Origin of the sequence: Halanaerobium saccharolyticum (genome assembly GCF_004362045.1) — a bacterium.
Classification (GTDB): Bacteria; Bacillota; Halanaerobiia; order Halanaerobiales; family Halanaerobiaceae; genus Halanaerobium; species Halanaerobium saccharolyticum_C.
On sequence record NZ_SNWX01000008.1, the window covers coordinates 57,672 to 106,922 of the forward strand.

General features: G+C 33.3%; 42 protein-coding genes (1 of these 42 cut by a window edge). 35 read left to right on the plus strand and 7 right to left on the minus strand.

Translation table 11 applies throughout. The features are described 5' to 3' along the window. Positions 1-591: the 3' portion of an aspartate/glutamate racemase family protein gene (locus DFR79_RS06935; protein ID WP_133514774.1), read on the plus strand. It extends 108 nt beyond the left edge of the window; only the last 591 of its 699 coding nucleotides appear in the window; the start codon falls outside the window, past its left edge; its stop codon occupies positions 589-591. 65 nt (positions 592-656) lie between these two features. Then, positions 657-1,214 carry an HD domain-containing protein gene (locus DFR79_RS06940; RefSeq protein WP_133514775.1) on the plus strand — a complete coding sequence of 186 codons (558 nt, stop codon included), beginning with the start codon at positions 657-659 and terminating at the stop codon, positions 1,212-1,214. 86 nt (positions 1,215-1,300) lie between these two features. On the opposite strand, the gene DFR79_RS06945 is transcribed toward DFR79_RS06940, so the two are convergent. Together DFR79_RS06945 and DFR79_RS06950 are read right to left on the minus strand one after the other, a co-directional pair. Then, on the minus strand, positions 1,301-1,498 hold the full coding sequence (locus DFR79_RS06945) for a hypothetical protein (protein WP_133514776.1): 198 nt from the start codon (positions 1,496-1,498) through the stop codon (positions 1,301-1,303). Positions 1,499-1,542: 44 nt separating this feature from the next. Next, the gene (locus DFR79_RS06950) at positions 1,543-1,887 is read right to left on the minus strand and encodes a hypothetical protein (protein ID WP_133514777.1); all 345 of its coding nucleotides are present in this window, start codon (positions 1,885-1,887) and stop codon (positions 1,543-1,545) included. A gap of 256 nt (positions 1,888-2,143) precedes the next feature. Here DFR79_RS06950 and DFR79_RS06955 point away from each other — a divergent pair, with 256 nt between their 5' ends. The 12 genes from DFR79_RS06955 to DFR79_RS07010 all read left to right on the plus strand — a co-directional run bounded on the left by DFR79_RS06955 (position 2,144) and on the right by DFR79_RS07010 (position 16,011). After that, complete coding sequence (locus DFR79_RS06955; protein WP_133514778.1) at positions 2,144-2,812, plus strand: DUF975 family protein; 669 nt, start codon at positions 2,144-2,146, stop codon at positions 2,810-2,812. Between the two features lie 59 nt (positions 2,813-2,871). Beyond that, entirely contained in the window at positions 2,872-3,507 is a 636-nt protein-coding gene (locus DFR79_RS06960; RefSeq protein WP_133514779.1) for a GTP pyrophosphokinase, read from the plus strand. 29 nt (positions 3,508-3,536) lie between these two features. After that, positions 3,537-4,424, plus strand: coding sequence for a pirin family protein (locus DFR79_RS06965; protein WP_133514780.1), 888 nt, complete (start codon positions 3,537-3,539; stop codon positions 4,422-4,424). 15 nt (positions 4,425-4,439) lie between these two features. After that, positions 4,440-5,264, plus strand: coding sequence for an oxidoreductase (locus tag DFR79_RS06970; protein ID WP_133514781.1), 825 nt, complete (start codon positions 4,440-4,442; stop codon positions 5,262-5,264). A 60-nt stretch (positions 5,265-5,324) separates the two neighbouring features. Then, entirely contained in the window at positions 5,325-6,494 is a 1,170-nt protein-coding gene (locus DFR79_RS06975) for a TraB/GumN family protein (RefSeq protein WP_133514817.1), read from the plus strand. A 300-nt stretch (positions 6,495-6,794) separates the two neighbouring features. Continuing rightward, on the plus strand, positions 6,795-8,078 hold the full coding sequence (locus DFR79_RS06980; RefSeq protein ID WP_133514782.1) for a homoserine dehydrogenase: 1,284 nt from the start codon (positions 6,795-6,797) through the stop codon (positions 8,076-8,078). An 89-nt stretch (positions 8,079-8,167) separates the two neighbouring features. Continuing rightward, positions 8,168-9,523 (plus strand): citrate/2-methylcitrate synthase, encoded by a 1,356-nt coding sequence (locus DFR79_RS06985; RefSeq protein ID WP_133514783.1) that lies wholly within the window; start codon positions 8,168-8,170, stop codon positions 9,521-9,523. Positions 9,524-9,648: 125 nt separating this feature from the next. Further along, positions 9,649-10,995 carry an aminopeptidase C gene (locus DFR79_RS06990; RefSeq protein WP_133514784.1) on the plus strand — a complete coding sequence of 449 codons (1,347 nt, stop codon included), beginning with the start codon at positions 9,649-9,651 and terminating at the stop codon, positions 10,993-10,995. 141 nt (positions 10,996-11,136) lie between these two features. Beyond that, positions 11,137-12,378, plus strand: coding sequence for a MerR family transcriptional regulator (locus DFR79_RS06995; protein ID WP_133514785.1), 1,242 nt, complete (start codon positions 11,137-11,139; stop codon positions 12,376-12,378). A gap of 126 nt (positions 12,379-12,504) precedes the next feature. After that, complete coding sequence (locus DFR79_RS07000) at positions 12,505-13,821, plus strand: MFS transporter (RefSeq protein ID WP_133514786.1); 1,317 nt, start codon at positions 12,505-12,507, stop codon at positions 13,819-13,821. A 158-nt stretch (positions 13,822-13,979) separates the two neighbouring features. Beyond that, complete coding sequence (locus DFR79_RS07005; RefSeq protein ID WP_133514787.1) at positions 13,980-15,383, plus strand: MATE family efflux transporter; 1,404 nt, start codon at positions 13,980-13,982, stop codon at positions 15,381-15,383. 25 nt (positions 15,384-15,408) lie between these two features. Beyond that, on the plus strand, positions 15,409-16,011 hold the full coding sequence (locus DFR79_RS07010; protein WP_166637997.1) for a TetR/AcrR family transcriptional regulator: 603 nt from the start codon (positions 15,409-15,411) through the stop codon (positions 16,009-16,011). Positions 16,012-16,187: 176 nt separating this feature from the next. On the opposite strand, the gene rpoD is transcribed toward DFR79_RS07010, so the two are convergent. Further along, the gene (rpoD, locus tag DFR79_RS07015; protein WP_133514789.1) at positions 16,188-17,117 is read right to left on the minus strand and encodes an RNA polymerase sigma factor RpoD; all 930 of its coding nucleotides are present in this window, start codon (positions 17,115-17,117) and stop codon (positions 16,188-16,190) included. A gap of 83 nt (positions 17,118-17,200) precedes the next feature. Continuing rightward, positions 17,201-18,475, minus strand: coding sequence for a YihY/virulence factor BrkB family protein (locus tag DFR79_RS07020; RefSeq protein ID WP_133514790.1), 1,275 nt, complete (start codon positions 18,473-18,475; stop codon positions 17,201-17,203). A 169-nt stretch (positions 18,476-18,644) separates the two neighbouring features. Here DFR79_RS07020 and DFR79_RS07025 point away from each other — a divergent pair, with 169 nt between their 5' ends. From DFR79_RS07025 to DFR79_RS07050, 6 genes are all read left to right on the plus strand, one after another. Continuing rightward, positions 18,645-19,127 (plus strand): hypothetical protein, encoded by a 483-nt coding sequence (locus DFR79_RS07025; protein ID WP_133514791.1) that lies wholly within the window; start codon positions 18,645-18,647, stop codon positions 19,125-19,127. Positions 19,128-19,347: 220 nt separating this feature from the next. Continuing rightward, entirely contained in the window at positions 19,348-22,779 is a 3,432-nt protein-coding gene (locus tag DFR79_RS07030) for a pyruvate carboxylase (protein ID WP_133514792.1), read from the plus strand. 194 nt (positions 22,780-22,973) lie between these two features. Further along, entirely contained in the window at positions 22,974-23,324 is a 351-nt protein-coding gene (locus DFR79_RS07035) for a DUF4870 domain-containing protein (protein ID WP_133514793.1), read from the plus strand. Between the two features lie 45 nt (positions 23,325-23,369). Further along, positions 23,370-23,837: a hypothetical protein gene (locus tag DFR79_RS07040; RefSeq protein WP_133514794.1), complete on the plus strand. Its 468-nt coding sequence runs from the start codon at positions 23,370-23,372 to the stop codon at positions 23,835-23,837. 14 nt (positions 23,838-23,851) lie between these two features. After that, positions 23,852-25,168, plus strand: coding sequence for a metallophosphoesterase family protein (locus tag DFR79_RS07045; RefSeq protein WP_133514795.1), 1,317 nt, complete (start codon positions 23,852-23,854; stop codon positions 25,166-25,168). Continuing rightward, entirely contained in the window at positions 25,169-27,793 is a 2,625-nt protein-coding gene (locus DFR79_RS07050) for an AAA family ATPase (RefSeq protein WP_133514796.1), read from the plus strand. It abuts the gene before it with no gap. Positions 27,794-27,855: 62 nt separating this feature from the next. Here DFR79_RS07050 and DFR79_RS07055 read toward each other — a convergent pair whose 3' ends face one another. Continuing rightward, on the minus strand, positions 27,856-29,121 hold the full coding sequence (locus DFR79_RS07055; RefSeq protein WP_133514797.1) for a DUF2225 domain-containing protein: 1,266 nt from the start codon (positions 29,119-29,121) through the stop codon (positions 27,856-27,858). A 212-nt stretch (positions 29,122-29,333) separates the two neighbouring features. On the opposite strand from DFR79_RS07055, the gene DFR79_RS16095 reads away from it, so the two are divergent. From DFR79_RS16095 to DFR79_RS07075, 6 genes are all read left to right on the plus strand, one after another. Continuing rightward, positions 29,334-29,477, plus strand: coding sequence for a hypothetical protein (locus tag DFR79_RS16095; protein WP_166637998.1), 144 nt, complete (start codon positions 29,334-29,336; stop codon positions 29,475-29,477). Positions 29,478-29,506: 29 nt separating this feature from the next. Beyond that, a complete protein-coding gene (gene mgtE, locus DFR79_RS07060; protein WP_133514798.1) occupies positions 29,507-30,853 on the plus strand; it encodes a magnesium transporter in 1,347 nt (448 codons plus the stop codon). A 158-nt stretch (positions 30,854-31,011) separates the two neighbouring features. After that, the gene (locus DFR79_RS07065; protein WP_133514799.1) at positions 31,012-32,163 is read left to right on the plus strand and encodes a ribose-phosphate pyrophosphokinase; all 1,152 of its coding nucleotides are present in this window, start codon (positions 31,012-31,014) and stop codon (positions 32,161-32,163) included. Positions 32,164-32,246: 83 nt separating this feature from the next. Next, entirely contained in the window at positions 32,247-32,714 is a 468-nt protein-coding gene (locus tag DFR79_RS16325) for an ADP-ribosylglycohydrolase family protein (protein ID WP_243727732.1), read from the plus strand. A 34-nt stretch (positions 32,715-32,748) separates the two neighbouring features. After that, positions 32,749-33,090: an ADP-ribosylglycohydrolase family protein gene (locus DFR79_RS16330; RefSeq protein ID WP_243727733.1), complete on the plus strand. Its 342-nt coding sequence runs from the start codon at positions 32,749-32,751 to the stop codon at positions 33,088-33,090. A gap of 78 nt (positions 33,091-33,168) precedes the next feature. Next, the gene (locus DFR79_RS07075) at positions 33,169-35,169 is read left to right on the plus strand and encodes a diguanylate cyclase domain-containing protein (RefSeq protein WP_133514800.1); all 2,001 of its coding nucleotides are present in this window, start codon (positions 33,169-33,171) and stop codon (positions 35,167-35,169) included. 1 nt (position 35,170) lies between these two features. Here the strand turns inward: DFR79_RS07075 and DFR79_RS07080 are convergent, their stop codons facing one another. Together DFR79_RS07080 and DFR79_RS07085 are read right to left on the minus strand one after the other, a co-directional pair. Continuing rightward, positions 35,171-35,596, minus strand: coding sequence for a hypothetical protein (locus DFR79_RS07080; RefSeq protein WP_133514801.1), 426 nt, complete (start codon positions 35,594-35,596; stop codon positions 35,171-35,173). 52 nt (positions 35,597-35,648) lie between these two features. Next, positions 35,649-36,554, minus strand: coding sequence for an ArsR/SmtB family transcription factor (locus DFR79_RS07085; protein ID WP_133514802.1), 906 nt, complete (start codon positions 36,552-36,554; stop codon positions 35,649-35,651). Between the two features lie 501 nt (positions 36,555-37,055). Between DFR79_RS07085 and DFR79_RS07090 the strand changes: the two genes are divergently transcribed. The 9 genes from DFR79_RS07090 (at position 37,056) to DFR79_RS07130 (ending at position 49,095) form a co-directional block, all read left to right on the plus strand. Further along, on the plus strand, positions 37,056-39,068 hold the full coding sequence (locus DFR79_RS07090) for an ABC transporter substrate-binding protein (protein WP_133514803.1): 2,013 nt from the start codon (positions 37,056-37,058) through the stop codon (positions 39,066-39,068). 142 nt (positions 39,069-39,210) lie between these two features. Continuing rightward, positions 39,211-40,194 (plus strand): ABC transporter permease, encoded by a 984-nt coding sequence (locus DFR79_RS07095; protein ID WP_133514804.1) that lies wholly within the window; start codon positions 39,211-39,213, stop codon positions 40,192-40,194. Positions 40,195-40,268: 74 nt separating this feature from the next. Beyond that, a complete protein-coding gene (locus DFR79_RS07100) occupies positions 40,269-41,351 on the plus strand; it encodes an ABC transporter permease subunit (RefSeq protein WP_133514818.1) in 1,083 nt (360 codons plus the stop codon). Positions 41,352-41,391: 40 nt separating this feature from the next. Further along, the gene (locus DFR79_RS07105; RefSeq protein WP_133514805.1) at positions 41,392-42,408 is read left to right on the plus strand and encodes an ABC transporter ATP-binding protein; all 1,017 of its coding nucleotides are present in this window, start codon (positions 41,392-41,394) and stop codon (positions 42,406-42,408) included. After that, a complete protein-coding gene (locus DFR79_RS07110) occupies positions 42,398-43,438 on the plus strand; it encodes an ABC transporter ATP-binding protein (protein WP_133514806.1) in 1,041 nt (346 codons plus the stop codon). The genes DFR79_RS07105 and DFR79_RS07110 overlap by 11 nt, the downstream gene beginning before the upstream one ends. 25 nt (positions 43,439-43,463) lie before the next feature. After that, complete coding sequence (locus DFR79_RS07115) at positions 43,464-44,972, plus strand: alpha-N-arabinofuranosidase (RefSeq protein WP_133514807.1); 1,509 nt, start codon at positions 43,464-43,466, stop codon at positions 44,970-44,972. Positions 44,973-45,068: 96 nt separating this feature from the next. Continuing rightward, complete coding sequence (locus DFR79_RS07120; protein WP_166637999.1) at positions 45,069-46,403, plus strand: family 43 glycosylhydrolase; 1,335 nt, start codon at positions 45,069-45,071, stop codon at positions 46,401-46,403. 16 nt (positions 46,404-46,419) lie between these two features. Beyond that, entirely contained in the window at positions 46,420-47,904 is a 1,485-nt protein-coding gene (locus DFR79_RS07125; RefSeq protein ID WP_133514809.1) for an alpha-N-arabinofuranosidase, read from the plus strand. Positions 47,905-47,922: 18 nt separating this feature from the next. Further along, positions 47,923-49,095, plus strand: coding sequence for a glycoside hydrolase family 43 protein (locus DFR79_RS07130; RefSeq protein WP_133514810.1), 1,173 nt, complete (start codon positions 47,923-47,925; stop codon positions 49,093-49,095). The last annotated feature ends 156 nt before the right edge of the window (positions 49,096-49,251 follow it).

A 49,251-nucleotide genomic window follows, 5' to 3' on the forward strand; every position in this document is an offset into this window, starting at 1 on the left:
GAGATAATTATGTATTCGGTTGATTTTGCAGAAATAGAAAAACACCAGTCTGCAGGTGAATGGGGTAAACTAAGTGAAAAAATGATTTCAATTGCGCAAAAATTAGAAGCTGCTGGAGCAGAGATGATTTTAATTGGCGCCAATACTATGCATCAAATGGCACCTAGAGTACAGGCAGATATTACTATCCCCCTGCTGCATATTGCAGATGCAGCTGCAGAAAAAATCGAGGCTGAAGCTTATAAGAAAGTTGGACTGCTGGGGACTAAATATACTATGGAAGGCGATTTTTATAAAAATAGAATTGAAGAAAAGTATGATCTAGAGGTCATAATTCCTGAGTCAGAAGCCAGAGATTATATTCACCAGGTTATTTACCAGGAACTTATTTCTGGAATATTAAAAGATGAGTCAAGAGAGCAGTTTAAAAAAATAATTGAATCTTTAAAAGAAAAAGGGGCAGAGGGAATTATTTTAGGTTGTACTGAAATTCCGTTATTAATTAAAGATCAAGACAGCAGTCTTCCACTTTTCAATACAACTGAATTACATGCAAAAAAAGCAGTTCAATTTGCTTTAAAGGAATTTTAATCTAAATAGGGTTAAATTATTTTAGAATAATGAAATGATAAATTTTTAATTAAGAGGTGAGATTAATGTTTGCTAATAAATTAGTAGCAAGAGCAATGGAATATGCCGCTAAAGCCCATCGCGGTGGCTATCGAAAAGGGGGAGATGTTCCCTATATTGTACACCCTTTTGAGGTGGCAATGATTTTAAAGGAAAATGCTTTTGAAGATAAAATTATAGCTGCTGGACTGCTTCATGACCTCTTAGAAGATACAGAAGTAACGAGATCTGCTTTGAAAGAAGAATTTAATCAGGAAATTCTTGAGCTTGTTATATCAGCTTCTGAGAAATTACCGGGTAGAGAAGAAAGAAGCTGGGACTTAAGAAAAAAACAGACAATTAATTATCTTCAAAAAGAGGCAGCTTTTATTAATAAGGCTATTTGCTGTGCTGATAAACTCAGCAATGCCCGCAGTATTTTAAGAGATTTGGGAAAGGAATCAGCAGGTTTCTGGCAGAGATTTAGTGCTCCCAAAAAGAAACAGCAGTGGTACTATGAGTCTCTGGTCGTAAGCTTAAAAGAACTGGAAGGTTTAAAAATGTATGGTGAATTTAAAGAAGTAGTTGCTGAAATATTTAAGTAAATTTTAAAAAAACATGAAAAACCCGCTTATTTCCTCAACTTTTAGAAATAAATTGAAGAGCAATAGCGGGTTTTGTTTTTAAATTATTACAGATAGAGAATATAAACCAATAATCCATGAGTGGACGCCAGAATAACTGTTATATAAGCAAATATTTTATGAAGTTTCAAATTTAGTCTGGGATTTAAATTAAAAACCTTTCTAAAAAATCTAATCCCCAGTAAAAAGGTTATTAACAGTGAAGTCAGGGCACTAATGCCCAGTGGTATTATCCATTGGCTCATTTTGACCTCCTCCAGTAAAGTTAGAACTATATTTATTGTATAATTTATTCAACAGTTATTTCCTTTTCTCTGCTGCCAAATTTACTGCATTCAGCAGTTAAAGTAATAGTATCTCCTGATTTAGCTCCCGGAATCATATAATGTAAATATTGAACATCCTGATCTGTCTGGGTAATAAAGCTGTGTTCAATATTTTGATCATCATTTAAACGGACTGTAACATTGTTTACATAATGATCACTTATATTGTTAGAATTATGAGTGATAGTGACTTCCAGCATGTTATTTTCAGTGTTGAAAGACATTTCTACTTCTCCGGGTGGATGTGCAGAAATACTAAGAGTTAAACTAAGAATCAGAACAACAGCTAATAGCAAAACTTTTTTCATAATTATAACCCCTTTCTAATTTAAATATTGGCTGTAATAATATAATTAAACATAAAAACTATAATTCCTGCTTATATAAAATTATTATAAGTTGAATTTTACCTATTTTGTTTAAAGCTTAAATTTTTAATTGACTGCCTAAATTCTATTTTATAAAAAGGATTTTTAGTCTAAATACTGAACTATAATTAAAGTACTAGTTTAGAAATGTATTTCCAAAAGAGGTATAATAATGCTAAAGGAAGGTGAAATGTAAGTGTGGAATAGAAGTGAACTCAAAGAAAAGGCAAAGGGGAAATTAAAAGGTTTTTACTGGCAGGCATTTTTAGTTAGTTTTATCCTTGTTATAACAGGTGGCAGCCACAATAAACTTGATTGGGGTGGATCTGGTAGTACTACTTCTGGAACTTCGGGAGCAGGAGAATTTGCATTAGAGGTCGCTCTAATTGCTGTTCTGGGAGTATTAATTTTATTTGCTTTACGTATTTTTTTAGGATATGTTCTGGAAGTAGGAGGTAGAAAATATTTTATTGAATTAAGCAGGGGGAGTTCTGAGATTTCATATCTGCTAAAATATTTTGATAAAAAATATTATAAAAATATTATTATTGCCCTCTTGATCAGGGGAATCTATATTTTCTTATGGACTCTACTTTTAATTATTCCCGGGATAATTAAAATGTATCAATATCGCTTTGTCCCTTATATTATAGCTGAAAATCCGGAGATAGATCATAACGAAGCTTTAAGTCTCAGTCGAGAAATAACTGACGGAGAAAAAATGGATATTTTTATACTTGATCTTTCTTTTTTAGGCTGGTTTTTCTTAGGGGCCCTTTTTTTCGGAATAGGAATCTTATTTGTACAGCCCTATTATGATGCTGTTAATGCAGAACTTTATCAAAAGTTAAAAGTGAGAGTCTAAAAGTTTCATTATCAATTGACAGGATTGTTTTATACTGCAGTTAATTGGGGGAAATTATTATGGCCAATAGAAAAAAAGTGAATCAGGCAGTTAAACAGTTTCAAAAACAGAGACACAATTATGTAAATCTGAGGGCAGAAGTTGAAGTAATTTTAAGAGAAGCCTTAAATGAAAATGATATTGTTTTTCACAGTATAGAAAGTAGAGTAAAGTCTGTTGAAAGTTTTAGGGAAAAAGCAGAGCGAGATAAATATAGTGATCCAATAAATGAAATTACTGATTTAACAGGAATTAGAATAATTACTCTTTTTGAGAAGGAAATCCATCAAATCAGTGATATTATCAAAGAATTATTTGAAATTGATTATGCCCGCAGTGAAGATAAATCTGATCTGCTTGATGCAGATAAAATGGGTTATAAATCTATTCATTATATTGCAGAACTCAGCCGGGATAAAATTACTACAACTGAACTTGAAAGTTTTGCAGGACTTAAATTTGAAATTCAAATTAGGAGTATACTTCAACATGCCTGGGCAGAAATTGAGCATGATCGCAATTATAAATTCAAAGGAGAACTGCCCAAACATCTACAGCGTCGTTTTTATGCTCTGGCTGGTATGCTGGAAATTGCTGACCGGGAATTTAATATTCTTTCGGAAGAAGTAGAAAAGTTTCGTCAGGGTGAAGAATAATATAATTTTAGTTTACAGGAGGTTTTTAAATGTATAGAAAAGTTAAGAAATATTTTGAAGGTAGAGAAACTCAGGATGGTGCTGGTGTGAAATTAAGACGATGTTTTGGTTATCATCAGATACCTGATTTTGATCCTTTTTTGATGATGGATTTTTTTGATTCTACAAATCCTGAGGATTACAGAAAGGGTTTTCCCTGGCATCCACATCGCGGTATTGAAACTGTTACCTATTTAATAAAAGGAGAAATTAATCATTGTGATAGTATAGGAAATCAGGGTGTAATTAAAGATGGGCAGTGTCAGTGGATGACTGCTGGATCTGGTATACTGCATCAAGAATTACCGCAGCCTTCTCCAGAGATGCTGGGAGTACAGGTCTGGTTAAACCTTGCAGCAGATAATAAAATGACCGAACCTCAATATGGAGATATTACAGCAGATATGATTCCGGTTTATGAAGATCAGGATAAAAAAGTACATATTATTGCTGGAGAGTTTGCTGGCTTAAGTGGTGAGATTCAGAGAACTGATACTAAACCAACTTTTTTTGATGTTGAGTTAAATTCTGAATCTGAATTTATTTTTGAACTACCTGCAGAATTTAATGCTTATGCATTTTTAATTCGTGGTCAGGCAAACTTTGATCCAGAAAATGAGGAATTTAAGAACTATCCTCAGGGAGTACTGTATAAAAAAGGTAAAAAAATTAGAGTTAATACAGATAAAAACTCGGCTCGTTTTCTTTTTCTAGCCGGCAAAAAGATAGAAGAACCAGTAGCCTGGGGTGGACCAATTGTTATGAATACTAAAGAAGAACTGGAAGCTGCATCCCGGGAACTTGATAATGGAACTTTTATCAAAAACAAAAAAGAAAAGAACATTGATCAAGTAAATGAATTCTATCAAGAAGATTAAGTTAGGAGGCTAATTGTGAATGGAAAAGTTGTTTTAATAACAGGTGCTTCCAGTGGTATTGGCCGTTCAACAGCAGAAAAATTTTTAAATAAGGGATATATAGTTTATGGAGCTGCGCGAACTGAAAAAAAACTTAAATATTTGAGTGAGTATCCCGATGGACACTATCAAATTATGGATATTACTGAAGCAGAGATGAGAAAAAAATGTGTGCAGAAAATTTTAGATATAGAAGGAAAAATTGATATTTTAATTAACAATGCTGGCTATGGTGCCTATGGAGCGATAGAAGAAGTAGCACTGGAAGAAGCAAAAAGACAGTTTGAAGTAAACCTGTTTGGATTATCTGAATTGACTAAGTTAGTAATCCCGGGAATGCGAGAAAATCAGACAGGAAAAATTATCAACATATCCTCAATTGCTGGGAAAATATGGACTCCACTTGGCGGCTGGTATCATGCCAGCAAATTTGCTCTGGAAGGTTTAAGTGATTGCCTTAGAAATGAATTAAGAGAATTTGGAATTGATGTTATTTTAATTGAGCCGGGAGCAATTGAGACTAACTGGGCCGAAACAGCCGGAGAAAATCTACTTAAAACTTCGGGAGAAGGTATTTATCAAAAACAGGCTCAGCGGAAGGCCTCAAAATATAAAAATATGTATGGAGAAGGTGGACTGGCTGCTCAACCAGAGGTTGTTGCTTCGGCAATTATCAGGGCAGCAGAAAGCTCTAATCCTAAAGCAAGATATGCAGTACCAGCCCATGCAAAATTAATCTTATTTTTCCGCTGGCTGCTGCCGGACAGGATTTACGATTTTTTTACCAATAAATTTTTTTGATAAATCATTCATAAGTGATATAATAAATAAATGAGAGAATATATAGAAGGAGCTGTTTTTATGGGTGAAGACAATATTCAGAGACTTGAATACGAAGGTAAAGAGATAATTTTAATTCCAACTGCACATATTTCCAAAAAAAGTGCAGAACAGGTTAAAGAGGTTATTGAAAACGAAGAACCTGATAGTGTTTGTGTTGAGCTGGATGAACAGAGATTCAGTTCTATAAATGACGAAGATAGATGGAGTGAAATGGACATTTTCCAGGTGATAAAAGAAAAGAAATCCTTATTATTACTGGTTAATTTAATCATCAGTTCTTTTCAGAGTCGGATGGCCGAAAAATTGGGGATCAGTGCCGGTCAGGAAATGCGGCAGGGGATTGAGTCTGCCAAAGAAGTAGAGGCTGAACTGGTACTTGCTGATAGAAATATTCAGATTACTTTTAAGAGAGTCTGGAGAGGTCTTGGACTCTGGGAGAAGCTTAAATTGATTTTCCAGATTATTTCTATGCTATTTGTTGATGAAGAGATAACTGAAGAAGAGATGGACGAACTGAAAAATGGTGATGCCCTAAATATGATGCTGGAGCAGATGGGTAAATCTTTTCCAGGGATTAAAAAGTATTTACTTGATGAGAGGGATCAATATTTAGCAAATAAGATTAAAAATGCTCCGGGTGATAAAATTGTGGCAGTTTTAGGAGCAGCCCATGTACCCGGTGTAAAAAAAGAAATTTATAAAGAACAGGATCTAAGTAAAATCACTGTCCTGCCTCCTAAAGCCAAATGGGGTAAGATTTTTTCCTGGGGAATTCCGGCAGTTATTTTAGTAATTATTATTGTCAGCTTTATTAATAATATAAGTGCAGGAATTGAAGTTACCAAAGCCTGGATTATCTGGAATGGTTCCTTATCAGCTTTAGGGGTGCTTTTAGGTAGGGGACATATTTTAACTATTTTAACTGCATTTATTGTGGCTCCTATAAGTTCTTTAAATCCTGCTCTGGCGGCAGGGTGGTTTGCCGGACTTGCAGAAGCTTATCTTAAAAAACCAAAGGTTAAGGATTTTCAGAAACTTTCGGAAGGAATTAGTATTAAAGAAATTTATACTAATAAAGTTACTCATATTCTTTTAATTGTGATCTTAGCTAATCTGGGCAGTGTTATTGGTACTGCAGTTGGTGGAGCCAGTGTAATTAGAACATTTCTCAAATTTTTTAGTTTTTAATTCTAATTGAAATTATCAAATATTTATTCTGAAGACTCTTCTCTATTATGAGAAGAGTTTTTTAGAATTGATATTAAAAATTCAACTTTTATATAGTTGATTTAAGGAATTAAAATAGTTTGATTACCTGGTTGACTTCTTTGAATTCTAAATCTGCTGTTATAATCTAATTTTAAGGCTGTGGTATAATTTCGTCAATAAATTTTCTCAAAAAGTCGACAAGTTAATTACTCCTTGATATAATGTTTAATAAAAGAGAAGATAGAAGCAAGCAATATAAGACTACAGGAGGTTATAATTTTGCTTAAAATAGGAATTTTAGGACTTGGTACAGTTGGTAGTGGAGTAGTAAAGATTTTGGAGAAGAATGCTGAGAATATAAAGAATAAAGTTGGGACTGAAGTTCAAATAGAAAAGGTTCTTGTTAATAATCTTGAAAAAGAACGGGATATTGAAATTACTAGAAATTTATTAACAGATAATGTTGAAGATATCATAAATAATCCGGAAATTGACATTGTGGTCGAACTAATTGGGGGAGAACAGCCTGCCTATGATTACATAATTCAGGCTATTGAAAATGGTAAAAGCATTGTTACTGCTAATAAGCTGGTAATTGCCAAATATGGAAAGAGAATTTTTAAAAAAGCAGATGAAAATGATGTTCAAGTCTGTTATGAGGGAAGTGTAGCCGGTGGTCTGCCGATTATTCGTCCTCTGCAGAACTCTCTGGCAGCAAATAGAATTGAAAAAATATATGGTATTTTAAATGGGACTACCAATTACATCTTGACAGATATGAGTAAGGAAAAAAAGGATTTTGCTGAATCATTAAAAAATGCTCAGGAACTTGGATTTGCTGAAGCTGATCCCAGTTCAGACATTGATGGTCATGATGCTGCTTATAAGATTACTATTTTATCTTCACTGGCATTTGAACGTTTTGTCGATGTTAAAGAAGTTCATGTAGAAGGGATTAGGGATGTTGATATTGCTGATATAGAACTGGCTCAGGAGATGGGTTATGTTATTAAGCTGCTGGCAATTGCCAAAAATGCCCCGGAAGGATTAGATGTCAGAGTTCATCCGGCTTTTGTGCCTGAGGATCATCCTCTGGCCATGATTAATGGCACCTATAACTGTGTGTATCTGCATGGTGATGCAGTGGGACAGGTAATGTCTACAGCCCGTGGTGCCGGACAGATGCCTACTGGTAGTGCTGTAACAGCAGATATTATTCAGGTCGCCAAAGATATTAACCATAATCAGCGGGAAGTTCAGCGAATGGACTCCTTTTTGGAAAGTAATGTTGTGAAAATTGATGAAATAGAAAATAGCTTTTATCTACGTTTTGAAGTCAAAGATGAACCAGGCGTGATGGCTCATATTGCTAAAATATTTGGTGATAATAATGTCAGTCTTGCTTCAGTACTGCAGAAGCAGAAGGATAATCCGGTGGTACCACTGGTATTTATTACTCATTCAGTTAAGGAAAAAGATTTAAATAAATCCTTAGCTCAGATTAAAATGCTTGATGATGTGATAGAGGTTAAAAGTGTGATCCGGGTAGAAAATAATATTTAATTTAAAATAGAAAAATCCCGTTTGCAAAAGCGGGTCTTATTTTTTTAATATCAATTAATTTTAGGAGCAGAGAATTGAGGAGTGAGAATGTGGAAACTAAAGATTGGTTAATTAGAGATTTAAAGGAGAACTGGCTGGAAAATAGAGCCGAAAAGGTTAAAAGAGTCAATAAGATTGATAAAGAATATTATCGACAGTATGATATCAAGCAGGGTTTGAGGAATTCGGATGGGACTGGAGTAGTTGTTGGTTTTACTAAAATTGGTTCAGTGCACGGTTATACTTACTGTGATGGTGTTAAAACTTCAATTGAAGGCAAGTTATTTTATAGAGATATAGAAATTGAGGAGCTGGTAAAAAACACCGGTGAATTTGGTTTCGAGAGCATTGTCTACCTTTTATTATTCGGGGAAATGCCAGGTGAAGAGGAATTGGAAAAATTTAATACTATTTTGGATGGCTTTAGAAAATTACCGCCTCATTTTACTGAAAATACAATTTTGAAAAGTCCCAGTCGGGATGTAATGAATAAACTGCAGCGGGCAATACTGGTTCTTTATTCTTATGATGAAAAGCCTGATTGTCTGGAAATTGATCGGATTTTAATCCAGAGTTTAAAATTAATAGCCAGATTTCCAACTATTATTTCTTATGGATTTCAGGCTAAAGCTCATTATTTTGATGATAAAAGTTTATACCTGCATAATCCAACAGATGGTCTGGGAACTGCTGCTAATATATTACATATGATCAGGCCAAATAATGATTACACTAAGTTAGAAAAAGATACTCTTGATCTATTATTGATCTTACATGCAGAACACGGTGGAGGTAATAATTCAGCCTTTACAACTCATGTTGTTTCTTCCAGTGGAACTGATACTTATTCTGCTGTAGGAGCAGCTGTAGGAAGTCTTAAAGGTCCCAAACATGGAGGGGCTAATTTAAGGGTAAAAGCAATGGTTGAGAATATTAGGGAAAACCTTAATGATTATTCTGATCGGTCTAAACTTAAACAGTATTTAGAAAAGATTTTAAAGGGAGAAGTTTTTGACCAGCAGGGTTTAATCTATGGTATGGGACATGCAGTTTATACCAAAAGTGATCCCAGAGCCGTAATTTTAAAGAAAAAATCGAAAGAACTGGCAGCGGCCAAAGGAAAATTGGAAGAATTTGAACTATATGATAATATTGAAAAATTGACAAAGGAAATATTTAAAGAGCAGCGAGGAGATGACTGCGAGATTTGTGCTAATGTAGATCTTTATTCTGGCTTTGTTTATCAGCTATTAAACATTCCAGAGGAATTATTTACACCTTTATTTGCCACTGCCAGAGTTGCCAGCTGGTGTGCACACCGTATTGAGCAGCTGGTCAGTGATCATAAAATTATTCGTCCTGCCTATAAGTCACTTAAAAATGAGGAAAAATGTACAATTAGATAGTTAAAAAATATTATTAGTTTTAATATTAAAGGCCATAGGAGTTTTAGCCTGTGGTCTTTAGTAATCCATTATTTTCTAAGATTAATGACAAATGAAATTGAAAGTTCCAATGGGAGGAATTAAAAATGAATAGAAATAGTATTGATCAAAATAATCTCAAGTCTTTTTCGAATTATTTTAAAAAGAGAGAAAACAGTAAAATTATAGCTAATGCAGTAATCAAAAATGGAATTAATGATACTGCTTTAAACAATGAATCTGTTAAAAAAATGCACTATAATTTTTCTGAAGAGATTGATGTAGGTAAAGTCACCAATCAGAAAAAAAGTGGCCGCTGTTGGATGTTTGCAGCTTTAAATAATATTCGCTACAGCATCTCTAAAGACTTAAACATTAAAGATCATGATTTTGAGTTATCTCAGTCTTATACAATGTTCTGGGACAAACTGGAGAAGGCTAATTACTTTTTAGAAAATATTATCTCAACAGTTGAGTTAGAAATTGACAGCCGCAGAGTAATGTGGCTTTTAAATGAGCCTACAAATGACGGTGGTCAGTGGGATATGTTTACCGCCTTAATAGAAAAATATGGTATTGTACCTAAATATGTAATGCCCGAAACATATCACAGCAGTAATTCCCGTTACCTGAATAAAATCTTGAGTTTAAAATTAAGAGATTTAGCTAAAACTCTGCGGGAAGATTTTAAATTAGGCGCAGATAAGGAAAGTTTAAGGGAAGAAAAAGAAACAATGCTGGCAGAAATATATTCTATACTGGCTTACTTTTTAGGAGAGCCACCACAGGAATTTGATTTTGAGTATAAAGATAAAGATGGGGAATTTTTCCGAGACAGTGGCTTGACTCCTAAAGAATTCTACAATAAGTATTCTAAGGTTAAGATGACTGATTATGTGAGTATTATTAACGCTCCGACTAATGATAAACCATTTGATCAAACTTATACAGTTGAATTTTTAGGTAATGTTAAAGAAGGCCAGCAGATTCACTATTTAAATCTGCCGGTTGATAAATTGATTGATTACAGTACTGCCCAGATAAAAGATGGTGAACCTGTCTGGTTTGGCTGTGATGTTGGTCAGTGGTCTGATAGAGATTTAGGAATTATGGATACAGAGCTATTCAATTATGAGGAAGTTTTAGATACCAAATTCACTTTAGACAAAGGACTGCGCCTGCAGTATGGGGAAAGTATTTTAACCCACGCAATGGCTTTTACCGGTGTAAACCTTAAAGATGCAGAACCTCTCAGCTGGAAGGTACAAAATAGCTGGGGTGAAAAAGTTGGTGAAGATGGGTTTTTCATTATGAGTAATGACTGGTTTAAAGAGTTCAATTATGAAGTAGTTATTAATAAGAAATATCTAAGTCAAAGTGACCTTGAATCATATCAAAAAGAACCAGTTGTCTTAAAACCATGGGATCCAATGGGTTCTCTGGCTGCAAAATAAATGTTTCATATCATTTATAATAATTTAAGCTGCTGTGTTTATTACAGCAGCTTAATTACTTTATTATCTAAATTGCTTTAGGTTTCAATTTGGAATATTTTAATATAGCCAATATTATTTTATTAAAAGGGATGATTTTAAATGAAAATCAAAGGATTTTCAAATAAATTTAATTTAAGCTATGATACTATTCGTTATTATATGAAATTAAATCTGATTAATCCCCAGAAAGTTGGCGGGCATTATGAATTTGATCAGGAAGATCAAAACGATATGGAGGAGATTCTAAAATTAAAGGAGATGGAATTTTCCTTAGAGGAGATTAAAGAAATTTTAAGTTTTAAAAGAATTGGCAGGTTGAGCAATTATCAGAAAAATAGCTATTATCAAAATCTCTACCAGGAAAAACTCAAAAAAATAGAAAAGAGAATCATGGAATTAAAAAGGGCAAAAAAAGCTTTAAATATTCATCTTAAAAGGCTGAAAGAAGAAAATAATGAAAAGCAGAATGATCTCAGTTTAAATTTAAATCTGCTCGATCTTTTTGCCTGTCCAGCCTGCGGCTCTAATTTGTCATTATCAGCAGAAAAAATTGAAAATAATAGAATTCACCTGGGCAGCCTTAACTGCAGCTGTGGCGAAAAGATTTTAATAAAAGAAGGTGTCCTATATACAAAAGAGGTTTATGAGCAGCAAAATCAGGAAGAAGTATTTGAAACAGATCCGATTTTTCATGTGACAGATTATATTCAGCAGACTGATTCTGAATTTATGGATCAATCATATCAGAGCCTGGAATGGTTAAAAAATAGAATTAACTTTGCTGATTTAAAAAACAAAGTAATTTTAGAACCTGGTTCAGGTTATGGACTTTTATTAAGAAATATCTATGATCAGCTGCCTTCAGATACTACCTATATCTGTGTTGAGCATAGTTCTGAACTGAATAGATATCTTAAATCATTATTAGAACTATCACCGGCTGGACCTGAAGTTATTTTCTTAACAGCAGAATTACCAAATTTACCACTAAAAGAAAATAACATTGACTATTTAATCGATTTTTCCGGAATTTCTAATTTTTCTTTTCATAATCAGGGGTTTTTGCCGGATTTACTTTCCAAATATTTAAAAGATCATTTTATGATGACAGCTATTTTTATAATTTATCATAAGTTTGGAGAAAAAAATATAGTTGACAGAGAATATAGAGATTACTTTATGTATTCTAATATTAGACTTAAATTAAAAGAAATGGGTTTAGAGTTTTTAGATGAATATAAATCTGAAATAAAAAAAATTGATACATCAATGGGTAAATACGAAGAATTTGCTCAAATTGGAGATCAAATATATTCCTATCAGGTGCAGGCTAAGAAATAGAAACTAAAAAGTAGAGTTAACTCCAGATTTGCAAAAAATAATTCTAAAAAAAAATTTATAGCCTCTTGCACTTGTGTTACCTCCACACTTTATAATTAAATTAGAAAATAAGAGGAGGTAATAAAAATGTTAAATTATCAAGAAAATAGAGCTGCTAAAAATAAAGCTGAAAAAAAGCTGGAAGTTAAAAGTGAGAAGAGAGAGAATTTAAATTTAATACTATTTTTATCAGGTAAAACAATTTCTTTATTTGGTTCTGCAATTTATGCTTTCGTGATTGGTCTTTATTTGTTGAGAACTACTTCTTCAGCTCTTTCTTTTGCCCTTAATCTTGCTTTATATACTTTGCCGGTTGTTTTATTTAATCCAATTGCCGGTGTAATAGCAGATAAGTTTAATAAAAAAATTCTGGTAGTGGGATCTGATTTGATTAATGGAATATTTCTTTCAATAATTTATTTAATTATTACTAATTTTTCTTTGAATCTTTATCTTCTTTATTTCAGTACTTTTGTAATGACAACATTAACAGTATTTTTTGATATTGCTATAGAATCTGCCAAACCCAGTTTAGTCAGAAAATCAGGTTTAATAAAAATTAATTCTCAGGCGAGGGTAATAGAATCTCTGTCTCATATTTTAGGTCCACTAATGGGGGGAGTGATCTATGGCTTTATTAATTTAGAAGGTTTTATTCTAATCAATGCTATTTCGTTTTTGATTTCTGCTCTAATAGAATATTTTATTGATTATCAGTATAACAGGCAGCCAGAAGAGGAGACTGAAATTGAAAAAAGTCTTGACACTTTTATTTTCAGATTAAAAGAAGGATTTTATTATATTTTTCGTTCCAGTAATTTAAAATCGCTAGTTTATATATTTATTGCTTTAAATTTCTTTTTCAACTTTACTTTAATTGTTCCGCTGCCATATTTAATGAATACAATCTGGAAAATTGATCCTGATAAATATGGAATTATTCAGGCGGCATTTCCAGTTGGAATGATTACTGGAGCCTTACTAACCGAAAAAATAATGAACAAAATTAGCTATAATATTTTAATTAAAAATATTGCATATATTTCTGCAGTTGGTGTCACAGCTTTTGCTTTACCAATTATTATTTTTAAAGATATTCCCGGCTCAAATTTTATAGTAAGTTATTACAGTTTTTTAATGTTTTTAAGTGGAATATCTGTAGCCTGGATAGATGTGCCGGCAAATGTAATAATTCAAAAAATAGTCCCTCCCAATATACTGGGTAGAGTTTTAAGTGTTAAAATGAGTATAATTAAAATTGTTGTCCCGATAGCACTTTTAATCTCATCATTGTTTATTAAGCTTGTACCAGTTAGTTATATTTTTGTTACTGGTTCAGTTATCTTTTTAGCTTTTAATTTTATGTTTTTTAATTCAGCGGCAGGAAGAGAACTTATGCAATAAAATATTGATTCTTATATTTATAAATCATAAATAAAACAATTTATTAATATTTGACTTTGTGAATAAAATATATTATAATTTATTATAGTGAACATAATTCATAAAGTTTTTTTATGATTTAATGAACATCATTCATAAAATTAATTGGAGGTCTAGAAATGTATAAAGACGAAAAAACTAGAAAATTAGCAGAAACGCCTATTCCTAAATTATTAACAGAAATGTCTATTCCGGCAATAATTGGGATGCTGGTAACCGCAGTCTATAATATAGTTGACACAATTTTTGTGGGGCGAATAGGAACAGAGGCCATTGGGGCTGTAACGATAGCTTTCCCGTTGTTTATGGCAATCTCAGCTATCGGTTTAACCTTTGGTATTGGTTCGGCTTCTTTTATCTCCCGTCTGCTGGGTGAAGATGATAAAAAGATGGCCAATCGAGTCTCTACGACTTCGATTATTACAACTTTTATTATAGGAATTGTCACAGCCGCTGGAGGTCTCTACTATTTGAGACCCTTACTCAGACTTTTTGGGGCGACAGATGTAATTATGCCCTATGCAGTTAATTATACTGCAATAATTATTGTTGGTTCCATTTTTACAATGAGTAATATGAATATGAACAATATGGTAAGAGCAGAGGGCAGTGCCAAAATGAGTATGATTGCTTTAAGTACTGGTGCTGTTTTAAATATTATCTTAGATCCAATTTTAATTTTCACTTTCAATATGGGTATTGCAGGTGCTTCTACAGCTACTGTTATTGCTCAGGCAGTTTCTACAGTGATGCTGCTTGCCTTTTATAAATCAGAAAAAAGTGTACTGGATTTTAAAATTAGGGAATTCAATCCTTCAATTGTAATTTATACTGAAATTATGAAAATTGGGATTCCAACTTTAATCAGACAGCTGTTAAGTAGTGTTGCAATGACCCTCCTAAATAATATGGCTGCTGTCTATGGGGCTGCAGTGGTTGCTTCTGTAGGAATAATCAATAGAGTATTTTCGTTTGGTTTTTTTGTAATTGCAGGTTTTACTCAGGGATTTCAGCCAATAGCAGGATTTAACTTTGGGGCCAGAAAAATACAGAGACTTAAAGATTCAATTAAAATTACTATCAAACGAACAACAATTTTCGGTATTATCTTATTTATAGCTTTCTTTTTCTTTAACGAACAGGTAATAAGCTTTTTTAGTAGAGATCCGGAAGTTATAGAAATTGCTTCTGCAGGTTTAAGGCTTTATGCTCTGGTTTTGCCGCTGCTTGGTTTTGCGATTACAATCAATACATTATTTCAGGCTTTAGGGCACGGTATACCGGCAACTATTTTATCTTTGTCAAGACAGGGATTATTCTTTATTCCGGCAATCTTTTTACTTTCGAACAGTTTTGAGATGCGCGGATTATTTATGGCACAGCCAGTTGCAGATGGACTGACAGCTTTATTAACCGGATTGTTATTTATTTATGTTTATCAGGAAATTAAAGAGCTGGAAGCTGAAGAAAAAGCTGAACCTGAACATAAATTAAATTTTAAGTATGAACAGGAAAATGCTTAACTACTTAACTAGAGGAGAAGATAGTATGCCGAAAATTATTGAAAACTTAGATGAAGAAATAGCCAAAACAGCTCTGGCTTTGTTTAAAAATAATCCCTATCAGAATGTGAGCATGCGTAAAATTGCTTCTGAAGTGGGGATAGCGGTGGGCACTCTCTATAATTATTATCCTAATAAATGGGAACTTTATATTAATGTTTTTGAAGAAAGCTGGCGAGAAACCTATCAAATATTAAAAAATAACTGTCAGCAGTTAGATAGAGATTATCTGGTAAATTATCTGGAAGTTCTCAGTCAAGAAATGAAAAATAAAAAATCTATTGTCAGGGAACTTTTTCGTTATCTGATGAATGATTTGGAAATTGGGGAAGAAGAGCAGAAAGAGAAATTTAATAGAATTCGCTTTCCCAAAGTTTTGATCAATCAGATTTACGAATTGTTTGTCTCTGTTTTAAAAAAAGAATTTGAAATTGAGTTAGAAAAAGATGATTCAGACTTGTATCGTCTCTTTACCATGATCCAGACAGATATTCCGCTGCTGCAGCAGAATTTTGAAAAAGAGGATGAAAATCTTCAATTTTTATATGATGTAATTAGTGCTTATGTAGTTAAGAAATTTAATGTTTAAGTTATATTTTATTCCTTTTGATAAAGATAAATAATTGTATTGAGAGTTAAATATAAGCAAAAAAAGAGGCTGAGTCACTGTCTAATAAAACAACAGTGATTCAGCCTTAATTTTTTAATTTATTTAAATAAAATCACTTTAAATAAATTGCCCAAATAGATGCCCCATTAAATGTTCTAGTTATTTAAATATCCTCTTAATTCTTTACTTCTGGTTGGATGTCTCAGTTTTCTTAAAGCTTTGGCCTGAATCTGTCTAATTCTTTCTCTGGTAACTCCAAACTGACTTCCCACTTCTTTTAAAGTTCTCTGGCGTCCATCTTCGAGTCCAAACCTTAATTTGATAATTCTTTTTTCTCTATCTGTTAAAGTATCAAGAACGGTTTCTAATTGATCCTTTAAAAGCTCAGAAGAAGCTAACATCTCAGGTGCAGGTGCATCCTGATCTTCAATAAAGTCTTTTAAATGACTGTCTTTTTCTTCTCCAATTGGAGTATCCAGAGAAGTAGGCTGCTGATTCATCGCCAGTTTTTGAATTTCGAGTACTTTCTCCGGCTCCATATTCATTTCTTCCCCAATTTCTTCCAGGGTAGGTTCTCTTTCTAAATCTTTTTTAAGTCTTTTTTCAATTCTTCTTAATTTATTCATAGTTTCAACCATGTGCACTGGTATTCTAATAGTTCTTGCCTGATCCGCTAAAGCTCTGGTTATCGACTGTCTAATCCACCAGGTAGCATAGGTACTAAACTTGTACCCTTTAGTATAATCAAACTTTTCTACTGCTTTCATTAATCCTTTGTTACCTTCCTGAATTAAATCAAGAAAAGACATTCCCTGTCCTATATATTTTTTGGCAATACTGACAACAAGTCTTAAATTAGCTTCTGTCAGTTTTTCTCGTGCTTCCTGATCACCCTGTTCAATTCTTTTTGCAAGTTCAACTTCCTCTTCCTTGTCAAGCAAATCAACCTTACCCATTTCCTTTAAATATACTCGTACGGAATCATCAATACCGGCTCCATCAGGTATGGAAAGATCTAAATCATTTTCTTCTTCAGTACTGTCATTCTGGTTATCATTATTTTTGTTATTCGCTTTTTTAACCATTTAAATTCCTCCTCAATGCATAATGCCTGACACAATCACTAATTGTAGCATAAATAAGACAAAATTTAAAGCTTTTACAGTAATTAATTTAAAAAATCGACAAATTTCATCTTTTTAAAACTATTTTTTTCCTTTTCTTTAATTGTTTTATAGAGATTTTGCATATCCTGATCCTTAAAAATATTTTTGATTTCAAACTTTTCATCTAAAAAATTGGTTTGATAACTATCCCAGACAGAAAATTTATCGGCCTTATTTACAGGTAGATATCTACCAGCTTCAGTTTCAGCAATAATATTTTTTTGCTTTAAATTATTAATTTCAGCAGCAATATCTTCAGCGGGAAGATTAATTTTTTCCAGTAAATCTTCAAAGGAAAGAGGTGCCTTGCTCTCATCTTGAAAATTTTTATATAATGTTAATAGAATTGCAGTTGGAATTAAATCTCTTAACCCCTGATTAATTTTTTCCCTGTTCAGCAGATATTTAAGACCAGAACGGTGCTGGAAGACATAAGAGATTACAGCTCCTAAAAGTACAATTAACCAGATTAGATAGAGCCAGAGTAAAAAAATCGGGATAATAGATAAAGGTCCATAAATCTGATTATAGGTTATAATATTAGCTGTATAGATACTGTATATATTTTTAGATAGAACAAATAAAACACCGCTAAATAATCCAGCAAAAAGTGCTGCTTTTGGTTTAACAGCTGTATTTGGAACAAAGTAATATGCAATAATAAAAAATAAAAAATTGAAAGAAAATAAAATATAGCTAAAAATACTGCTCTGACTTATCTGCTCTCCACTTAACCACAATCCAAGATATCTTTCGGCAAATAAAAGACTTAAAGTTAAAAGCAGAGTTATAGAAAAAGTGCCCAGAGTAATAAAGGTCCAGAAAGAGACAAAGCGTTTAAATAGATCACGGTGTTCTTTAACATTCCAAATTCTGTTAAAAGTCATTTCTACCCGGGCCAGCATAAAGACAATAATAAAAATTAAAGAGAGAAAACTTATTATTCCCAGCTGTTCAATATCAACATTTAAAATATAGAGTTCTAAATAATCAATTAGACTTTCTCCTGTGCCGGCAGCAAGATTATTTAAGATTAATGTTTTAATTTGCCCAACAATAGCATCAATTTTACCAAAGAAATTAAAAAGTGTCATGATATAAAAAGAAAAGATTAAAAAAGGAACAATCGAAAGGGTTGTTATATAGACCATTCCCATAGCATGAATAAAAATATCATTTTCCTTAGATTTTTGATAAACCCTTTTTATAAATAACAAAATCAAGTCAAAAGAGATCAGCGCTTTAATATTGCTTAGTATATTATCTCTATTTTTCATCTTTCGCCACCTCTTAAGAAATATTTATTTCATCTCTTAATATTATATTCTTTAAATAAAAAAAATCTCCTTCACTAAATTAAAAATAAATCTTTAAAGGAAAGTCTTTGCTGACTAATTTATTTCTGTTATAATTAAATTAATAAATAGACGAATGGAGGTTTTGAGAATGGATAAAAAGAAGATAGGAATTTTATTGATAGCAATTGGGGTTTTTATTTTACTGAACACTTTAAACTTGATCAGTGATGACATCTTTCTTTATCTCTTAAGTGGAGGCTTTCTCTTTACTTATTTTATGTTGGGAGCAAGAAAACATTATGGTAATATAGGATTTTTAATTCCTGGAACAGTTTTGCTGGCAATAGCTTTATTTTCGGATCTGGAACGAATTGAGTTTATTAACAATCTAGGAGGTGGAGTCTTTTTTATACTGCTGGGCCTGGCTTTTGCTGCTGTCTTAATTCATACAAGTGCTTTTGAGAAATGGGATTGGCCAATATATCCGGCAGGAGCCTTAATAATTTTTGGGGTTTTTGTGGTCTTTGTTGAAAATAATGATTATATTCAAAATCAGGAATACCTAAATTATATAACTCCGATTGTCTTAATTATTCTTGGAAGTTATTTTCTCTATCAAAATAAAAAATAATTCAGAAGATTGATAATCCAGTTTTTAATTAGATTTTATCCGCTGATTATGGTATACTAAAGAAGAATATAAATAAATAACAGAGTTTAATCAGCTGTGAGAAAGATTATTTTTTCCTGGTGAAAATACTTTATTAATAACTTCTACCTGCTTTTGGGTAGAATTTTATTAAATATAAACACTTTATACTATTAAAGAATTAAAGAAGGGAGATTAAAGAATGCCGAAAAAGTTTAAGAGAGTTTTAGTGGCCAATCGTGGAGAAATAGCAATTCGAGTAATTAGAGCCTGTCAGGAGTTGGGCATTAGAACTGTAGCAATTTATTCTGAGGAGGATAGAACGGCCCTCTTTAGAACAAAAGCGGATGAAGCCTATCAGATTGGAAATAACAAAGGTCCAATTGAAGCTTATCTGGCTATTGATGAGATTATTGATTTAGCACTTAAAAAGGATGTAGATGCAATTCATCCGGGTTATGGTTTTTTATCAGAAAACCCGGAATTTGTTCGTCAGTGTGAGGAAGCTGGAATTAAATTTATTGGACCTGATGCAGAAGTAATGGAGAAATTAGGAGATAAAATCAAGTCTAAGATTCTGGCTCAGGAATTTGGGGTGCCAGTAATTCCTGGTTTAGAAAAGCCAATTAAAAAAGAGGATGAAATAAAAAGATTTGCTGAAAATCATGGTTATCCTCTGATGCTTAAAGCAGCTGCCGGTGGTGGTGGACGGGGAATGAGAATTGTTCGTTCTGATGACGAATTAATTGCCCAGTTTAGAGATGCCAAGGAAGAAGCCCGTAAGGCTTTTGGTGTAGATGATATTTTTGTGGAAAGGTATCTGGAAGATCCCAAACATATCGAGGTTCAAATTTTAGGTGATGAACATGGTAATCTTGTGCATTTATTTGAGCGAGATTGCTCAATTCAGAGACGTCATCAAAAAATTGTAGAATTTACACCTGCAATTGCCTTAAGTGATAAGAAAAGGCAGGAGATTCTGCAGGATGCCCTTAAATTATGTGAGGGTGCCGGCTATAAAAATGCAGGTACAGTCGAATTTTTAGTTGATAAATATGACAACCACTACTTTATTGAGGTTAATCCCAGGATCCAGGTTGAACATACAGTTAGTGAAATGGTAACTGGAATTGACATTGTACAGAGTCAGGTCCTGGTTGCTGAAGGATACAGACTTGATTCGGAAGAAGTTAATATTCCATCTCAGGAATCTATTAAAATGAATGGTTATTCTATTCAGTGTCGAGTCACAACTGAAGATCCTTCTAATAACTTTATTCCTGATACTGGCCGCTTAGATCACTATCGTACTGGTTCCGGGTATGGAATCCGCCTTGATGGTGGTAATGGATATACAGGAGCAATTATTAACCCTTATTATGATAGTCTGCTGGTTAAAACAATTTCCTGGTCCAGATCTTTTCCAGATGCTATTAGAAAGGCAATGCGTTCCATAGAGGAAATGAAGGTTCGGGGTGTCAAAACCAACGCTTCCTTTTTAATTAATGTGTTAAACCACGAAGAATTTAGAAAAGGTACCTGTGATACCGGCTTTATTACAAATAATCCGGAATTGCTGGATATTGTACCCGGTTCTGATCAGGAGCAGAAAATTTTAAGCTATCTGGGAGAAAAGATTGTTAATGAAACCAGAGGTAAAAAGCCTGATTTTGATGTACCAAAAGTTCCTAAATTCGAAAAAATTGATGGTCTGGAAGGTACAAAACAAATTTTAGATCAGAATGGACCAGAAGCTGTTGTTGATTGGATTAAAAATAAGGAAGAAATTCTTTTAACTGATACAACCTACAGAGATGCTCATCAGTCACTGATGGCTACCAGAATGAGAACTGTTGATATGGAAAAAATAGCAGAAGCAACATCACATCTGGCTAAAAACCTATTCTCACTTGAAATGTGGGGGGGAGCTACCTTTGATGTTTCCTATCGATTCTTAAAAGAATCACCATGGGAAAGAATTGAACGTCTGCGTGATAGAATACCAAATATTTTATTTCAGATGCTTTTAAGAGGATCCAATGGTGTAGGATATAAAAACTATCCGGATAATGTAATCCGCAATCTGGTAGCAGAGGCTGCAGAGGCAGGTATTGATGTTTTTAGAATTTTTGATTCTTTAAACTGGCTGCCGGGAATGGAAATCTCTGTGGATGAAGTTGTTAAACAGGGCAAAATTGCTGAGGTATCAATGTGTTATACTGGCGATATCCTGGATGATCAACGTGATAAATATGATTTAGAGTATTATATAGAGCTGGCAAAAGGAATTGAAGAGATGGGAGCTCACATTCTGGGAATCAAGGATATGGCTGGACTTTTAAAACCATATGCCGCCTTTGAGCTGATTAAAGCCCTAAAATCAGAAATTTCAATTCCGATTCATCTGCATACTCATGATACAAGTGGAAATGGTGGAGCAACACTTTTAATGGCTGCAGAAGCCGGAGTGGATATTGTGGATACCGCCTTTAACACCATGGCCGGTTTAACAAGTCAGCCGCCTCTTAACTCTCTTGTAGCTGCTCTAACAAATACCTATCGGGATCCAGAAATGAATATTGAAGATATTCAGAAAATATCAAATTACTGGGGAGCAGTTAGACCAGTTTACTCTCAGTTTGAATCTGAATTAAAATCTGGAACTGCAGAGATTTATAAGTATGAGATTCCTGGCGGACAGTATTCTAACTTGAAGCCACAGGTAGAAAGTGTTGGTCTGGGCCATCGTTTTAAAGAGTTTAAGGAAATGTACCGCAAGGTTAATTTTATGCTGGGAGATATACCAAAGGTTACACCATCTTCTAAAGTTGTAGGAGACCTGGCAATTTTTATGGTTAAAAATGACCTGACACCTGAAAACATCTGTGAAAAAGCCAAAAATATGGCCTTCCCGGATTCTGTAGAAGCTTACTTTAAAGGAATGCTTGGACAGCCTCCTGGAGGCTTTCCGGAAGAACTGCAGGAACTGGTTCTCAAAGGTGAGGAGCCAATAACTGTCAGACCAGGAACTCTACTTGAAGACTTCGATTTTGAAACAGCAGAGGCAGAGTTAAAAGAAGAATATGATTTTGAGCTTACTCAAAAAGATTTATTAGCCTATGCTCTCTATCCTAAAGTCTTTAAGGATTATTTAGACTATCAGGAAGAATACGGAGATTTAAGTCATATGGGAAGTGATGTATATTTCCATGCTTTACGTGAGGGAGAAACCAGCGAAATTAAAGTTGAAGAAGGAAAGACCCTTGTTGTTAAGCTGCTGGAAATTGGAAAAGTAGATGATCAGGGTTATCGCAGACTTGCTTTTGAGGTCAATGGTTTTAGAAGAGAAATTAAGATTTATGATGAAGCAAGTACAGCTGCAGCTGATTCTACAGCTAAACAGATGGCTGATCCCAAAAATGAGCTGGAAATTGGAGCCAGTCTTCCGGGTAATATAGTTGAGATATTAGTTGAAGAAGGCGAAGATGTAAAAGAAAATCAGAGTTTAGTAATTATGGAAGCCATGAAGATGGAAACCAATATTACTGCTCCAGCTGATGGGACTGTTGCAGCAATTCATGCTGCCGCTGGACAGCAGCTTGAATCAGGAGAATTAATCTTAGAATTAGAATAAGTTTCAACTTAATAAAATTAAAACCGTCTGTAGCTGTAATGCTTACAGGCGGTTTTTTCTTATCCTGTAATTTGCTTTTTTAATTTGAAATTTTATGTTAAAATAAAGATACAAGAAATAATACAATTTTCTGAAGCAAATATTATAGAAAAAGGGGGAAGGGGATATTATCTACGGATAATAATCTCACAATTATGTATCATAAAAAAACTAGTCTTGGTTTAGATGAAAACGTGGAGGCCATTCTGGCTTATGCCGGTGTCTGGGTAACAGGGTTGATTTTTTTATTTATAGAAAAAAAGAATAACCATGTTCGTTTCCATGCAATGCAGTCTTTAATCACCTTTTTTTCTCTATTTATTGTCTCATCTCTGGTACTGGTAATTCCAGTCCTGGGAATTATAATTTCTTCCTTAATTACCTTTGCCGGAACAGTCCTCTGGTTTTTATTAATGTATAAAGCATATAATGGAAAATTATTCAAACTTCCTTATGTCGGAAATCTTGCAGAAGAATTAACTTTTGGTGAGAGTTTTGAAGAATAGTAAGAGTAAGTTTAAATATAGATACTACAGAAAAAGGGGAGTACAATGAGAAAACCGTCTAAACGATTTGTTTACTTTACAATCCGTTTTATTTTAGTCCATGTTATTACCTATATTTTTATCGGTGTAGTTTTTATGAATCTCCAAAATTATGCCAGTGCTTTTATTACTATGGAGGGCTTTTCTAATTTTCGTGCTTTAGATTCTACAATTGTTAGACTGGCTCCTCTTTTTCAGATTTTCAGGGGAGCTTTTTTTGCTTTTATCTTATACCCATTTTATAACAAGATAATTAAAAGTGATTATGCCTGGGTAAAATTATTTTTTCTAATCTGGGGTTTTTCACTTATTGGTTCAGTTGCTCCAATTCCCGGCTCAATTGAAGGAATGATTTATACAAAAATGTCTCTGGCTGAACATTTAATCGGAATCCTGGAGGTAACGGCACAAATTTTTGTTTTCAGCTGGTTTTTTGTTAAATGGGAAAATAGAACAGAAAGAGATTACAGCTAATACTGGAGGAAAATATGGCCAAGGCAATTAAATTTATTCATACAGCAGATATACATTTAGCTAAAGAATTAAGTTCTAATAGTCTGGATAATCACAACTTTAAAAAAATTTTTTCCAGGGCGGGGAAAAAAGCATTTGAAAATTTAGTTGAGCTGGCGGTATCAGAAACAGTTGATTTTATCATAATTGCCGGTGATCTCTATGATCGAGAGGCAAGATCAATTAAGTCCAGCCGCTTTTTCTTAAAACAGGCTCAGTATTTGGAAAAGCAGGGAATAGAGATCTTTGTAATCTCAGGTAATCATGATCCGGCAGGGGTAGAAAAGGAAGTTTTTGAGCTGCCGGCAAATGTTCACTATTTTTCCAGTCAGGAAGTTGAAATTTTTGAGTACTATAAAGAAGGAACACTGGCAGCACGGATATTGGGACAATCTTACCGGCAGAAGTTTGAATCAAGAACAATGTATAATTTTTATACCGCTCCTGATCAGTCAGTTTTTAATATTGCTTTACTGCATACAGCTTTAAGTAAAGATAATAATCGCTATGTTCCGGTTAATAAAAGTGAGTTATTATCAAAAAAAGAAATCAATTACTGGGCTTTAGGTCACCTGCATCAGTACCAGCAGATAAATGGTAATCCTGCTGTCTATTTTCCCGGTACTCTGCAGGCTCATAATATTAGTGAGCAGGGTAATAAAGGAGTAATTCTGGTAGAGGTAGACAGCAATTTAAATAGTAAGGAAAAATTTATTCCTCTGGCACCTGTTATTTTTAAAGAGGTTGAGCTGGATTTAGAAACAGAAAAATTAAATAATATCACAGAACTACAGCGGTTAATAGCTAAAAAAATTAGTAAGCTAGAAGAAAAGATCAGGCTGCAGAATGAGAATCAAAAATATAAAGTTGAAGCTTTAATTACTCGACTGGTAATTAAAGGTAGAACTGAGCTGCATTATTATATAGAAAATGAGAGAGAAGAGCTGGAAGAAACTCTGCTGGAAGAATTTAGATCCAGGCAGATAAATGAAAGCTCTCTTATCTGGCTTCATTCTGTTTTATTTAGAACTGCAGATTCTCTGATCAATCTGGAGGAATTGAAAAATAATAATCCACTTTATCAAAACATAAAGGATTTAATAAATGAGATTTTAAATGATCAGAAAATGAATCAGGAGCTGCTGGCAGAGTGGGGACAGATCTGGCAGGGAGATCAGAATCCCGAAGATAGAGAAAATTACAGGTTTTATGCTGATCAAAAGTTACAGCAAGATATTTTAACTGATGCAGAAAAAATAATTGTATCTGAACTAATTGGAGATGGAGATTAAATGTATTATAAAAATTTGTATATTCGTGATTTTGGAATTTTTAATAACCAGAATCTAGATAATATTTCTAAAAACCTGGTAGTTATTGGGGGCAAAAATAGGGCAGGGAAAAGTACTTTTCTAAATTTGCTGCGCTACCTACCTTATGGACTGCCTCAAGATAATTCCATACCTCCAGCCAGAAATCAGTATTATATAGAAGCAGAACTGGAAAAAGAAAATAAAAGTTACAATTTAATATTAAATGGTTATTCCAAGCCGGAAGTTCTAGATCAAAATCTGAAACAACATACTGCAGCTCAGCTTTTTAATCATCTGGATCAGTTGAGTTATCAGCAGCTTTTTAGCATCAGTCTGGATGAACTCCAGCATTTATCTAAAATTGCAAAAGGAAAAAAGAAAGAAAAAAGACTCTTTTCTATTCTTCTGGGAGCCGGATTTTCAGAATTAACTAAAGTACCTGAGTTGGCAGATAAATATTATTCTAATGCTAAAAAAATAGGTGGAATTCTTGGTGATCCAGCTGTAGCCTCTTTTAAACCATATTACAATGAAATTAAAATGGCTGAGGAAATGAGAGACCAGGCACTTTTAGAGATAAAAGAATTTAACCAGAAAAGAGAAGAACTAAATCAGAGTCAGGAAAAATTAAAACAGACAAAGGCTAAACTTAAAAATCTGGAACATACTTATTTTCTGCTTGATCTTTTAAAAAATAATTATTCAGAGTTGGAAGAGATAGAAGAAATGGAAGCAGAACTTGAAAAAGAAGCTGCTGGTTCTATAAATTTTGATTTTGATAAATCAAGTCAAGAAAACAATAATAAAAGAGGACTGGCTGATTTGCTTTCCTTTTTTAAATCTAAGAGTAAAAAAATAGAAAACCAGCAGCAAAATGAGGAAGTTTTAAAAGAAAAAATAAAAAACTATCAGCTGCAAAAAGATAAAATAAATAATAACTTACAGGCTCTGATTATTGAAATGGAGAGCTTAAATTCAAGCTGGGAAAAACCGCTGCAGGAGTTAGAAAAAATTGAAACTGATTTAATCCAGGAACAGCAATTAAATCAAAAGTTAAGAGAATATAATCAGTTAACTTCTGAAATCAAAAAGATAGAATCAGATATAAATGACTTAGAGTCTGAAATTGAAGAAAAAAAATTGCAGCTGAATGATATTGAATTTATAATGCCAAAAACTATTCTAAAAAGAAGCTATATAATTATTGCCCTGTCTGTGATAACCCTAAGTGCTTCTTTTTTTGTTGATAATAATCAAATAGCTTATCTGGCAATGATTTTTGCTCTGACTGCTTTTATCTACTATAGTTCTAATTATAAAAGTTCCAGGCTGAATAAGGAAAGAACAGATGAAATAAAAAATGAAAATCAGGCGAAAAAGAAAAGGCAGGAAACTTTAAAAGAACAGTTAAATAGTTATCTTGGCCAGTTAACTGAAATTGAAGCTGATTTAGAAAATTATGCCCTAATTTTAGGTATTACAGGAGATAATTATTTAGAATTTATAGATTCATATTTTAGAGAGATTAAAGACAAAAAACGGAAATATCGGGAGCTTAAAGTAGAGGAACGGGATAACAGAGAAAAAAGAAAGGAATTAGAAGAAAGTCTTGAGCAGTTAAATGATTTAATACTTAATGCAGCTGCATACTGCAGCTGTGAGTTTAATGCTGCTGAAGAAATGAATTTGCTGGATAAATCTCAGACCTTATTTAAAGACTTCCATAGATTAGTCGATATCTGGAACCTATCCGAAGAATACCTGGCCAGAAAGTCTCAGCTTGAATATACTTTAAAATCTTCTGATAAAACAAAAAATGCTTTAAATGAGAAAAATGAAGAAGAGGATCCTTATCAGAGTTTTATTAGCTTATATGGAGATTTTACTTCAATAACTGCTGTTGAAGAAAGAAAAAAAGAGTTATCGGAGCAGTTAAACTTTTTTAAAGAGCAGAAAAGTAGTTTAGAAAAAATAATAATAACTTTAAAAAATAGAATTGATGATTTATCTTCTTCCAGTAAAATTGAAAAAGCTCAGCAAAAAATTGATCAGGCCCAAAATAATTTAGAAAAAAAGGCCAGAAGCTATGCTGTTAACAAGAGTGTGAATTTTATTTTAAAAAAATTACGATCCAGAATGATTGAAAAAGCAGAAAAGGAATTGTTAGAACCTGCTTCAGAAATTCTGAGCAGAATTAGCAGTCAGCACTATACAGATCTTGAGACATCTGCTGACCTGGATCGGTCAGATTTTAAAGTAATCACAAAAAATGGGAAAGTGTTTAATAGTGTTCAACAGTTAAGTCAGGGCAGTTTAGAACAGCTATTTCTGGCCGTTAGAATCAGCAGAATTAGAGAAATCAAACCAGCATTACCACTTGTTTTGGATGATTCTTTAGTTAATTTTGACCGCAGTCATCTTTATAATACAGCAGAAATTATTTCTAATTTAGCCAGCCAACATCAGATATTCATTTTAAGCTGTCATCCACATTTAGTTTCATTTATCAGTAGAATAACTGATTCTGCTCAGTACTGGAAGCTGGAAGAGGGTAAATTTAAGCTCAGTGATCAGGAAAATTTGATAGATTATCTCAGTTATTAATTAATTATAAGCTAAAAAAAGTGCGAATAAATCCGCACCTTAATTAACTTTTTATTTAAATTTTAGCTGTTTCTTTTTGCTTCTCTAATTTCTAAAAATAAATCTTTGGCTTTATTTCTCTGTCTGAGGCTAACTCGGTTGTCTCTGATTAGCTCATCCAGCAGTGGTAAAGCCTTGTCGCTTTTGTTGTGTTTGTGATATAAAACTGCCAGCAGTAGCGTAATATTATCACTTTCTGTTTTGGTACTGTTTGTATCTTCCTTAAAATAAAATTCTTCTAAATTTTTCAGAGCTTTTAAAGAAGCTTTTTCTGACAGATTAGTTTCTCCAAGATCTTCATAAATCCAGCTTAAATCACGCCAGATAAAAGCTTTTTTATCAGTATGATAATCTGTAAAATCATAGAGTTTTAAGGCCAGGTAATGAGCATCTAAAACTTGATTGATTGTCCTCAGCTCATCATATTCAATTTTAAAATCACTGCCCAGATCTTCACTAACATTTTTTTTGAAGTTATTTTTTATTTTTTTCATTCTTCTTTTCGAAAAATCATAAAAATCATTTCTTCTGGCTGTAAAAAGACAGCGGGGACAGGAGAGAACACTGTAATTATATAGATTAAAGTTTTTATAAAGAGGTCTTAAATCTGCTCTAATTTCTTCAATTCTTAATCTGGAGTTTCTTATTTTTTTAATTTCCATCTTTTGAAAACAGACAGGACATTCTATTTCTTTATCATAAAGATAATATTGATCTTCTTTAGCTGCTTTTTGATCATAAAAACTGTGGCCATTTAAATAAAAATCTGCTTGTTTTCTTATCTTAGCAGCTGCCTGATCAATAAACTTCCCCTTTTTCTTTGCGGCAATTTTTTCAGCAGCTAATGTTTTCTTGATTTCTTTTTCTGTTTCAATTTTTTTGTTTATTTTAGATATTGGAGTTAACTGCTCTTCGTTTCTGTTTTCTAATTTTTCTATATATAGGGAAAGACTATTAATCATTTTACTGGCAAAGCTATTATTTCTTTGCATAATTTTTCTGAGATCTGAGACTTTAAATTCCAGTGCTTTTGTATCTAGATATACTGCAGCCCGGGAACTGTATGTATTAGCAGTAAAAGCTGTTACACCAACAAAACTTCCGTTTTTTTGGCGCTGAATCTCTAATTCTTGTTCATTATCTTTAATATAGATTCTGATTAGTCCACTTAAAATGAAATATATTTTATCAGCTTTTTCTTGATAACTATAAAGTTCTGAACCAGTTTTAAATTCTTTTAAATTACTATATTTTGCTAATAAATCTTTAAAATTATTTTTTTCTGACACAACAACACAGCCCTTTCTTGATGATTATAAATTTAATAGTTAAAGCACTTTATATTATAACACAGATTCCATAATTTTCACAATTAGCTTTTAAAATCTTGTTATTTATAAATAATATCAGCTAAAGTGGTTTTTTTATTTTTATTTACTTTTATAAGTCTACAATTGCTGTTATAATTAAGTCTAGAGTCATTCTGGGCGGAGGTGATACTTTGTCAAATCTTTATTATTATTTAATAATGGGTCTTATAATAGGTTTTATTATTAATTATTTTGATTTCTCAGCTAAAACAGGTTTTATTACAGCAATAGTAATTGGAGCTTTAGCTGGAATATTAAGTACATACATTTTTTGAAATTACTTTTTGATAGAGGTGATTTAAGATTGGAAAAAATAGAGAATATAAAAAATGATATTAATGGTTATTTGAATAATGAGGAAAATGTAAAAGAAGAATGGATAGAAGAGAATCATCCGATAGATATTGCAGAAGCTCTTTCTGAACTGGATGCTTCAGAGGTAAATGAGTTTACAAAGTTATTAGAGACAGAAGATCTGGCAGATATCTTTGAGGAATCGGAAAAAGATCTCCAGATTGATATTTTAAAATGTAAAAGTTCAGAAGAGATAATTGAAATTTTTTCTCATATGGCTGCTGATGACATAACTGATATTTTAGGTCTTTTACCAATCCAAAAAAGAAAAGAACTATTGAGGCACATGAAACAGGATGATGCACTTGTAGTTAAAAATCTTCTGGGATATGATAGAGAATCTGCCGGTGGAATAATGACTACTGAGTATTTACTTTTAAACAAAAATTTGACAACCACTGAAGCTTTAAATAAAATAAAGAAAATCGCTCCTGATACAGAAATCATTGATACTATTTTTGTAGCAGATAATAATAAAAAATTGGTTGGGAGTGTTGATCTGAGAAATATTTTGAGTTCAGATGATGAGAAAAAACTGGAAGAATTAATGGATGATAATATTATTAAAGTTTCTGCAGATGTAGATCAGGAAATTGTTGCTCAACAGGTTGCAAAGTATGATCTGACAGTAATTCCTGTAATTAATAAGAGTGGAATTTTAATCGGAATTATTACAGTTGATGATATAATTGATGTTATTGAAGCAGAAAATACAGAGGATTTATATAAAATGCACGGGGTAGATGAAGAAGAAAGTTCAGATACAACTTTACTGCAGTCAATTAAAAGTCGGCTTCCCTGGATGTTTATTAATCTGGCTACTGCCTTTCTTGCTACTTTTACAGTTGCCTTATTTGAAGATGTTATTTCACAGGTTGTAGCCCTGGCTGCTGCAATGCCGATAGTAGCTGGAATGGGAGGGAATGCCGGGACTCAGACTCTTTCTATAGTTATTAGAGGAATTGCCCTGGGAGAAATTGATTTTAAGGATAACTGGACTCTTTTATTTAAAGAAGCGATGGTTGGAATTATTAATGGAGCAGCAACAGGTTTAGTAACAGGTTTAATTTTATATCTGATGTATGGAAATTATTATCTGGGATTGATTATCTTTTTAGCAATGATCTTAAATTTATTGATTGCAGGAATGTTTGGTTTTTTAATTCCCTTATTTCTGCAGTCGCTTGGTATTGATCCGGCCCTGGCTTCAGCAATATTTTTAACAACTGTAACAGATGTATTTGGATTTTTTGTATTTTTAGGTCTGGCCAGAGTATTTTTAGTTTATTTAATATAAGTTAAAACTTTTTTAATCTGGAATAATATATCAATGTGTGAATATAATTAATATATAAACTTTCATTAATTAAAGGGTAGAAAGAGGATATTTTACTTAAATCTTGAAATATTATTATGGACAAGAAAATAATATACAAATGAGGTGCTAAAACAAACGTGGAAGATCAAAAAATAACAAAGATACCATTTGGCCAATTGGGAATAATTGTACATGAGAGCTGTAAAGAATTAGGAAAAAAAGTTAATGAGTATATTGTTAAGCGAAGGAGAGAAGAATTTGCAAGCAGCTGCAGCGAATATCATGTAGAGGAAATCAAGGATTCTTACATTATTGATAATGACATAATTCGTTTTGCTAATGGGGAAGCAAAAGGGCATCTTAAAGAATCAATTCGGGGTAAGGATATCTATATTTTAGCTGACATCGGTAATTATAATGTTACCTATAATATGTTTGGTGTTGAAAATAGAATGAGTCCTGATGATCATTTTCAGGATATCAAACGACTGATTTCTGCTATTGCTGGTAAGGCCAGAAGAATTCATGTGATTATGCCTCTTTTATACGAAAGTCGTCAGGATAAAAGAAACAGCAGAGAATCTTTAGATTGTGCAATGGCATTACAGGAATTAGAAAATCTGGGTGTTGAAAATATTTTCACCTTTGATGCACATGAGACAAGAGTTCAGAATGCTATTCCACAGACTGGATTTGAAAGCCTGCATTCCACATATCAGATTATTAAAGCAATGAATAAAGTTAATGATCAGATCTGTTTTGATAAGGATGAGATGATGGTTATTTCTCCTGATACAGGAGCCATGGATAGAGCAATTTATTATGCCAGTGTTTTAGGTCTGGATGTTGGTTTATTTTATAAACGTAGAGATTATAAAAAGATAATTGATGGTAGAAACCCAATTATCCAGCATGAGTATATGGGAGCAGAAGTAGCGGGCAAGGATATTTTAATTGTTGATGATATGATAGCATCTGGGGGTTCAGTATTTGATATTGCCAGAGAGTTGAAAAAGAAAAATGCACGAAATGTATATGTAGCGGTATCTTTTACATTTTTTACAAATGGTATAGAAAAAATGAATGAGTACTATGAAAAAGGTTATATCTCCAAATTATTCTCAACTAATATGACCTATATTCCACAGAAATTTAAAGATGCAGAATGGTTTGAAGAAGTTGATATGTCTAAAATAATTTCACTGCTGATTGATACTGTAAATTATGATGATTCAGTCAGTCCACTTTTAGATGCAACCAATAAAATAAAAAAGATTGTAGGAAAATAAATTTTTAAAGAGAATAATCAGATGATTATTCTCTTTTTTTAAGGTTCTAAATTTTATCTTAACTTATATTAGAAATAAAGAAGGTGTTTATTATTAAATCGACTCCATCAGATAATCAAAAGTTAATGAAGAAGCTTGACAAAGAAATAAAAAATAAAGTTTTCGGCTCTTTTTTTGGTCTAATTGTAGGTGATGCTCTTGGAGCCTCAGTTGAGTCCAGAGAACGAGGTAGTTTTAAAGAAATTAAAGATATGAGCACCGGCGGCCCATATAATCTGGAGGCTGGTTACTGGACTGATGATAGTTCTATGGCACTCTGTCTGGCAGAAAGTTTAATCGAAAAGGGCTATGACGCTCATCATCAGATGCAGAAATATTTACAGTGGTATAAAAAAGGTTATTTAAGTTCTACAGGGGAGTGTTTTGGTGTTGGTTCGAATACAGCCAGTTCTCTCGAGTATTATGATGAAAATAATCAATTTCCACCAGTAAGTGAAAGAGCAGCAGGTAATGGTTCTTTAATGCGTCTGGCTCCTGCAGCAATTTATTAATGCCCGTATTGAAATAGATATTTTCAAAATTAAAGTGCTCAAAGACACAGCTGTAGATTTAAATCTGAATCAACAGGTTATTCAGGCTGTTAAAGGTGCTTTTAACAAAAAAAGAGATGAGATTAAATCAGATGGATTTGTAATTAATACTCTGGAGGCCAGTCTCTGGTCTTTTATAAACAGTGATTCTTTTGAGGAGGCAGTATTATTAGCTGTTAATCTGGGTTATGATACAGATACAACTGCTGCTGTAACCGGTCAGCTGGCAGGAGCTTATTATGGCTGTGCTGCTATTCCTGAAAAGTGGAAAACAGAACTTGCTAAATATGAAATTATAAAAGAAATTATTACAAAATTATATAATAATACTCAATAAAGAAGGCAATAGTTAATTTTTCTAGAATATAATATATAGAATTAATTTTAATAATACTATTTGTCTGAGGTGGTAGTCTTGGCTTTCGATACTTATCTGGAAACTGGTTTTACATATATATACTTAGCCGGGCTTATAATGTTCTGGCTGGGTTTCAGATTCTTATTTCACAAAGAAAAGAAAGAATATTTACTCTATTTCTCTTATTTCTGGACTTTTGCCATTGCTGCTACTGCTGCAGATATCTTATATTTTCATTTCCAAAATAATTTCTTTGTTTTACTAAATTCTATAATGCATCTTTTAGAAGCTGTTTTTTTAGTAAAAGCTGTATACAAGTATTTTAATCAAAAAACGGCTGATATCTGGTACAGCTTTTTAAAGGCCCTAGTTTTATTATCTGTACTGGGTTTCCTTTTTAGAAATCAGCTATTTATACTTGCACCAACTTTAGTATATCTCAGTTTTGCTTTTATTAAGTCAGGGATATTATTTTATAAATTAGCATTTAACCAGGTTTCAACATTTACCGCAGCTGTAAGCTCATTATTTGGGTTAAATCTTTTAGCAGCACCTTATTTAATGAGATTTAACTGGTTTAACCGCTATGGTATTTTTTTAAAAGGACTGCTGGGACTGCTGTTTGGAATCAGTTTATTTGCGGTTTATTACGAAGATCTGCAGTATAAATTAAAAATTAGAGAAAAACAATACCAAAAATTATTTGATCAGTCTCCTGCAGGGATGCTCCTGCTTGACAAAAAAGGGAAGATAATCCAGGTTAATAACTCTATCTGTGATTACACCGGCTACAGTAAAGAGGAGCTTGAGGGCCACAGTATGTTCGAAAATTTAGTGCCTGCTAAATTCAAAATAAGAGCCAGACAAAAAATTGGTGATATTTTAGAAAACCAGGACCAGGAATATATTATGGAAACTTATGATAAATTTAATAATAAAAAATTTTTTTTAATGAAAGAAACCAAATTTGTCCTGCCAGATTATACTAATTGTGTCTTAAGCATGAGAATTGACTATACAGATTATAAAAAACAGCAGCAGGAAATACAATATTTAAGTTATCATGATAATTTAACTGATTTATATAATCGAACTTTTATGGAGGAGGAAATGAAAAGACTGGATAGCAGTCGTCGACTTCCAATCTCAATTATTATGATTGATGTTAATGGTTTAAAGCTATTTAATGATACCTATGGTCATCAAAAGGGAGATCAGCTTTTAATAAGGACATCCGAAATATTAAAAGATTCTACTCGCAGTGAAGATATTGTTGCCCGCTGGGCAGGTGATGAATTTGTAATTTTACTCCCCGGAACAAATAAAAAAGAAATGGAGAAGATAATTAGAAGAATAGAAAATAACTGTATTAAGACCGAAGATGAAGAAACGGTTATTTCTCTTGCAGTAGGAGCAGCAGTTAAAGAAAAATGTGAAGAAAATATATTTAATGTTTTTGATCAGGCAGATAAAGAAATGTATAAACAAAAAATGTCTAAAAGTAGAGAGGCTAAGAAAAAACTTGTGGAAAATATATTAGTTAATCTGGAAAACAAAAGCACTGAGAATAAGGATCATCTGCAGCGAATGAAAAGAACAGCAGCTGAATTTGCCGATTACCTAGATTTAAAAAAAGATGAAAAAGAAAGATTGAAAATTTTAGCTGAACTTCATGACCTGGGAAAGATAAATATTGCAGAAGAGGTACTAAAAAAAGAGGAAAGCTTAAATATAAAAGAATGGGAAAAGATCAAAGAACACTCTGACCAGGGATATAAAATTGCAGCTGCTTCAAAAGAATTTGCATTTATTGCAAAAGAGATACTGCATCATCATGAACGCTGGGATGGTAATGGTTATCCTGCTGCCTTAAAAAAAGAAGAGATTCCCCTTTTAGCAAGAATCATCTCCTTAATAGATGCATATGATGTGATGAGAAATAAAAATATTTACAAGAATAAAATGACAAAAAAAGAAGCAGTCAGAGAACTGCAGAGCTGTAGTGGGTCTCAATTTGATCCAGAATTAACGGATAAATTTATCGACTTTATCAGTTAAATTAAATATTATAATCAATTTTTTCTGCATATATTTTACCAAGATAGGGTAAGAGAATAATTTGAGCTCCGATTAAGCCGGTACCCTTTTGATGTTGATCCATAGCCAGTAAAAGCAAAAAGTGTTCTATAAATCCATAACCAACCAGACCAACAAAGATCCCTGCTAAATATACAAAAATATTTAAAAAATACCAGAGATATTTGGGCATCCGATAACGATATTTATTAAACCACATTTTTAAATTATGGATTCCCCAGAAAGAAGAAGCAAAAAAGAAAGAAGAAATAACAGCTGTAATAATAATAGCAATTTTAGAAAAAGAAAGTAAAAAAGCAGCAATAACTCCCACAAAAAAACCAATAATGCCGTAAATTGTTGCTTTTCTACCTAATTTGATAATAAACTGATCCTGATTATACATCATCTTGCTTTTACACCTCAATTACAAGTATTCTATTCTAAATGGTCTTTTAAATTTAATTGTAAATTAAACGAACATAAATACTTTGATTATAATTACCAAAGTTGTCACCAAAGATGGTTAAACCACCTTTGTTTTCAGCTTTTTCTGGTATAGCCATTTTAAATTTATAATTACTTTTATGGTCAAGTTTAAGTTGATCAATTGTTACCTCTGAAATCTTAGATCCATCAATAAAAGTTCCATATTTGTTCACTGATAGCAATTTTAATAATCCATATTGATTCCAGTTAGGATACCACCAGGAAGGTGTAAAAATACCTTTAGTTTCCCCAAAATCCCCCGGACTTGTCCAGCTTCCTACTTCCACATCATTAAGATAAAAGAAAATATCAGAAGGCCAGTCATTACAGACTCCAGGAGCTTCCGAACTTATTTCCATAGAAATTTGTATCTCACTTAAATTCTGTCCCGGTTTTAGATAATTGGGCAGTCTATATTCTATAAAACCTTTAGTAAACCATAAAATTTGACTGTTTATTCTTTCTGGATCTGCAAAAAAACTGGGATCATCTACTTCTCCTATAATATGATCCTTATTTGCCAGCCCACAGGTTGGATAGACTTCATAGTCAGAAAAATGACCAATTGCTATCTCTGATTCATAAAATTTTTCTTCAGTCTGTTTTTTTAAGTCAAAAATTAGTTTATCCTCATGGAGATAGCATAATTTCTGGTTACCTCTGGCTGCTGATTCAGTTGATACTTTAATTAAACCACATTCTTCTAATTTTTTAACATGAGAAGTAATTGCCCCATTAGTCAGCCCCAGTTTTTTAGCCAGTTCATTCATATTAAGCTGATGATATTCTGATAAAAGTTCCAGAATTTTAATTCTAGATTCTGAACTTAAAGCTTTAAAAGTTTTTAATCCATCTCTTAAATTGTCAATTAAAATCAAACTTCTCCCCCCAAACTTTATTTATTTTAGTCAATTATAAAACAAAACCCAAAAAAAATCAAATTTAATGTCATTTTTAAGTCATTTATTTAATTTATATTTAGCAATAGAAGTTATTATTTAATTTTATAGTTCAAAAAAAAAGAAAATATAGTACTATATTCCAGGCTCAACCCGGAATTATTAAAATAATTAGATAATTTATGTAAATTTATTTGACATTAATCTAAAATTTATGCTATACTTTTAGTGAAAATTAAAGAACTAAAGTAACTACTCAACTTTTAAATGCTAAAAAGGCCTGATAAAAGATGTTATCTGGTAATATTAGTTAAAATTACTTATTGTTCTTTAATCAACACTAAAACAAATTGCTTATAACCTTATAATTTTACCTAACGAGCAAAAATAATTCAGCTGGAGGTGGATAAGAACTTAAAAACTCTTAAATCGACTATAAATATCTTGTATTAACAAACCAATTATAAGGGAGAGGAAAAAATGAAAAAAATAACTAAAATATTTTTTCTAACAATTTTAATGTTAAGTATATCAATAACTGCTTTTGCTGGTGCTGGAGAAAAGGCAGCTAAAGATCCTGCTTCTGGTATTATTCCATTTTCCGAATCAGGAATTACAGAATTTAACGAAGCACCTATGTTGAAAAAGCGTGTTGAAGCTGGAGAATTACCACCAGTAGAAGAAAGATTACCTAAAAACCCAGTTGTGGTTCAGCCAGAAGAGTCAATTGGTAAATATGGTGGCAGTATGACATTTACTCAGTTTGGACCTGATGGACTGGGAGTCAATGGTCATACATTAGTGGAAACTCCCCTCTTAAAAAATAGAGATTATGATAATTTAATGACAATTCCTAACTTTGCTAAAGATTGGGAATATAGTAATGGAGGTAAAACATTTACTCTTTACTTAAGAGAAGGAGTAAAATGGTCAGATGGAAATGAGTTAACAAGTGAAGATGTTATGTTCTGGTACAATGATATCCTTTTAAATGAAACTTTAACAACAGCAGTTCCGATTACTTTCCGTCCCGGTGGAGAAATTATGGAAGTAAATCCTATTGATGATTACACAATAGAATTTAATTTTGCAATTCCCTATTATACCTTCCACGAAAATATGGATTCAACCTGGTATGCAGGATTAGAATTCTTTCCACCTTCTCACTATATGAAAAAATTTCATCCTAAATATAATGAAAATGCGAAAAAATTAGCCAAGGAAGCAGGTTTTGGAAGCTGGGTTCAGTACTTTAATAATAGATTGTCCTGGGAGTTTTTTAACCCTAAACCAGTTGGTAGACCAGTTTTATCAGCCTGGGTTGTAAAAAAGGTGACACCTACCGGAAGAATTTATGAACGTAATCCATATTACTTTAAAGTTGACCCAGAAGGAAATCAGCTGCCCTATATTGATGAACAGAGAACAGTATCTACTCCCGATGCACAGGCGAGGTTAATGAATGTTTTATCTGGAGAAATTGATTATATTAGTTCATTTTTATCTTTTGCTGATTATCCGACAATTAAAGCAAGTGAAGAAGATGGAAATTACAATGCCTGGATTGGTGACTCTTTATGGGCCAGTCGGGTAACATTTTCTGTCCAGCAGCAGCCTGTGAATGCTAAGGATATGTGGGAAATTTTAGGTGATGTCAGGTTCCGCAAAGCACTATCTTATGCACTTGATCGGACAGAAATTAAAAATCTTGTTTTTATGGGACAGGGTGAAGAAAGACAGTTAACCTACCATCCCGGTACAGTTGCTGATGAAGCCTATAAGGAAGAATGGGCTACAGCTTATACTGAATATAATCCTGAAAAAGCAAAAGCTTTACTTGATGAAATGGGTGTAGTTGACCAGAATGGTGATGGCTGGAGAGATAAACCAAATGGTGACGATCTTTTATTACAGCTTTTAGCTAATTCAAGTCGTAGTGTTGCTATGTCAACTGCAGAAATGGCCAAAGGATTCTGGAATGATATTGGAATTAATGTTAATATGGATTCTGTAGAAGAGGGATTATTCTTTACTGAAATCTGGGAAGGAAGAACTCAAATTTCTACAACCTTTATGACAGGTTCCTTACCTCCCTGGGATCAATATGTACCAGCAGAAGACACATATAATGCTTATGGAAACTGGTTCCTTGATTATAATCCTTATACCCAGACTAGAATTCCTGAGTCTGAAATACCAGAAGCAAGACAGAAATTAGCTATTAAACCACCTCAGGAAATCATTGACTGGTATACTGCTGGACATACAGTAGATCATGTTAATGAAGAAGAAAGAACTAAATTATACAGAGAAGTTGGTAGTTATGTGCATGAATATCTGCCATCTATAGGAACAGTTGGTATGGCAGGACATGTTGGAGTTTCAAAAAATGGACTTCTTAATCTGAGAAAAGTGGGAGATAACCCCAGTGTTGGTGCAACCAGAAATGCCTATGTAGAACAGTTCTACTGGGAAAATCCTTCAGAACATTAATTTGGTGTTTATTAGCTAGTTTTATTTAAATAAATATCATTAAATTGTCAGGTACCTGATAGACGGTACCTGACAATTTTAAATAACTATAAAAAATGACTTTTTAATTATATTATCTTATATTGTTAAGGGAGGGAAAATATTGTTAAATTTTATTTTGAGAAGAACGTTAATTATTATCCCGATGATAATTTTAATTTCCATGATTTCTTTTTTGATAATTACTCTTCCACCAGGAAGTTATATAGATTCTTATCTGGCTAATTTACAGCAGATGGGGGGAGAAGTTGAACAGAGTAGAGCGGACACAATCAAAGAACGATATGGTTTAAATGATCCTATTTATTTACAGTACTGGAAATGGGTTAAAGGATTCCCTCGTGGTGATTTTGGGATGGCCTTTAGTGAAGAAAGACCAGTTATAAATATTATTCAGGAAAGAATTGGATATACAATTTTAATTTCATCTTTAACTCTTTTATTTACCTGGGTTTTATCGATTCCCATTGGTATTTATTCGGCAGTAAAACAATATTCCTTTGGTGATTATGCATTTACTTTTTTTGGTTTTCTGGGAGTCTCAATCCCTAATTTTTTACTGGCAATTATTATAATGTTTGTTGGGTTAAGATTTTTTGGTATAAATTTATCTGGTTTAATGCCGGTTCAATATATGGGAGAACCCTGGGGTCTGTCAAAAATTCTTGCTGTTTTACAGAGAATCTGGGTACCGGTTGTTGTAGTCGGTACAGCAGGTATGGCAGGGTTAATTAGGATTATGAGAGCAGAAATGCTTGATCAGCTCCGACAGCCATATATTCAAATGGCCAGATCAAAAGGAGTTGACGAAATTAAAGTTATTATCAAGTATGCTGCCAGAATAGCTGTTAATCCATTAATCAGTACAATTGGCTGGCTTTTACCTCAAATTATTTCGGGTGGAACAATAGCTGGTATTGTGTTAGGGCTTCCTACTTTAGGACCTAAACTTTATGATGCTCTTAAAATTCAGGATATGTATTTAGCAGGTACTATAATTTTCTTTAATATTGTTTTGATTTTGATTGGTACACTTTTATCAGATATTTTGCTTGCTCTGGTAGATCCGCGAATCCGTTATGATTGATCTAATGAAGGGAGGATATTTAATTGAAAAATAATTCTAGTGAAAGTAAAATAACTAAAGATGAAGATATTGTAATGAGTAATCCTTTTAAAGCAAAGTCTCACTGGCAGCTGATGTGGGAAGAATTTAAAAACCATAAACTGGCAATGGGCGGAATAATTGTTTTAATTCTTTTATATGTTAGTGCACTTTTTGCCGGTTTTTTGACACCCTATGATCCAAATGAAAGATTTTCTAAATTCCCAAATATTGCTCCAATGCAGATTAATATATTTGATGATAATGGACTAACTGCTCCATATGTTCATCCAATTGTAGGGAAAAGAAATATGGAAACACTGGCAATGGAATATACTGTTGATCAAAGCCAGCAAATTCCTGTTAATTTTCTATATAAATCAGATGATACATACAATTTTTTAGGTTTATTTAAAACAAATCTTAAATTATTTGGTTCTGATGAAACTCAAATTTTTCTGTTTGGAACTGATGGACTGGGTAGAGATATTTTTACCAGAACTATTCATGGTGCCCGTTTATCTTTAACAGTTGGACTTGTTGGTATTGCAGTAAGTCTTGTTCTGGGACTATTTTTTGGAGGCATTTCCGGTTATCTGGGCGGAATGGTTGATAACTTTATTCAAAGAGTGATAGAGTTTACCCTTGCAATTCCGAAAATACCGCTCTGGATGGGACTTGGAGCTGCTTTACCTCAGGACTGGTCTGTGATTCAGGTTTATTTTGCAATTACAGTCATTTTATCACTTACTGGATGGGTCAGTATGGCTCGGGTTTTACGCGGCCAAATTTTATCATTAAAAGAAGAAGACTTTGTGAAGGCAGCAAGAGCTGCTGGTGCCAAAAGTGGTAGAATTATTAGTAAACATTTAATACCTAATTGTATGAGTTATATTCTGGTTAATCTGACACTTGCGATCCCGGGAATGATTATTGGTGAAACAGCACTGAGTTTCCTTGGTTTAGGACTTAAGGCTCCTGCAGTTAGCTGGGGTGTACTTCTTCAGGAGGCTCAGAATGTGAGAGCTGTTGCTCAGTATCCATGGTATTTTATTCCGGGAGTGTTTGTTATCGTAGCTGTACTGGCATTTAACTTTGTTGGTGATGGATTAAGAGATGCTGCAGATCCTTATCATTAATACTGAAGAAATATTGCAGATAAAGGCGGGTTAAATAATTATGAAAAATAAAGATAAATTGCTGGAAGTAAAGAATTTAAGAACTTATTTTGATACGAGAAGAGGACTTGCCAAAGCAGTTGATGGAGTTAGCTTTGATGTTTATAAAGGTGAAACTCTGGGGATTGTGGGCGAAAGTGGATGTGGAAAAAGTATTACTTCACTTTCTATTTTAAATCTAGTTCCTCAACCTAAAGGAAAAATTTATGGAGGCGAAATTCTGCTTCATCGCGATAATGATGAGGTTATTGATATTGCAAAATTAAAACGGACAGGAAAAAAGATGAAAGATATCAGACGTAAAGATACGGCCATGATTTTTCAGGATCCAATGTCCTCTTTAAGTCCTGTTTATACAGTTGGTTCTCAGATAATGGAGGGCATTATGCTCAGCCATGATGTCAATAAGTCGGAAGCTAGAGAAAGGGCAATAGAAATGCTGCGCAAAGTTGGTATTTCTCCGGCTGAGCAGAGAATCAATGATTACCCCTATCAATTAAGTGGAGGAATGAATCAGAGAGCAATGATAGCTGTTGCTTTATCTTCTAATCCGAGTTTGTTAATAGCGGATGAGCCGACTACTGCCCTTGATGTGACAGTTGAAGCTCAGATTTTAGAATTGATGGAAGATCTACAGCAGGAGTATAAGATGTCAATTATGTTTATCTCTCATGACCTGGACGTAATTGGAGAGATTTCTGATCGAGTTGTGGTGATGTATACAGGTAAAGTTGTAGAAGTAGCAGAGGTAGAAGATTTATTCTATAATCCTTCTCATCCTTATACTCAGGGACTACTGCAGTCAATACCAAAAATTGGCCGCAAAAAGGAATTGAAGCCAATAAGTGGGTCTGTACCTCAGATCTATAATTTACCTGATGCCTGTCATTTTGCACCTCGCTGCCCTCATAAAATGGATATCTGTACTAAAAAAGAACCTCCTGTCTTTGATGTAGGAGAAGGTCATCAGTCTAAATGCTGGCTTTATGAGGAAGGAGGTAAGAGAAATGAAGGATGAAGAACTGATTTTAAAAGTTAAAGATTTAAAAAAATATTTTCCGGTAAAACAGGGTGTTTTTAGAAAAGTAGTGGGTCAGGTTAAAGCAGTTGATGGAGTTAGTTTTTCTCTCAAAGAAGGCGAAACACTGGGGCTGGTGGGAGAATCAGGCTGTGGAAAATCAACTACAGGAGAAACATTAATGAAGTTAATTGAACCAACTGCCGGAACAATTGAATATAAAAATGAAGAAGGAAACTGGAGAGATTTGACGAAAATAGATGAAGAGGAATTTTATTCATACAAAAAAGATATTCAGATGATTTTTCAGGATCCAATGTCTTCTTTAAACCCCAGAATGTCAGTTAGAGATATTATTGTTGAACCTCTGGAGATTCATGGAATTGGTACTAAAGAGTCCAGAACTGAAACTGCAAAAAAATTACTGGATCAGGTTGGATTAAGTGAGTTTTTCTTAAACCGCTATCCCCACGAATTTAGTGGTGGTCAGCGTCAGAGAATTGGTATCGCCAGAGCTTTAACATTAGAGCCAAGAATTATTGTCTGTGATGAGCCGGTTTCTGCTCTTGATGTTTCAGTACAGGCTCAGATTTTAAATATTCTGGAAGAGCTGCAGGATAGAATGGGTTTAACCTATATATTTATTGCTCATAATTTGAGTGTTGTAGAACATATAAGTGATCGAATTATGGTAATGTATCTGGGTAAAATTGTAGAAATTGCCTCTGCTGATGATTTATATGATAAACCACTACATCCTTATACAGAAATCCTTCTAAAATCAATTCCAGAAGGTGATCCAAAATCAAAGAAAAAAAGAGGTAAAATAGATGGGATAGTTCCTGATCCTTCTGATCCTCCCAGCGGCTGTAATCTACATCCCCGCTGTCCTTATGCTCAGGAGATATGCAGCGAAGAAGAACCTCCACTGGAGTTAATTAATGAAGAAAAAGAACAATTTTCTGCCTGTCATTTTGCGAAAGAACTAAATTTAGCAGGCTATAATGATCTGGTTGAGCAAAAAGCATAATCTATTAAAGAAAAGGAGACTAATGATGACTAAAAAAAATGCAAAAGTATATTTAGATCGTAATTTTACAGTAAGTGAGGTAGACGAAAGAATTTTTGGATCATTTATTGAGCATCTTGGTAGAGCTGTCTATACAGGTATTTATCAGCCTGATCATCCAACAGCTGACGAAAATGGCTTTAGGGAAGATGTTTTAGAGTTAATTAAGGAAATTGATCCTCCAATTATTCGCTATCCAGGTGGAAACTTTGTTTCTGGTTATAACTGGGAAGATGGAGTAGGACCTGTGGAAGAACGCCCCAATAGACTGGAGCTTGCCTGGAGAACAGTGGAAACTAATGAAGTTGGAACAAATGAATTTATGCAGTGGGCAGAAAAAGCAGGGACTGAGGTTATGATGGCGGTTAACCTGGGTACCAGAGGAATTGATGCTGCCCGTAATTATCTGGAATACTGCAACCATCCCGGTGGCAGTTATTACAGTGATTTACGCAAAGAACATGGTAGAGAAGAACCATATAATATTAAAACCTGGTGTCTGGGAAATGAAATGGATGGACCCTGGCAGATTGGTCACAAAACTGCCGATGAATATGGACGCCTCGCATTAGAAACTGCCAAGGTTATGAAGGGACTTGACCCGGAAATTGAATTAGTTGTTTCTGGAAGTTCCAACCGTCAGATGCCTACTTTTGGGCAGTGGGAAGCAGCGGTACTGGAACATGCTTATGAACATGTTGATTATATCTCTCTACATCAGTATTTCCGCAATGATGAAAATGATATTAAAAACTTCCTGGCTCAAACAGAAAGCCTTGATGATTTTATTCATTCAGTAGTTGCGATCTGTGATTATGTTAAAGCTAAGAAAAACAGCGATAAGAAGATAAATTTATCATTTGACGAGTGGAATGTCTGGTATCATTCTGATGAAGTTGATAAAAAGCGTGAACCATGGCAGGTGGCACCTCCACAGTTAGAAGACATTTATAACTTTGAAGATGCTTTAGTTGTTGGACTGACTTTAATAACTCTGCTCAAACATGCTGATCGGGTTAAAATTGCCAATCAAGCTCAATTAGTGAATGTAATTGCTCCCATCATGACTAATGAAGATGGAGGGGCCTGGAGACAGACTATTTTCTATCCCTATTATCATGCTTCAAAGTTTGGTAGAGGTACTGTTTTAGACAGCAGAGTTTCTTCTCCAACCTATGACAGTAAAGATTTTAAAGAAGTTGATCTTTTAGAACAGGTTACTGTATTTAATGAAGAAAAGGAAGAATTAACGATATTTGCTGTTAATAGAGATACTGAATCAGTCTTAGAATTAGATAGTGAATTAAATGGCTTTGAGGATTATAAGGTTCTTGAACATCTTGTTTTAGAAAATGATGATCTCAAAGCAGTAAATAGTGAAGAAAACCCTGACAATGTTAAACCACATAATAATGGTAACGCTGAAATTAATGGATCAAGCTTAACAGCTGAACTTCCTGAGTTATCCTGGAATGTTATCAGATTATCTAAATAAATAATAAAATATAAAAGGTTATCAGGGTTTTATACAGAAATAATATAATAACTCTGATAACCTATTTTATTATTTAATGCTTGGGAGGTAAAAATGATGGAAAAAAAATTGTTCAGTCTAAATAGAAATATAACAGGTAATCTTAAGGCACATGATCCAGCTTTAGTAAAAGAAAACAATAAATGGTGGTTATTTCACACCGGTAAAGGTTTTGGTATCAAATCATCTCAGGATGGTTTGAACTGGAAAAAAGAAGCTCCTATTTTAGAGGAACCACTCGCCTGGTGGAGTGATTATGTACCACATTTTGATAGAGATAATGATATCTGGGCCCCAGATTTAGAATTTTTTAATGATAAGTGGTGGCTTTATTACTCTGTCTCAGAATTTGGAACAAATAACTCAGTCATTGGATTACTTTCTGCAGATAGTATAGAAGAGGGAAACTGGAAAGATGAAGGCCTTGTAATTACGTCTTCAGATGGCAAAAAATTTAATACAATTGACCCCTGTATTTTTATAGATGCAGAAGATAACCCCTGGCTGGTTTTTGGTTCCTGGTTTGATGGAATAAAATTAGCAGAAATTGATCAGAAAACTATGAAATTAAAAGGTGAAATCCATTCTCTAGCCTCACGCAGGGTAGGAGATAGGGCTGCAGGAGTTGAAGCCCCTACCTTAACTTATAAAGATGGATATTATTATCTTTTTACATCGATTGATCACTGCTGCAGAGGAAAAAAAAGTGACTATAAAATAGTCTATGGCCGCTCAAAATATATTGAAGGTCCTTATCTTGATAAAAATGGAATTGATTTATTAAATGGTGGGGGAACAGTTTTAACTGCCAGTGATGAAAAATATGTCGGTCATGGTGGTCAGGATATTTATAATAATCAATTATTAATCCATCATGCCTACAGCAGAAAAAATGGAGAATATAGATTTTTTATAAAAGATTTAAAATGGGAAAATAACTGGCCAGAATTAAAAGAAACAGATAATTATTTTAAAGGATATTATAAAATTATAAATTCTGCCAGAAATAAAATTGTTAGTGTTGAAGATTCTAAAACTGAATCCAGGGCTAAAATGGTGGCCAGGAACGATAATGACTTTGATTCGCAAAAATGGATGATTTATCCTGTTGACAGTACTTTTTATAGAATCGAAAATAAAAACAGTCTTCTATATCTAGAAGTACAGGATGCTTTAAAAACCGAAGCTGCTGTAGTTCAGCAGTGGAGCAATTCTTCTCATCCCTGTCAGGAGTGGGAAATAACAGCCGTAAATAATGATGAATTTAAAATTATAAATAGAAATAGTCAAAAAGCTTTAACTTTAAATGAAGATAATAATTTAATTCAGCGAGAAGATAAAGATAAAAAAGAACAAAAATGGCAGCTTGAATGGCTGCAGAAAAAAGACTAATTTAGGAGGATTTTAAATGAATAAGTTAAGTATAAATCTTGATCAAAAAAAAGAAAAAATTAATAAGAATATATATGGACATTTTGCCGAACATTTGGGCAGATGTATTTATGAAGGATTCTGGGTTGGAGAAGATTCTGAGATACCAAATCAAAATGGGATCAGAACTGATGTAGTGGAAGCTCTTAAAAAGATTGAGATTCCTGTTTTAAGATGGCCTGGAGGCTGTTTTGCTGATGAATATCACTGGAAAGATGGAATAGGTCCCAGAGAAGATAGAGTTAAGATGGTAAATACTCACTGGGGGGGAGTAACTGAAAATAATCATTTTGGGACCCATGAGTTTATGCAGCTCTGTGAACTTTTAGATGCAGAGCCCTATATTTCTGGGAATGTTGGTAGTGGTACAATTAGAGAGATGCAGGAATGGGTAGATTACATAACTTTTGCAGGAGAGTCTCCAATGGCTGACTGGAGAAAAGAAAATGGTAGAGAAGAACCCTGGCCTTTAAAGTACTTTGGTGTCGGAAATGAGAACTGGGGCTGTGGAGGTAATATGCGACCTGAATATTATGCTGATCAGTATCGCAATTATCAAACTTATGTCCGTGATCACGGTGATAATGAAATCTTTAAAATTGCCTGTGGTGCAAATGTTGATGATTACAACTGGACAGAAGTTCTAATGAAAAATGCTGCCCGTCAAATGGATGGTTTGAGCTTGCATTATTATACAATTCCGGGAGAATTCTGGGAAGGTAAAGGCTCTTCAACTGATTTTAAAGAAGATGAATGGTTTATTACCTTAAAAAAGGCACTAAAAATGGATGAACTAATTAGTAAACATGGAACAATTATGGATCAGTATGATCCGGAAAAAAGAATTGCCATGATTGTTGATGAGTGGGGTGCCTGGTATGATGTTGAACCGGGAACAAATCCAGGCTTTTTATATCAGCAGAATACCTTAAGAGATGCCCTGATTGCTGGAATCACCTTAAATATTTTTAATCAGCATGCTGATCGGGTTAAAATGGCAAATATTGCTCAGACTGCTAATGTACTGCAGGCAATGGTTTTAACTGATGGAGCAGATATGATTTTAACTCCAAGTTACCATGTATTCGAAATGTATAAAGTTCATCAGGATGCTGAGCTGCTTCATATTGATTTAAACAGTGAAAATTATAAATATGAGGAACAGGAAATACCTGCTTTAAATGCCTCTGCTTCAGTTAATGAAAATGGCGAAGTAAATATTACTGTATGTAATTTAAATCCTGAAAAAGATATTCATTTAGAGAGCAAACTATTTGCTCAAAACTTTGATCTAAGTGAAATAACAGGTAGAGTACTTACAGCTGATAAATTAAATGCACATAACAGTTTTGATAATCCTGATAATGTTGAACCTGCTGTCTTAGAAGATCTTGAATTAGATAGCAACAATCTTAAGGTTACTCTACCTGCGGCATCTGTTACTCTTATTACTTTAAAATAAATGGAGGCATTTTTAAAAATGAACAATAATTATACTGAAAAAATAAATAAAATTGAAGAAATTAAGTTATCCACTTCTGATATTAATAGTATCGAATTACCCGATAAAATAAAAATCTGTCTTGATGACAAGTACAGTTATCGCGGGGTTGAATGGGAAAAAGTTGATCTTGAAAAACTCAAAAAAGAAGGACAAGTTAGTGTTAATGGCAAAATAAAAGAAGTTAATTATCCAGAACCTCTGGTTGAACAGAGAGCTGATCCATATATTTACAAACACAGTGATGGTTATTATTATTTTACAGGTTCATATCCAGAATATGACCGTATTGTTTTAAGAAGAGCCAAAACCATTTCCGATCTTAAAGATGCAGAAGAAGTTGTTATCTGGGAAAAATATCAAAAGGGAGAAATGAGCAAACATATCTGGGCTCCTGAACTACATTTTATTGATGGTAACTGGTATATTTATTTTGCAGCAGGTAGAGAAGATGATGTCTGGGCAATTAGACCTTATGTGCTTGAATGTGAAGCAGATAATCCACTTACTGGTGACTGGACTGAAAAAGGTGAAGTAAATATTGAATTTGAAAGCTTTAGTCTTGATGCAACTACATTTGAACATCAGGGTAAAAGATATTTAATCTGGGCTCAAAAAGTTGCAGATAATACTATTTCCAATCTATACATAGCCGAAATGGAAAATCCCTGGACAATTAAAGAACAGCATTTATTATCAGAACCGAAATATGACTGGGAAGTGATCGGTTTTGATGTAAATGAGGGTCCGGCCGTTATTAAGCGCGGCGGTAAAATATTTGTTGCTTATTCAGCCAGTGAAACCGGTCATCATTACTGTATGGGACTTTTAAGTGCTGATCAGGATAGTAATTTACTTGAACGTGATTCCTGGCAGAAGAGTGAAGAACCTGTATTTGTAACTTCAGACGAAACCTCATTATATGGACCGGGTCACAACTCGTTTACTAAGACTGAAGATGGGGTAACTGATCTTTTAGTCTATCACGCCAGACCTTATAAAGAAATAGAGGGGAATCCTCTTTATGACCACAATCGTCATGGTAGAATCCAGGAACTTTTCTGGGATCAAAATGGAGAACCATATTTTGCCTATCCCGGTTTAAAAGTGGATGTTGACCAGGAAGTTGAAGCTGAAATAATATTAGAATAAATTATTTTAGAAAGTCAGACTTTTAATAGTCTGGCTTTCTTGCTAGTTTGCCTGGCATGAATATTTGCTAATCAGTGAAAGTCTGATGTGGGGGTTAATAGTGCCAACCGCTAGCTGAAGACAAGGGTGTCCATCGCGAGGTGGAATCTGAAGGAA

Coding starts and splice junctions, on each gene's coding strand:
- DFR79_RS06940 (WP_133514775.1), top strand. CDS start 657: ATGTTTGCTAATAAATTAGTAGCAAGAGCAATGGAATATGCCGCTAAA.
- DFR79_RS06945 (WP_133514776.1), bottom strand. CDS start 1,498: ATGAGCCAATGGATAATACCACTGGGCATTAGTGCCCTGACTTCACTG.
- DFR79_RS06950 (WP_133514777.1), bottom strand. CDS start 1,887: ATGAAAAAAGTTTTGCTATTAGCTGTTGTTCTGATTCTTAGTTTAACT.
- DFR79_RS06960 (WP_133514779.1), top strand. CDS start 2,872: ATGGCCAATAGAAAAAAAGTGAATCAGGCAGTTAAACAGTTTCAAAAA.
- DFR79_RS06965 (WP_133514780.1), top strand. CDS start 3,537: ATGTATAGAAAAGTTAAGAAATATTTTGAAGGTAGAGAAACTCAGGAT.
- DFR79_RS06975 (WP_133514817.1), top strand. CDS start 5,325: ATGGGTGAAGACAATATTCAGAGACTTGAATACGAAGGTAAAGAGATA.
- DFR79_RS06990 (WP_133514784.1), top strand. CDS start 9,649: ATGAATAGAAATAGTATTGATCAAAATAATCTCAAGTCTTTTTCGAAT.
- DFR79_RS06995 (WP_133514785.1), top strand. CDS start 11,137: ATGAAAATCAAAGGATTTTCAAATAAATTTAATTTAAGCTATGATACT.
- DFR79_RS07000 (WP_133514786.1), top strand. CDS start 12,505: ATGTTAAATTATCAAGAAAATAGAGCTGCTAAAAATAAAGCTGAAAAA.
- DFR79_RS07005 (WP_133514787.1), top strand. CDS start 13,980: ATGTATAAAGACGAAAAAACTAGAAAATTAGCAGAAACGCCTATTCCT.
- DFR79_RS07010 (WP_166637997.1), top strand. CDS start 15,409: ATGCCGAAAATTATTGAAAACTTAGATGAAGAAATAGCCAAAACAGCT.
- rpoD (WP_133514789.1), bottom strand. CDS start 17,117: ATGGTTAAAAAAGCGAATAACAAAAATAATGATAACCAGAATGACAGT.
- DFR79_RS07020 (WP_133514790.1), bottom strand. CDS start 18,475: ATGAAAAATAGAGATAATATACTAAGCAATATTAAAGCGCTGATCTCT.
- DFR79_RS07025 (WP_133514791.1), top strand. CDS start 18,645: ATGGATAAAAAGAAGATAGGAATTTTATTGATAGCAATTGGGGTTTTT.
- DFR79_RS07030 (WP_133514792.1), top strand. CDS start 19,348: ATGCCGAAAAAGTTTAAGAGAGTTTTAGTGGCCAATCGTGGAGAAATA.
- DFR79_RS07035 (WP_133514793.1), top strand. CDS start 22,974: ATGTATCATAAAAAAACTAGTCTTGGTTTAGATGAAAACGTGGAGGCC.
- DFR79_RS07040 (WP_133514794.1), top strand. CDS start 23,370: ATGAGAAAACCGTCTAAACGATTTGTTTACTTTACAATCCGTTTTATT.
- DFR79_RS07045 (WP_133514795.1), top strand. CDS start 23,852: ATGGCCAAGGCAATTAAATTTATTCATACAGCAGATATACATTTAGCT.
- DFR79_RS07050 (WP_133514796.1), top strand. CDS start 25,169: ATGTATTATAAAAATTTGTATATTCGTGATTTTGGAATTTTTAATAAC.
- DFR79_RS07080 (WP_133514801.1), bottom strand. CDS start 35,596: ATGATGTATAATCAGGATCAGTTTATTATCAAATTAGGTAGAAAAGCA.
- DFR79_RS07090 (WP_133514803.1), top strand. CDS start 37,056: ATGAAAAAAATAACTAAAATATTTTTTCTAACAATTTTAATGTTAAGT.
- DFR79_RS07100 (WP_133514818.1), top strand. CDS start 40,269: ATGAGTAATCCTTTTAAAGCAAAGTCTCACTGGCAGCTGATGTGGGAA.
- DFR79_RS07105 (WP_133514805.1), top strand. CDS start 41,392: ATGAAAAATAAAGATAAATTGCTGGAAGTAAAGAATTTAAGAACTTAT.
- DFR79_RS07110 (WP_133514806.1), top strand. CDS start 42,398: ATGAAGGATGAAGAACTGATTTTAAAAGTTAAAGATTTAAAAAAATAT.
- DFR79_RS07115 (WP_133514807.1), top strand. CDS start 43,464: ATGACTAAAAAAAATGCAAAAGTATATTTAGATCGTAATTTTACAGTA.
- DFR79_RS07120 (WP_166637999.1), top strand. CDS start 45,069: ATGGAAAAAAAATTGTTCAGTCTAAATAGAAATATAACAGGTAATCTT.
- DFR79_RS07125 (WP_133514809.1), top strand. CDS start 46,420: ATGAATAAGTTAAGTATAAATCTTGATCAAAAAAAAGAAAAAATTAAT.
- DFR79_RS07130 (WP_133514810.1), top strand. CDS start 47,923: ATGAACAATAATTATACTGAAAAAATAAATAAAATTGAAGAAATTAAG.